The following is a 57671-nucleotide window of genomic DNA, read 5'->3' as shown; positions in this document are numbered from 1 at the left end:
TCATGGATGAAAGCGGTGCGCCGAGACGTTTGCGCGACGTCGGGGTGAAAGAGGATACGCTGGCGTTGCTAGCCTCAGATGCGATGAAACAGACCCGTCTTCTGACCAATAATCCGGTCGAGGTAAAAGAGGCTGATGCTTTGGCGCTTTACCAGGAAGCTTTTTGATCGTCATCGCCAATACCCTACGAAGTGAAACGTGAAAGGATAGAATAAAATGACCGATATTCGCTTGTATATGTTTCAAACTGGCTCGCTGAAGTGCAAAGTCCACAATATCAAAATGAATCAAGGAGGTGGAGCGGATTATGAAATCCCTGTCCCGTTCTTCCTGCTCACCCATCCTGATGGTCACACGCTGATTGATGGCGGGAATGCTGTCGAAACCGCCACTGATCCCAAAGGGTATTGGGGCGGGATTACCGAGGTTTATTGGCCGGTAATGCGTGAAGATGAGGGCTGTGTAGCGCAGCTTAAAAAAATGGGGATCAATCCCGAAGATATCCGGTATGTCTTGCAGTCGCACTTGCATCTTGATCATACCGGTGCGATTGGCCGATTCCCCAATGCGACACACATCGTTCAGCGCCGTGAGTACGAGTATGCCTTTACTCCTGACTGGTTTGCTGCGGGAGGCTATATCAGAAACGACTTTGACCGGCCGGGTCTGAAATGGGCGTTTCTGGAAGGCGAAAACAATGATTTTTATGATATCTATGGCGACGGTACGCTGAAAACAGTATTTACACCCGGCCATTCGCCTGGGCATCAGTCAATACTGGTCACCTTGCCCAACTCAGGTCCGATGCTACTGACTATTGATGCAGCATACACTACGGATCACTGGGAAGAAAAAGCTCTGCCAGGATTTATGTCCTCAGCCGTTGAGACGGTGCGTTCGGTGCAGAAGATGCGCATGTTGGCTAGCCGCACAAGTGCGCAAGTGGTGACAGGCCATGACCCGGATGCCTGGCAAACGTTCAGGCACGCGCCTGAATACTACGATTGATGTGGTTGTTGTCACGCACAGTGAATATTGATCACCATCGCTGAATTAAGGGTGCTTTTCATTTTTGGAGTAGCACCTTTTTATTATTCGCTAACTTTCCAAACGTAAGGTCACTCTTACATTAATGATTTACGCGAGGCTCGATAAGGCCAACGGCTGCCGGAAGGTACGGCGAATTGCGCGCATGCTACTGGTGCAAGAGGGCCAGCCTGCCCTCCGGCCCGGCTGAGGTTGCTAACACCCGGTGGGTACAAAACGAAGATCAACCGAAAACAGATCCGATCTCATGTCAGCCGAACTTGAACACCCTGCTCTTTAACCTTCTCCTCTCCTTCTCGCCTAAAAATAAAATTAAATTTTTAATCACATTACTTGCATATAAATTCATAAAATGGCAATGTGAATACCATGATTCATCCGAATAAATCGTGATGAAAAATCACCAGTTATAATAAAATCAATAACTAATGGCTCATTTTATTTAAAATAATTCAGACAGGAGTTTAAGCATGAAAAAGTTACTATTGGCAACCCTGCTAAGTGGTATGGTTTTCAGCGCGACTGCCGCAGAAACTATTCGTTTTGCTGCCTCAGCCACCTATCCGCCATTTGAATCAATGGATGCCAATAACGAAATCGTCGGCTTCGATATGGACCTGGCAAAAGCGTTGTGTAAACAAATGGAGGCCAAATGTACCTTCACCAATCAGGCTTTTGATAGCCTCATCCCGGCGCTGAAATTCAAACGTTATGATGCCGTCATTTCCGGCATGGATATCACCCCTGAGCGTAGCAAGCAGGTCGCGTTCACCCAACCTTACTATGCAAACTCCGCCATTGTGATTGCACCAAAAGGTAAATTCAGTTCTTTTGCCGATCTGAAAGGCAAGAAAATCGGGATGGAAAATGGCACCACTCATCAGAAGTATTTGCAGGACAAACATCCTGAAATTCAGACCGTGGCTTATGACAGCTACCAGAATGCCATCATTGACCTGAAAAATGGCCGTATTGATGGGGTGTTTGGTGATACTGCGGTAGTGAATGAGTGGCTGAAAACCAACCCGAACCTGGCATCAGTTGGCGAACATGTGACCGACCCACAATACTTTGGCACGGGCCTTGGTATTGCGGTACGCCCGGATAACACTGCATTGTTGGAGAAATTGAATAAAGCCATTGATGCCGTTAAAGCTGACGGAACATATAAAGCTATCAATGATAAGTGGTTCCCAAACTGATTTAATAACTCCCCCAAAGTCATTGGAGTTGTAGGTAGGCGGCAAGCGAACGCATCCCGATGAGCTTACTCAAGTAAGTGATTCGGGTAAGTGAACGCAGCCAACAACCCTACAGCTTCAAGGACGCAGGGTAAGCAATATGAGGACTTCGTAATGAGCAGTATGCGGAAACATATCAAACAACTGCACCCGCTCAATACGGTAATCGGCTAACAGGCTGATATCTTTTGCCATTGTCTGCGCATTACAGCTTGAATAGAGTATGAATTCAGGCGCCATCTGAGCAAGATAGTCACACAGTTCAGCACCAATACCGCGCCGTGGTGGGTTAACCAAGACCAACTGCGGCACTTGCGTTTCTGCGGTGGCGAAACAGGTAGAATCCAGTGCGGCAAAACTGACATTCTGTAACCCTAACTGCTGGGCCGATTGGCGTGCGCAGGCAATAGCTTCCGCGCTGATTTCGATACCGGTGAGTTGCGTCTCGGCGCTGGCACAATGCAAACCAAAACCGCCGACGCCGCAGAACAGATCCCACATACTGCTGATACCTAACTGCCGCACCCATTGCCGTGCCGTGGCATACAGTGAAGCGGCAACCTGAGGATTGGTCTGGAAAAAACTTTGTGGGCGGATAAACAGCGGCACCTGATTAAACAGTTCGGGCAGCGCCTGCTGTTCAGTCAACGGGACTTCTTGTTCCCCTTCTAAGATTGCCATATGCACTGGCTGAATATTAGCCGAGATAACAGCCAGTTGAGGCAATTGCTGCTGTAACCACGGCAGAGCTGCGCGTAATTGCGCCAGCTTGGTTTCAGAACGCAACACAAAGCGCAGCATTAACTCACCGCTATACGTACTTTCGGTCAATAACAGGAATTTAAGCTCGCCGCGTTTGCGTGCGACGTTATAGGGTGTGAGACCGGCACGGCCAATAAATGTTTTCAACACGGCAAAAACTGGCGCAAAACTGGCCGGATAGAGTGGGCAATCACATAAATCGACCGGGGTACCGTCACGATGCAACATCCCCAATAGTGGCCGCTCGACGCTGCCACTGACCACCATTTTCGCTTTATTACGAAAAGCGTTTTCACGCCCGGAAACCGGGGCTAGCCACTGAGCCACAGCGTGACTGGCTAACAGACTTTCCAGATGATGTTGTTTGTCAGCCAGTTGTTGTGGATAGGGTTTATCCAGCCACTGGCAGGAACGGCAACTACCCGCCGTATACTGTGCGCAATGCATTAATATTGACCGTTATAATCTGAGAAGTTAAATAATTTGCAGCCGAAGCTGTTGATGGGCGAATTGTAGCATTGTGCAACACTAAACACTCATTTTGACTGAGCGAAATAGCGGTGCCAGGGGCAAAATAGCAAACCGATAATCACCACATCCGGGATTTTCTGTAACAGCAGGCTATGTAGAATTTCGCTGCCGGTATCACCCTCAACCCGAAAAACATCTAAATACAACCAGTCCAGTGACACCATTAGCAAATAAATAATAGTGATAATCTGACACACCAGATAGCACCAACGCGCCCAGTTTTTGCGATAACATACCGCAACGCCACAGACAATTTCTAACAGCAACAGCACCACACTGGCGAAGAAGATCGAGCCAAAATCCCAGCTTTGTAGGCTTTCACTGATAAATTCGCCGACGCCCCTCCACCCCAGAGTAGCAACCAATAGCAATACACCGAGGATACGGGTAGCAATAATGGTAATACCGGCGATGAGAACCGGTACTGGCGTTGTTGCAGAAGATAAAAATGCAGAGGATGAAAATGCTAAAGATGAAAATAGTTTTCTCATGTTGCCCTATCTGCCCTCGGTCCGGTTGCTGCAACCTAATGTTATCTCTGACAATAACGCCGCTGGTCAGCGGCGTTAAAGAAAGGTGAAGCCTAACAGTTTTAATGGCTATCAGCTACGGGCAGCTTTTCGTAATTCACGTAACCGCTGCTTTTCCGAACGGGACATAAACCACCACGCGATTAAACCGATTATCCCAACCACCAGCAAGATAAGTGTGGCAAGGGCATTAATCTCTGGGTTAACCCCCATCCGCACACTAGAAAAGACCAGCATCGGCAACGTCGTCGCCCCAGGACCGGCAACAAAGCTGGCAATCACTAAATCGTCCAGCGATAAAGTAAAGGCCAATAACCAACCGGAGATTAATGCCGGTGCGATCATCGGCACGGTAATCACGAAAAACACTTTCAGCGGTGTGGCTCCCAAATCCATGGCGGCTTCTTCAATAGAACGGTCCAACTCACGCAGGCGAGAACTTATCACTACCGTCACATAAGCGGTACAGAAGGTGACGTGCGCCAGCCAGATGGTGAACATGCCACGCTCTGCTGGCCAACCGATAGCATGCCCCATAGCAACAAACAGCAGCAGCAATGATAAACCGGTAATCACATCAGGCATCACCAGCGGCGCTGTCAGCATAAAAGCAAAACCGGTTGAACCGCGAAAACGGCCAAAACGCACCATGACCACGGCGGCTATCGTCCCCAGAACCACCGCCATCGTGGCGGAAGCAGCGGCAATAGTCAGACTCAGGCCAACAGCAGATATCATCGCTGAATCATTAAATAGCTCGGTATACCAACGAGTTGACCACCCAGCCCATACGGTTACCAGTTTAGAACTGTTAAATGAGTAGATAACCAACATCAACATCGGCGCATACAAGAAGGTATAACCGACGACAAGGATCACCCGACGCCAGACCGACCGCACTTCCGGTAGGTTATTCATACCGAGCCTCCTATCTCTTTATTCTGATGCTTGTGGAACCAGAGTATGGGTACAATCAGTAGCACTAACATCACCGTCGCAACCGCCGAGGCAACCGGCCAATCGCGATTGTTAAAGAACTCTTGCCACAAAATACGGCCAATCATAATGCTGTCCGGCCCGCCGAGTAGTTCAGGGATAACAAACTCACCCACTGCGGGGATAAACACCAACATGGAGCCGGCAACAATGCCACCCTTGGTCAGTGGCACAATGACACTGATAAAAGTCTTAAATGGTTTTGCCCCCAGATCCAGCGCCGCTTCCACCAACGAATAATCCAGTCGGGTCAGCGCAGTATAGATTGGCAGTACCATGAATGGCAGATAGGAATAGACCACACCAATGTATACCGCCAGATTGGTGTGCAGAATAATCAGCGGTTGATCAATAATCCCGGTCCACATCAGGAAATTATTCAAGATCCCGTTGTTTTTCAGAATACCCATCCAGGCATAAACCCGAATAAGGAATGAGGTCCATGACGGCAAAATCACCAACAGCAATAAGATATTACGAGTGGATGATTTACTGTGTGCAATCGCCCAGGCCAATGGATAGCCAATAATCAAACAGCATAGCGTTGACACAGCAGCCACTTGCAGTGATTGCAGGTAAGCATCTATATACAGCGGATCATCGAGCAGTTGCAGATAGTTACCAAGATTGAGCGAGATATCCAACTTGCCATCCAGCCAGGTAACCAGATCGCTATAAGGGGGTACGGCGCGTGCCATCTCGGCCAAACTGATTTTGAACACAATCAAGAACGGCAACATAAACAACAGGAAAAGCCACAAATAAGGCATGGCAATGACCAGTTTACGGCCATGTGACATCTGAAAGCGTTGTATCAGTGCCTTAACCGGCCCGATAGCGCGGGTCGGCGGCTCTGCTGCTCCACGGGTGGATTCTGGTATCACGATATTAACTCCCCAAGGCTCTTAATTACCCAAAACCACGCAGCTATCAGCATCCCAACACAGTTGCACTTCATCGCCCCACGTCGGCATCCCTTTACGGTAGCGATGACCATTTTGTAGCTGCGCACTCAGCATCTGCCCGCTGTGTAACTTCACATGATAAATGGATAAATCCCCCAGATAAGCAATGTGTACCACTTCACCGACCGCAAAGTTACAGCCATCTTCTGGCACCTGTTCACACAACATCACTTTTTCCGGGCGCAGAGCAACAAATACCGGGACACCGTCTACCACGGAGGCATCAGAATCCACTTTCAATGGATGGCGCAATCCAGGGCTGTCGATCACCAGCGCATCATCTAAACGCTCTTTTAGCACCCCTTCAAATACATTCACCGAGCCGATAAATTCAGCGCTGAATCTACTGTTCGGGTGTTCATAAATCTCTTCCGGCTCGCCAATTTGCACAAACTTGCCACGGTTCATAATGGCAATGCGCCCGGCCATCGTCATGGCTTCTTCCTGGTCATGGGTAACCATCACGCAGGTCGCGCCCACCCGCTCCAGAATATCGACCACTTCCAGTTGCATCCGATCACGCAGTTTTTTATCCAGCGCCCCCATAGGCTCATCTAACAGCAGCAGTTTTGGTCGTTTAGCCAAGCTACGGGCCAGAGCCACGCGCTGACGCTGCCCGCCAGAGAGTTGGTGTGGCTTGCGCTTAGCAAACTCTTGCATATGCACCAATGTCAGCATCTCTGCAACGCGACTTTTGATTTCATCAGCAGGTAACTTGTCTTGCTTCAAGCCAAACGCGATGTTTTGCTCAACTGTCATGTGCGGAAATAATGCATAAGACTGGAACATCATGTTGATCGGGCGCTGATAAGGCGGCACATGAGACAAGTCCTGACCATCGAGGACTATCTGCCCGTGAGTCGGCTGCTCAAAACCGGCCAGCATACGCAACAAGGTGGATTTACCACAGCCTGAAGCCCCTAACAGCGCAAAAATCTCACCTTTGTAGATAGTCAGATTGACGTCATCTACAGCGGCCTGACCATCAAATGACTTGGTTAAGTTGCGGATCTCCAGCAAGGGTGTAAACACCTTCTGGGATTTTTGCTGCGGGCGGGGAATTACATCATTCACTCAGCGTGCTCTCCGTAAAAGCAGAACAGGCCGCATTTAAACTGCGGCACAATAAAAAACAGGAACAGGAAGATAACCTCCCTGCCCCTACCCTTGTTCATTTTACTTTCCATCAATGTGCTATCAGCCACGCGCTGAGCGCAAGCGACTAACCCACGCTAATGGTTTATTTACCACTTTTCACTTTTGTCCAAGCCCGGGTGATCACGCGATCAATTTTCGGGTCTTGTACTTTCAGCGTGAACATTTTGGCGCGCACGTCAGCAGGCGGGTAAATACCTGGATTATCACGTACCGCTTCGTTCACCAATGGTGTAGCTGCTTTGTTGGCATTGGCATAGAACACGTGGTTACTGATGTTGGCGATCACATCAGGTCGCATCAGGTAATTTAGAAATTGATAGGCTTCATCCTGATTTTTGGCATCAGATGGCATTGCAAACACATCAAAGAACGCTAATGCGCCTTCCTTCGGAATGCTATAAGCCACATTCACGCCATTTTTCGCCTCTTTAGCCCGATTAGATGCCTGCATGATGTCACCGGCCCAACCGACAGCAACACAGATATCACCATTCGCCAAATCATTAATATATTGTGATGAGTGGAAATAACGGATGTTCGGCCGCAATTTCAGCAATAATTCAGTGGCGGGACCGGTGTAATCAGTCGCCTGAAGACTATTTGGATCTTTACCCAAGTAATTGAGCACAGTTGCAAAAATCTCGGCTGGGGCATCCAGGAATGAGACACCACAACTTTTCAACTTCTCAAGATTTTCAGGTTTCAGCACCAGATCCCAACTGTTCACTGGCGCATCTTTACCCAGTGCAGCTTTCACTTTCTCAACGTTATAGCCGATACCTGTTGTCGCCCACAGATAAGGAATAGCATATTTATTTTCTGGGTCGTGCTTGCCGACCAGCGCCAACAATTCGGGATCGAGGTTTTTGTAATTAGGTAATTTACTTTTATCCAGCGGCTTAAAGACGCCTGCGGATAATTGGCGCTCAAGGAAACTGGCTGACGGCACCACCAAATCAAATCCAGTGCTCCCTGCCATCAACTTACCTTCCAACACCTCGTTGGAGTCAAACACATCATAGACAACCTTAATGCCGGTTTCCTTTTGGAAATTAGCCAGCGTATCGGGGGCGATATAATCGGACCAGTTGTAAACATGCAGTGTTTTTTCCTCAGCAGATGCTGAGACGGACGCAGCCATTAACAGGCCAGCAGCAACACCCGATAACCACTTTTTACGTTGGGTGAACATCCGTAACTCCTCCAGAATAGGGGGTGAGATAGTGCGCTAAATTTGTATCCAAGGGGATACAACACCTTTGCCCTGCTAAGTGCTATTGCCACCAGCACCAGATGCATGACTATGCACGGTGAGTGATTATTAACCTAACAAGAATAATCACTGTTTATACGGCGGAATATTATGCTCCTGGCAGAAACAGCAGCATAACCGCACTTGGCAATCCACACCAGACTCTAGGGTAAAAAACGCCTTTTATCGATTTTTTATGCACATTCTATCTATGTAATGCGCCATTAACGGCATAAACGGCGATAAATATCTGGCAAAGTAGGGTAAAAAGCAGAATATCTTATGGTTTACAGAGGAAATAGCAGTGTGCTCCCCATAACAGCAGCACACTTATTAATGAAGGGGGTATTAGTGGATGACCGGATAAGCGGTCGCTATCTGCGGTGATTCATCGTCATCACCCGTGCCAATAAACAATAAGTCATTGGCGCGTGCTTCCAGAATAATCATCGAAATCTGCTCTTCGCACTGCTGCATAAAGTAGCCAAACTGAGCAAATGTTACGCCGACTTCTACCGTCAATGACTGGCAAACAATCAATTTTGGCAGATTATCATCCTGAATATCGATAAAGGCTTTAACTGTCAGCGAGCTGGCATTTATTTGGCTCAGATCCGCCACTAATGGGATCAAAGCCGTCGGCCTGACTTCAGCCAACGCCGAGAACAAAATGATATTATCAACCAAATCAACTTTGGCATCAAACACGCCTTCAAAGTTCTGCATATGCGGCAAATGCAGCGCCTGACAGGAGTCGCACTCAAAAAATGAGATACCGAGTTGATCCAGCCAACGCCGTAATAGGGCTAAATCCGGGACGATGAGTGAATCCATAACAACCTACCTCACGATTCTCATAAGACGAAAAGTGGCATAGCTTACGGAATATTGACCGACAGCGCTATGATCAATACCGACAAATTTAATGCCCCTATACTGACTCAGTAATTGCCCTAATCGGGTTTGTTATCCTTTTTTGCCTGTTCAGCCTCGGATTCTTTCTTGGATTGTGGTCTTGATATTCTGTCGGCGCTGCCTAAGAGCGGGCCAAAACCACTCGCGACGCGCCAAACAATACACGCAGCAGCGGGGAGCATCAGCCCAATTCCGACAAAAATCATAATAATGGCGACAATCGGTGCCCCCATTGAATCCGGTAATGACAGATAGCCATTAATACTTAGGTAGGCAACAACCAGTAATAGCATCCCCAGCACTTCTGAAACAATCACAATGCGGGGCATATCTCCTAACGAGCGCATCTTTACCTCCGATAGGCTCTGCACAAGCGTTTACTTAGTGTATTGAATCCTCACAACTTGTAACAGTCCCGATAAGCAAATAGGTACCATTAATCAAACTAACAGGCAAATCCTGCTTTTTTTTCACTGCGCCAGAGGGCATAGTAGACCCCAGTGAGAGTGAGTAATGCGCAGAAGTCATTTAACAGTTGAATACATAGAGAGCTGTTGGCGAAGTGATTACACCCGGTTGAAAAATGACGGGGATAGCTCAATTTAATCAAGGAGTTTTACATGTTTGCTGTGATTTTCGGGCGTCCTGGATGTCCTTACTGTGTCCGTGCCAAAGAACTGGCAGAAAAACTGGAAACTGAACGCGACGATTTTAAATTCCGTTACATCGATATTCACGCGGAAGGTATCACCAAAGCTGATTTGGAAAAAACAGTCGGCAAGCCGGTAGAGACCGTGCCACAAATCTTCATTGATGAGAAACACATTGGCGGCTGCACAGATTTTGAAGCATACGCTAAAGAAAATCTGAGCCTGTTCCAGTAATCTGGTTGACAGCAACAGAGAGTTTCTCAGCCCGTATGATTTAGGCTTTATCCGAAAAGGGTGTTTGACACCCTTTTTTTATTGCCAGTGCTCAAGTGCAACACCGTAAAAACAGACCCAACAAACCGGACTAAGCGGCTCATTAACCACATATAATACCTTCCAACGCGGGTAATAAAGCATATCCCTCTTCCGATACCAAACTTCCTGCTTACTACTGGCTGTCTCGCAGCAGACCGATTAGAATAACCCCGCTATCGCCCACATATATAGCCTGTTTGGCGATAAATATTCTGAGTTTAAAGCAATGCCTCCTTCTGCCTTTAAACCAAGAGCCTGTACATCGTGGATCATCCGAGCTAAATAGAAAGTCATAATAGTGAATATAAACGTCGCAAATTTGTTAAACGGCAATTACATCTTGTTGTTGTTCGTGGTTTTAGCCTTGGGATTGTGCCTGGGTAAACTGCGACTTGGTCCTATTCAATTAGGTAACGCTATTGGTGTGTTGGTGGTATCACTGTTGCTTGGGCAACAGCATTTTACTATCAATACCGAAGCGCTGAATTTGGGCTTTATGCTCTTTATTTTTTGTGTCGGTGTCGAAGCCGGACCAAACTTTTTCTCTATCTTCTTCCGTGACGGCAAAAACTATCTGATGCTCGCGCTGGTCATGGTAAGTAGTGCAATGATTTTGGCTTTGGGGCTAGGTAAATTATTTGGCTGGGATATTGGCCTGACTGCCGGGATGTTGGCCGGTTCAATGACATCCACACCGGTTTTGGTGGGTGCAGGTGATACGTTACGCCACACTATCGCCAATAATCCGGCATTGCAGCACGCGCAGGATAATCTAAGCCTCGGTTACGCCCTGACCTATCTTATCGGGCTGGTGAGCCTGATTCTGGGCGCTCGCTATTTGCCCAAACTCCAACATCAGGACTTGCCAACCAGTGCTCAGCAAATTGCCCGTGAGCGCGGTTTGGATACTGATAGCCAGCGCAAGGTCTATTTACCGGTGATCCGCGCCTATCGGGTTGGCCCAGAATTGGTGGCATGGGCGGATGGTAAAAATTTACGTGAATTAGGCATTTACCGCCAAACAGGTTGCTATATTGAGCGAATTCGTCGCAATGGTATTTTAGCGAATCCAGATGGCGATGCAGTACTGCAAGTGGGGGACGAGATCTCACTGGTCGGTTACCCCGACGCCCACTCCCGCCTTGACCCCAGTTTTCGTAACGGTAAAGAAGTTTTCGACCGTGACCTACTGGATATGCGCATTGTTACCGAAGAAATCGTGGTTAAAAATAGCAGTGCCGTCGGCAAACGACTCAGCCATTTAAAATTGACCGACCATGGTTGCTTCCTAAACCGGGTGATCCGCAGCCAAATTGAAATGCCCATTGATGACAACGTGGTATTGAATAAAGGCGACGTGCTGCAAGTCAGCGGTGATGCGCGGCGAGTCAAAAGCGTGGCAGAAAAGATAGGCTTTATCTCCATTCACAGCCAGGTCACCGACCTGTTGGCGTTCTGTGCCTTCTTTATTTTAGGATTGATGATTGGTTTAATTACCTTCCAATTCAGTAATTTTAGTTTCGGTATTGGTAACGCTGCCGGCCTGTTAATGGCAGGTATCATGCTCGGATTTTTACGTGCCAACCACCCTACTTTTGGCTATATCCCGCAAGGTGCGCTGAATATGGTGAAAGAGTTTGGTTTAATGGTCTTTATGGCAGGAGTGGGGCTAAGTGCCGGTGGCGGTATTAATAGCAGCTTGGGCGCGGTCGGCGGGCAGATGTTGATTTCCGGCCTGATAGTTAGCCTGGTACCGGTTGTTATCTGTTTTCTCTTTGGTGCTTATGTATTGCGCATGAACCGGGCTCTGCTTTTTGGTGCCATTATGGGTGCCCGAACTTGCGCACCGGCCATGGACATCATCAGCGATACTGCCCGCAGTAACATCCCGGCACTAGGATACGCAGGGACTTATGCCATCGCCAACGTACTATTAACATTGGCAGGCTCGTTGATCGTTATTGTTTGGCCGGGAGTATTAGGCTAGTACACTAAAAAAGCCGTTGCGGAAAAAGCTAAACATTATTTTATACTTTTTTTATTTTCCCAGAACTTTCTTGCTGGACTGGGGTCTGATTTAATGCCACTGCTTTTCTTTGATGTCCCCATATTGAGGAGCCCGATAGTCCCGCCTTCTTAGGTTCAAGACTAATCGGGTTTTTTCTTGCCTGAAATTTGAGTTCTGCTTATTTCTGATCCCATCTATATGGCGCTATCTGCCCCTTAAGGCTTTCTTAAGACAGTAATATTACAGTATTAACATTCCCCATTTCAGCTTCAGGTTACGTCGTGAAGACCAGCAAACCCACCTCCCAAGCCGATGTCACTCCAGTGACATTAAATAATGCCTCAACAGCATGGATAATTAAGACAAACTCCCTTTACTCGTTGCCGTTATCCTTCTATTTTTGGCAGGTTTTGGGGTTGGTACTCAGTGGATCACTATTTCTGTGGTTATCGAGCAACGAACAACTTGATTGGTTTATCAGTAATTACTGGTTTGATCCCGTCGGGCAAAACTTTCCATGGGAAAACAACTACTGGCTGGACTTACTCAATCACCGGTTGTTGAAAATAGCCATTATCAGTACTGCCGTGGTGGCATTGCTATGGGGCATTTATCGCCGTAACGGGCGCTTGATAACAACCATGTTGTTGTTTGGTATCGGTCCATTGGTAGTTGGTGTTCTAAAGGCCTTCAGCGCGCACTCCTGCCCTTGGGATCTGGTGGAGTATGGCGGTAAAGCTATCAGCTATGTGCTGATGGGCACAACGCCGGTCGGTGCAGGCCCAGGCCATTGTTTCCCTGGTGGTCATGCGTCCAGCGGTTTTGCCGTAATGGCGCTATTTTTCCTGTTCTACCCCGAGCAACCACGGCTGGCAATGCTGTGTTGGTTACTCGGTATTGGTCTTGGCATGTTGATGGGGTTTGGTCAAATTATGCGCGGGGCACATTTTCTTACTCATAACCTGTGGGCGGGTTGGTGGGTATGGCTGAGTCAGTTGACTCTGTTCTGGATGATTAGCGGTTTTTGCCGCCGCGATAAAGGTACCGAATAATGGAACAAATGAACTATTTTTTCTTTTCCATGATAAATGCGACGCCAGCATCATCGCCATGGATGATTTCTTTTGCGACGTTCATCGCACGTGACCTGATCATGATCATCCCTGTGTTACTCGTGGGGCTGTGGTTATGGGGGTCGCAAGATAGCATCAATTTGCAGCGAACTGTAGTAACCAAGGCTGCGATGGCACTTGCTTTCTCTATGCTTTCAGCGACGTGTATCGGAATACTTATCCCGCACGATCGTCCTTTTGTCGTCGGTTTTGGCTATAACTTTATGCCTCATGCGCCAGACAGTTCTTTCCCGAGTGATCACGGCACTGCTATTTTCACCTTTGCCTTAGCGTTTGTTTTTTGGCACAAACGTTGGTCTGCCGTCAGCATGATGATTGTCGCCACTGCCATTGCATGGTCACGTATTTATCTGGGTGTTCACTGGCCATTAGATATGGTGGGAGCCTTCTTATTAGGGATTGTCGGTTGCCTATTCGCACAGCTAGTATGGAATTTGTTCGGTGACGCTATCGCAAGCGGTATGACACGCCTCTATCATATTAGTTTTGCCATGCCGATCAGCCGAGGATGGGTTAGAAGCTAGCCTGGTTACGTTATAAATTTCACATTGCCGGTTGGTCTAAAAAATCGGCAATCTCTATCGCCCTCTACCACGTCATGAAATAATCCTTTAAAATCAATTAACAATAAAAAATAGCGTGTTTTATTTGTTCATTTAAACATCTTTCATGTAAAAAAAATAACAAAATAAAATGTAAAACAGCTAAATATGTGAGAATTACCTTTGTTTTTCTCTTTAAATGTTACTATTATAACAGCAGTAGTCACTTATAGATGAACCAAAGGATAAAAATCATGACGATCAATTACGCTAATTACATTGACCATACCCTATTGGCAATGGATGCCACGGAAGCCCAAATTATCAAACTGTGTGAAGAAGCCAAACAGCATCATTTCTATGCTGTATGTGTTAATTCTGGATACGTTCCAGTAGCAGCTCAACAGTTGGCCGGTAGCCAGGTTAAGGTGTGCTCAGTCATTGGTTTTCCGCTGGGTGCAGGCCTGACTGAAACCAAAGCCTTTGAAGCTCAGGCAGCGATTAATGCTGGGGCGCAAGAGATTGATATGGTTATCAATGTTGGTTGGCTGAAAAGTGGAAAAATTGCAGAAGTTAAAGCCGATATTAAGGCCGTACGTGATAATTGCGCCGCTACACCGTTGAAGGTAATATTAGAAACCTGCCTGTTAAGCGATGCGCAAATCGTACAAGTTTGTGAAATGTGTCGTGAGCTTGACGTTGCCTTTGTGAAAACCTCAACAGGTTTCAGCACCGGTGGTGCTAAAGAAGAACATGTTAAATTGATGCGTGCTACGGTTGGCCCGGTAATGGGCGTTAAAGCATCGGGGGCAGTTCGTGATCAAAAGACAGCAGAAACCATGATCAAAGCAGGTGCAACACGCATTGGTACCAGCTCTGGTGTAACCATCGTTTCGGGCCAACAGGCCGTGGCATCAAGCTACTAACTAATTGTAAGTCTACTCATCGATTGTTTAGATACAAATCGACTGTCAGCCCGGCTACTGCCGGGCTTATTTATTGCAATACGTTGTATTATAAGAAACTATAGCGCAACGTATCGTTTTGATAATTGTTTGTCAGGAATAGCTTATGGAAACCCGCCGTGCAGAACGAATCAATAAACTTACTCAGGCCCTAAAGCGTTCCGACAAAATCCATCTCAAGGACGCGGCTAATCTGTTGCGAGTCTCTGAGATGACTATTCGCCGTGATCTTAGCGCCGAGCCGACTGCCGTGATTTTATTGGGTGGTTATGTGGTGATGGACCCTAGAAGCAATAGCGCCAATAACTATTTTGTTTCTGACCAGCAGGCCAAACAGGTGGAAGAAAAGCGCCGTATTGGTCAGTTAGCAGCACGCTTGATCGCCGAAAATGATACGGTTTTTTTTGACTGCGGCACCACAATTCCCTCTATTATCGACGAGATAGACGAAGAACTGGTCTTTACCGCCATTTGTTACTCTCTTAACACCTTCCTTTCCTTACAAGATAAGCCTAACTGTAAAGTGATCCTGTGCGGTGGTGAATTCAAACCCAATAACTATATTTTCACACCTATCAGCCAGCACAATGAACTGGACAATGCCTGCCCAAATAAAGCCTTTATCTCTGCGGCAGGTGTTTCTGTTGAGTATGGTGCAACCTGTTTCAACTTCGATGAGATTCTGTTAAAACATCGGGCTATTGCCAAATCCCAACAGAAAATTCTGGTGGTCGACCACAGCAAGTTCGGCAAAGTAAAACCTGCCAGTATTGGGGCGCTGACCCTGTTTGATGCATTAGTCACAGACCGCCAACCTGATGCTGAATTCAGCCAGTTCTTTTTACAGCATGGCATCAAAATCGACTGTTAGGCTTGATTACATAGCAAAAATCTTAACCCGGTAAATACCGGGTTGATAAATCTATACGTGAATTATCAGGCAGAAACTGAATTATATTTAATCAATATACAACAGCACCCAATAACCATATTTTTTTTATGGTTAAATCCCTTCTTGTCCATCTAACGTTTAAAACACAATTCCATTATTTAATTAACCTCCGATGGTAATTGGATTTAAGGTAAATTAATTTAACATTTGGTATTCATTTAACGCATATAAATAAAAAAATAGCGTTAATCTATTGTCAGACAAATTAGCGACGCTAAAAATTCATATGACAAATAAATGACATGGCACTAATAATCACGCACTGACTTATTCACTCTGCCTATGCCTACTGTCTGTTTTCTTCTTATTTACCTGTTTATATTCTCATCAAAACCAGAAACCATCATCACACTTCAATAAATTTAATTTCATTAAAAATCAATTTGTTACATTATTTTAATCGTTTTAAATTAATGATATTCATCAATAAATCAGTGAAAAAATCGATTTCCGCTAGATCCTTAAGCAGGGTTAAAATATATTGCACGCCAAGAAACAAGGAATAAAAAACTGTCTGTTTATTTATCGACCAGAAGGGGAAATCTACTTTTCATTATTTTTAGTGATAAATCATAAACATTCATATAACAATCAGTTTTAAATTCGTAACAAGTGATCGACGGCGAGTTTATTAAGCATTTGCGAGCATGATCACGGTAGTTTTCACTGCAAATCGCTATCTTGCCGCCAGCAAAAACTACTGTTCTCACAAGAACACCAAAAATATCCGATAACGCGAATTCATCTTCTTAATATCGGTTAAATTTTGCACTTAACAATTTAGGTATAAAGCACACTTACGACACCAAAGTAATAACCAGGGCACCAATTTTAAACGAATCGTTTTGACTGAATTTTTCACCTGATTATGTAACTCGATAATGCATAGCAGGTACCTAACTTTCGGCTCTTAATTTTAAATTAACGTGTTCACAATGGAGATCTTTATGGACACTACTCAAACGGGCACTATTGCCTCCCCGGGAAAAGTTTCATCAAGTACATGGCGTAAAAGTGACACCATGTGGATGTTAGGCCTGTACGGTACTGCAATCGGCGCAGGCGTATTGTTCCTGCCAATCAATGCTGGTATCGGCGGCCTGTTACCTCTTATTGTGATGGCTATCATTGCTTTCCCGATGACCTTCTTTGCTCACCGTGGTCTATGCCGTTTTGTACTGTCAGGCAAAAACCCAGGTGAAGACATCACCGAAGTGGTTGAAGAACACTTTGGTATTGGCGCAGGTAAGTTGATTACCCTGCTTTACTTCTTCGCTATCTACCCGATTTTGTTGGTATATAGTGTGGCGATCACCAATACCGTTGATAGTTTCATTACCCACCAGATGCATCTGCCATCACCACCGCGCGCCATTTTGTCCCTGATTCTGATCGTGGGCCTGATGACTATCGTGCGTTTTGGTGAGCACGCCATTGTAAAAGCGATGAGCATCTTGGTATTCCCGTTTGTTGCAGCATTGATGCTGTTGGCGGTGTACCTGATCCCTAACTGGACCGGTGCAATATTTGAACATGTATCAATGGACGGCAACGGTACTGGTAGCGGTCTGTGGATGACCATGTGGCTGGTTATTCCGGTCATGGTGTTCTCATTCAACCACTCCCCTATCATCTCGGCGTTTGCGGTATCAAAACGTGAAGAGTACGGCGTAGATGCAGAGAAAAAATGTTCACGCATTTTGGCTTTTGCTCACATCATGATGGTTGTCACCGTCATGTTCTTCGTTTTCAGTTGCGTACTGAGCCTGTCCCCAGCGGACCTGGCTGATGCGAAAAGCCAGAACATTTCTATTCTGTCTTACCTGGCTAACCACTTTAATACCCCAATAATTGCCTACATGGCTCCGGTTATTGCCTTTATCGCAATCACCAAGTCTTTCCTGGGGCACTACCTGGGCGCACGTGAAGGCTTTAATGGCATGATGATTAAGTCTCTGCGTAGCAAAGGCAAAACCATCAATCATGACAAACTGAACCGTATTACTGCACTGTTCATGCTGGTAACAACCTGGATCGTCGCAACCATGAACCCAAGCATTTTGGGTATGATTGAAACCTTAGGTGGCCCAATCATCGCGATGCTGTTGTTCCTGATGCCAATGTACGCAATCCATAAAGTTCCTGCGATGCGTAAGTACAGCGGCCATATCAGTAACGTATTCGTGGTTATCATGGGCCTGATTGCTATCTCTGCAATCTTGTTCAGTCTGTTCGGTAAATGATTCTGGGGCTGGCCAACTTCCCATGGCCAGCCAGTTATCATGACCTGCTGCTATAAATTGTTTCAAAAACCGGAGCTTCCGCTCCGGCTTCCTACCACGGCAATGTCATCATTTTAATAATTAGAACCTTTAAGGGGCGAATATATGGTCAGCGTTTTTGACATTTTCAAGATTGGTATTGGTCCTTCCAGCTCTCATACCGTCGGCCCGATGAAGGCTGGCAAGCTGTTTATCGATGACCTCATCGAACTGGGGCATCTTTCTGCCGTCACCCGAATCACTGTTGATGTTTATGGCTCTTTGTCTCTTACTGGTAAAGGCCACCATACCGATATTGCTATTATTATGGGTTTGGCGGGGAATCTGCCCGATACCGTTGATATTGATGCAATCTCTGGTTTTATCCGCGATGTAGAGTTGCGGGAACGTCTGCTGTTGGCAAACGGCAGCCACGAAGTTGATTTTCCAGCCAATGGCGGGATGAACTTCCATAGCACTAACTTGCCATTGCACGAAAATGGCATGACCATCAGCGCTCATGCGGGTAATGACTGTATCTTCAGTAAAACGTATTACTCCATCGGCGGTGGTTTTATTGTCGATGAAGCCCACTTTGGCCAAGAAGATAGACAAGCGATTACTGTGCCTTACCCGTTCAATTCTGCACGAGACTTGCAAAAGCACTGTAAGGATACCGGTTTATCACTGTCCGGCTTAGTGATGCAAAATGAACTGGCATTACACAGCAAAGCTGAGATAAGTGCTCACTTTGCCGCAATATGGGGAGTGATGCGTGCTGGCATTGAACGCGGCATCAATACTGAAGGGTTATTGCCTGGCCCAATGAAAGTGCCGCGCCGCGCCGCAGCTTTGCGCCGAATGCTGGTGAGTACGGATAAAAATAACTCGGATCCAATGATGGTTGTCGATTGGATCAATATGTATGCATTAGCCGTCAATGAAGAAAACGCGGCGGGCGGGCGGGTTGTAACTGCCCCGACGAATGGTGCGTGTGGCATTATTCCGGCAGTCTTATCTTACTACGACAAATTCATTCGTCCGGTAAATGAGAACTCGTACAGTCGCTACTTCCTGGTCTCTGGTGTGATTGGGGCGCTGTATAAAATGAATGCGTCTATTTCCGGCGCTGAAGTGGGTTGTCAGGGCGAAGTGGGCGTTGCCTGTTCTATGGCCGCAGCCGGTCTGGCTGAGTTGATGGGCGGTAGCCCTGCTCAGGTATGCATTGCAGCAGAAATCGCGATGGAGCATAACCTGGGGCTGACCTGTGACCCAGTAGCCGGGCAAGTTCAAGTGCCATGTATTGAGCGCAACGCAATTTCTGCGGTACAAGCCGTTAACTCTGCGCGCATGGCGCTGCGCCGAACCAGCGAACCCAGTGTTTGTTTGGATAAAGTCATCGAAACGATGTTTGAGACCGGCAAAGATATGAACTCGAAATACCGCGAGACGTCCCGTGGTGGCCTGGCAATTAAGATCGTCGCCTGTAACTGATTTACCGCAGTCTATATGCTACGTATTCAGCTAAAAGGGCTACTTTTCAGTAGCCCTTTCTCTTATTAATCAATCATATTATTTAGCTTAGCCAAATACGCCACCAAACCATTGACTGAGTTTCATCATCACGAAATCCCAAATACGACTCAAGAAACCGCCCTCTTTTACTTCGTTTAATACCACCAGCGGGCGTTGGTCAATTGTCTTGCCATTAAGTTGAAATTCGATGGTTCCGACCACCTGATGTTTGGCAAGCGGAGCGCGCAGTTCTGCCTGATCCAATTTATAGCTGGCTTTAAGATCCTTCATTTTCCCTTTCGGGATAGTAATAGCCGCATCCTCTGCAACTCCAAGCTCTGCCTTACCAGTATCACCAAACCATACTTTCTGCGTCACGAAAGGATTGGTGGCTTTAATCGGCACGACGGTTTCATAAAAACGGAAGCCCCAACTCAGCAGTTTTTCACTTTCACTAAAGCGAACCCGATCACTAGGTGCGCCTAGCACCACCGAGATCAAACGCATTGGCCCTTCGGTTGCCGAGGCAACCAGATTGTGCCCTGCCCCCGAAGTAAAACCGGTCTTCATACCATCTACATTGAGATTAGTGTTCCATAACAGGCGGTTACGGTTAATTTGACGGATCTTATTAAAAGTGAATTCTTTCTCTTTGTGCAGCGCATATTCTTCTGGCACGTCACGGATCAATGCCTGACCTAATACCGCCATATCCCGCGCAGTGCTGTACTGCCCTGGCGCATCAAGGCCATGGACGGTCATAAAGTGAGTATTCGACAGACCCAAGGCTTTGGCATAATTGTTCATCAGGCCAACAAAACTGTCTTGGCTACCAGCCACATAATCGGCCAACGCAATACTGGCATCATTGCCTGACTGAATCACAATACCTTTATTCAAATCGGACAATTTTACCTGATCGCCCGGTTTCAAAAACATCAGTGAGGAGCCACGTAATGCCGGATTACCCGTAGCCCAGGCATCTTTCCCCACTGTCACTAAATCATCAGGGTGCACTTTCCCCGCTTTAATGGCCTGCCCAATCACATAACTGGACATAATCTTCGTCAAACTGGCCGGATCAAGGCGCTGGTCACTGTTCCCTTCTACCAACACTTTTCCACTGTTGTAATCCATCAACACATAGGCTTTGGCATCTACCGGTGGAGCCGCTGGGTCATCAGCCGCCTGCGCGGCGGGCAGCGCCAGAAGCAATAAACCGGCACTGAAAGTAAATTTCTTTATCTTAAAAGGGAGGATAAATTTCATCATGAGGTCGCCAGAGTATCCTTGCAAATAATTGGAAATAAGCGGTATTCCCAGAACCAACCACTGTCCAATTAGCGAAAAAATAACGTCTTTTCACTTAGACTGAAATAGTAGCTTAGTCATATTTCAGTCCCTTTTCTAAATTTATCCCATTGCTGGCCCAATTGGGCGTAGTTTTACGTTTTGTTTTGTAAAGAGCCTGTCTTTAACCAGTATCGATGGCTATACGGCTAACCATCTTCCTGTCTGAACATCCTTACACCTAAGCACCTAAACGTCTAAAAAACCATAAACATATTCCAAAAGGTAATATAGGCGGGTTATTTGTTCTTTTTAATGCTTAAGCTGCTAGCGCTATTATCCAGCCCATCAGTTGTTAAATAAATAATGCAGGAGGATGCAATGGCTATCCCACGCTCGGTACTTGACCTTATCGGCCACACCCCGCTGTTGGAGCTGACCCGTTTTGATACCGGCCCATGCCAACTGTTTGTAAAGTTGGAAAATCAAAACCCCGGTGGATCGATTAAAGATCGTGTGGCGATCTCAATGATTGAGCACGCTGAAAAAGAGGGTTTACTGCAACCCGGCGGAACCATCATTGAAGCCACCGCTGGCAATACCGGCCTTGGGTTAGCGTTGGTGGCGGCGTTAAAAGGTTACAAACTGCTCTTAGTGGTACCGGACAAAATGAGCCAGGAGAAAATTTTCCACCTGCGGGCATTGGGCGCACAAGTGCTACTGACCCGCTCGGATGTGGGCAAAGGGCATCCAGCTTATTATCAAGACTATGCTCTGCGCCTGGCGCAGGAAACGCCAGGTTCATTCTATATTGATCAATTCAATAATCCGGCAAACCCCGCGACACACCGGACATCAACCGGCCCGGAGCTGTGGCAACAGATGGATGGACAGGTCGATGCCATCGTAGTGGGTGTCGGTTCCAGCGGCACCCTGAGCGGCCTGAGCCAATATTTTGCTGAGGTTTCACCCACCACCGAGTTCGTACTGGCCGATCCCGCGGGATCCATTCTGGCAGATTACGTCGACAGTGCGCAGATTGGCGATGCCGGTAGCTGGCTGGTCGAAGGGATTGGTGAGGATTTTATCCCGCCGCTGAGCAACTTCTCTCAGGTAAAAAAATCTTATCGCATCGATGATGCTGAAGCCTTCAGCACCGCACGCGCGCTATTACGGGAAGAAGGGGTACTGGCAGGGTCATCTACCGGCACCCTACTGGCCGCAGCATTACGTTATTGCCGCGAGCAAACCACACCAAAGCGGGTGGTCACCTTTGTCTGCGATAGCGGCAACAAATACCTGTCCAAAATGTTCAACGATTACTGGCTCATGGAACAAGGTTTGCTGAGCAAGCCACAGCATGGCGATTTGCGCGATTTCATCACTTATCGTCATGAGGATGGCGCAACAATTTCTGTTTCACCGCAGGACACGCTGGCTGTCGCTCACGCCCGGATGCGCCTGTATGACATCTCACAGCTACCGGTGTTAGACGGCGAAAAGGTGGTCGGGTTAATCGATGAATGGGACTTGCTGAACACCGTACAAGCGGATGCCAGTCATTTCAAATTACCGGCCAGTGCCGCCATGACCCATCAAGTTAACACATTACAAAAAGAGGCTGATTACCGCTCTCTGCTGGCTACATTCAATGATGGTCATGTGGCGGTGGTGCTGGATGGAGAACGTTTCCTCGGCCTGATTACTCGCACCGATGTCCTGAATACCTGGCGTCAAAAACTGGCTTAATCTTCTCTTATTAAGGATTTTTATTATGGCAAAGTTCGATACCCTAACCGTTCATGCCGGTTATACCCCTGATAGCACCGGTGCTGTGATGCCAGCCATTTATGCAACATCCACCTTTGCACAACCCGCGCCCGGCGAACATACCGGGTATGAATATTCACGCAGCGGTAACCCGACACGTACTGCGTTGGAAAAGGCGATTGCAGAACTGGAAGGCGGTAGCCGGGGTTACGCCTTCGCCTCTGGTCTGGCGGCCTGTTCAACTGTGCTTGAGCTGCTGGATCAGGGTAGCCATATCATTGCGGTGGATGATTTATATGGCGGAACCTATCGCCTGCTGGAAAAAGTTCGTAGCCGAACGGCTGGTTTGCGGGTGACTTATGTTTCCCCTGCTGATACCGAGGCATTAGAACACGCTATATTGCCAGAAACCAAAATGATCTGGGTTGAGACACCGACCAATCCATTGCTGAAACTGGCCGACCTGGCGGCCATTGCGGCGATTGCCAAAAAGCATCAACTTATCAGTGTGGCAGATAATACTTTTGCCTCACCCTATATCCAGCGCCCGCTGGAACTGGGTTTTGATATTGTGGTGCATTCAGCCACCAAATACCTTAATGGCCATTCTGATGTGGTCGCTGGCGTCGCGGCGGTGGGCAATAACCCCGAACTGGCAGAACAGCTAGGCTTTCTGCACAATGCGGTGGGCGGAATTTTGGATCCTTTCAGCAGCTTCCTGACGTTACGCGGACTGCGCACCTTGGCTTTGCGCATGGCGCGACATAATCACAGTGCTCAGCGGATCGCCGAGTGGCTCGAAGGGCAACCACACGTTGAAAATGTCTATTACCCAGGGCTGAAAAGCCACCCACAACATGATCTGGCATCACGGCAGATGGCGGGTTTCGGCGGCATGATTTCTGTGCGATTGAAAGGGGATGATGAATACGCCCGTGCGGTAATCAAACGCTCACATCTGTTTACGCTGGCCGAAAGTTTGGGTGGGGTAGAAAGTTTAATCAGCCAACCTTACAGCATGACTCATGCCTCCATCCCCTTAGAAATCCGTTTGAAACACGGTATTACACCACAGTTACTGCGTTTATCCGTGGGCATTGAGGATACCGAGGATCTGATTGCGGACTTGGATCAAGCAATAAACGGCTAATCCCCTGCTGGCTTGAAGTTGCCGCGTTGGTAGCGGCAACTTCAATTATTTTGGCTATCGCGTCAAACCCAAGTGGTGATAAATTTTAGCGCCGGTGAGCCAGCGATCTAACCCACCTATCGCCCAGGCTTTGTACGCCCTGAACCAAAATAACCAATATGATTAATGTGGCCACCATCACTTCATTATTAAAGCGTTGATAACCGTAGCGAATAGCTAAATCACCTAACCCACCGCCACCAATAACACCCGCCATTGATGAGAACCCCACTAGCATCACGACAGTTAAGGTAATTCCGGCCAATAAAGCGGGGAGCGCCTCCGGTAGCAAAACCTTTTGAATCACATGGCGAGCCGAGCCTCCCATCGATAAAATTGCCTCAATCCGCCCTTTATCCACTTCATCTAAGGCTGCCTCTACCACTCGGGCAAAAAACGGAATTGCACCCAACGTGATGGGTACAATAGCAGCCGTGCTACCTAATGTGGTGCCGATAATCCAGCGGGTAATTGGAATCAATGCAATCAGCAACACCACAAAGGGCATTGAGCGCCCCAGATTAACAATGGCACCTATTAAAGTATTCAAGCGCGGGGCAGGCAAAATCCCATTGGGGCGCGAAATAAATAATAAAACACCGAGTGGTAAGCCAATCAGCACGGTGAAAAAGGTGGCAATCACCACCATATAAATGGTTTCACCGGTTGCATTGGTGACCAGTGCCAACAGATCCTGCCAACTCATGCCGCTGTTCATATCAGTTCTGCCCTCACGCCACGCTCATTAAGAAATTGTAAGACCTCAGCTAAATTCAACCCGCCATCTGGGTGGCTGAAATCAACCTGCAAGCGCCCAACCCGCTGACCACCAATCGATTCCACCCCACCGCCAAGTAGGGTTACTCCCACCGCATGTTGCTGCGCCAACTCACTGAGCACGGGGGACGCCGATAAGGTATCGAAAAAGGTTAACTCCGCCACTGGCGCACCAGACAACGACGCCGGGCCACGGGCGGGCAATAACGAGCGCCCTAAGCGGGAATGTTTTGATGCCAGTAATTCAGCAATAGCGCCGGTTTCTACCACCCGCCCCCGCTCCAACAGTGCTGCACTATCACAGATGGATTTCACCACCTCCAACTCGTGAGTGATCAGTACGATGGTCAATCCAAGTTGGCGATTGATATCACTGAGCAATGCCAGGATCGATGCCGTGGTTTCAGGGTCCAGCGCGCTAGTCGCTTCATCAGATAACAGATATGACGGTTTGGCGGCCAGCGCTCGGGCAATTCCCACGCGCTGTTTTTGTCCGCCCGATAACTGCGAGGGGAAAGCATAAGCCTTGTCAATCAAACCAACCAAATCCAATAACTCGGCAACTCGTTGTTGGCGTTGTGGTTTGGGCATCCCAATAATTTCCAAGCCAACGGCGATGTTGTCCCATACATTACGCGAATGGAGTAAATGGAAATTTTGGAAAATCATGCCGATATTTTGCCGTTGCAGGCGTAACTCACGGTCAGATAGTGTGGTTAATTCCCGGCCATCCACTTGAATACGGCCCGAAGTGGGCCGTTCCAGTAGGTTTAGACAACGGATTAAGGTACTTTTACCCGCCCCGCTGCGGCCAATAATACCGAACACCGAGCCTGTCGGGATCTCAAGCGAGACATCCTCCAGGGCCACCATTGGCAGCCCTCCTTGCGGATAGGTTTTACTCAGGCGTTCGATGCTAATCATGATTTAACGCCTGCCACAGGGATAACTGAACCGGCGTATTTCTCAGTGATAAATTTTGCCACTTCGGGTGACTGCAAGTCTTTCGCCAATTGTTTGATCCGTGGATCACTGGCCAGCGCTGGCGTGGTAACCAGAATATTGGCATAAGGGTTACCGGCTGCTTTCTCCAGCCCTAATGCATCTTTCGCCGGATTAAGCCCTGCTTCCAGCGCATAGTTACCATTAATCACTGCTAAATCAACATCATCCAATGAGCGAGGGATTTGTGGTGATTCAATTTCTAAAATTTTCAGATGCTTTGGATTGTCCGCAATATCCTTCGGCGTCGCCTGATTTTTAGCCGGATCGGTAAAGCCCGGTTTCAAGGTAATCAACCCCTGATCTTTCAGTAAATAGAGCGCACGGCTGAGGTTAGTCACGTTATTCGGCACTGCCACCGTGCCATTTTGCGGAACATCAGCAAAGGTTTTATGTTTGTGGGAATAGACGCCAAGTGGCTCAATATGCACCGTTGCGGCCACAGCAAATTTTTGCCCCAGCGCCTGCTCCTGCGAATGTAGATAAGGCACATGCTGGAAATAGTTGGCATCAACATCACCGTGAGCCAGCAACTCATTCGAGTTCACCCCATTAGGGATCTCAATGACTTTCAGGTTCAGAGAGGGATCGAGTTTTTGCACAAATTGCAGAATTTCCGCATGAGGCACCGGATCGGCGGCGACCCGCAGCGCTTCGGCTGCCTGCGCCGATAAACTAAAAGAAGACACCAATGCGGTCAGCAAGGCGGTACTAATCAGGCCAGAAATACGTGTTTTAGTCATTATCATCATCCCAAAAATAAAGTTTTTAATTCAAGCTACCCAAAAAATCAGTGCTGTGGATAGATTGCCAGCAGACGATCCGCGATGAACTTCTCCAATCCCTACAGCTTCAGTTGCGCAGGGTAGTAACGCTCGGCAACATCGGGATGAGAGCGCAAACGGCCCTTGAGATAATTAAGCCCAACATCACGAAACAGCGGGTTGTCTGGGTCGCTGGCTGGCCCACGCGCTTGCACCACCAGATCTGCGGGCAGTTGATACAACGGAACCACTGCATCCAGACGCGCACCAAGGAAGAAGGCAATGGACAAGCGGTCAGTACCGGCCGGGGGGGTTTCCACCCGATGAACCGTGGCGCGCAGATAACCATTACTGGCCAGCTCCAGCAGTTCCCCGATATTGACCACAAAGGTGCCGGGTTGTGGTGCGGCATCAATCCAGCGCCCTTCCTCTACCTCCACCTGCAAACCGCGTTGCTTGTCTTGTAATAAGAAACTGAGGAAACCGGAGTCTTTATGCGCACCGACACCCTGCCCGCTTTGTGTGGTTTCACGCCCTGGATAGCGAATCAACTTGATATGTTCATTAGGTTGATCGCCATACAACTCATCAAATGCATGTTCATCCAGTTCCAATGCCAGCGCGAAAGCCCGCAGCAAGCGCAGTGCCATTCCGGTCATTTCCCGCTGCCATTGCAGTAGGGTTGGTTTTAATTCCGGCAATGCCGCTGGCCATTGGTTTGGGCCTTGCAGCCGCGCCCAACTTGGCGTATCTGGCGTTTGCGGTAATGGGGCTCTTTCCGCGCCAATATCGAACTGCTCGCGCCAATCCGGTAGGCCTCGCGTTAACTCAGAAGCCGCGCGGTTATAGCCACGGAAATGCGGAGAGCGCACCATGGCCACCGCCAGTTTGTCTTCATCAGGCAGGGCAAAAAACTCACGGGATAACGTTTGGATTTTTTGTAATAACGTGGGGTCTATGCCATGTCCGGTGAGATAAAAGAATCCAATATCTCGTGCGGCATGGCGTAAAGCGACTAAGAATGCCTGGCGTTCAGTTTCACTGCCATTAAGCAGAGAAAGATCCAATAGTGGTAATGTGTCGGCAGATAATCGGCTAACTGCCGATGGATTAGCTAATAATGGGTTGCTTAGTGTTTGATGACTCATGTTTCACTCCAGGATTTTCAGTCGGTTGTTTTTTTTGCTCAGAACCAATGAAAACTGGACAACCATATAAACGAATAATCAGCATAATCAGCTCCTGGGCTGTGGGGTGAAAGCAGACAGACGACAACACTCTTTCTTTAGCCATCAGGCGTTTAGTGACAAACCGCGTTAATAACCTGTCGTGTTAAGGATAAAAAGCAGTTTTAAGAGCGTTCTCGACTAGATACTTAACAATCTATATCCAAACGATATAAATAATTAACACCGAAACTCAGTAACTCACCAATACCAATCTGTTCTATGTTATTTCTTTCATTACGGATACCAATGCCGCACCACCGCCTTGTGATATTGAGTATCAGAGTCATTACTTTGTCTTAATATTCAGATAATCTGCCGCCCATAAGTGTATAGGGGTGAGCTAACAACCCTGTGGCACGAAGTAAGCTTCCATGTTTTGCTATAAAGTATTAGCTTAACGCTTGATACCCTTTTTCCCGTTGGGGAGTTGCAGATGTCCGGCACATGCACTGTTAGGTTTCACTTCACTCCTTTTGTCCGCCTGGAGGTGACTTAATGGACTTAGCCTTGTTTGATCTCGATGAAACGCTGATCAGCGATGATAGTTCTGGCCTTTGGCTCCGTTGGCTGGTTGATAAGGGGTTGGCCCCCAGCGAACTGGCAGAACAAGAACAGTATTTGATGAAACAGTACTATCAGGGGCAACTGTCGATGTCCTGTTATATGGAGTCGACCTTGTCGCCTTTGATAGGCAAGCATACGGCTGAAGTTGCTGGCTGGGTTGAGCGTTTTATCGAGCGTGACATTCTGCCTCGGATTTATCCGCAAGCCAGGAAACTACTGGCCTGGCACCGTGATCGCGGGGATTATATTGTGATTATTTCAGCCACTGGCGAACACTTAGTAACCCCGATTGCGCAGCATTTCGCGGCCAATGCGGCATTATCTATCGGTGTTGCGGTGGAAAATAACCGCTATACCGGCAAGACCTATGGCACGCTGACTTACCGTGAAGGCAAAGTAGAACGGTTAAAACAGTGGCTTATGGCGTCACCTGAGTTAGATTTTCAGCATACCTACGGCTACAGCGACTCAATTAATGACAAACCGCTGCTGGAATATGTCGATCGTGCGGCGGTGATTAATCCCGGTACTGAATTAGTGGATTTGGCGATTCTGCATGACTGGGATATCCACCATTGGCAACGGCGTTAAATACCTTTGCTCTGAGTGGATTGGTAGATAAAAATCAAATAAATAGAGGGGATTATATGTTGACTGTTTGGGGCAGGAATAACTCGACCAATGTCAAAAAAGTACTTTGGTGTTTGGAGGAACTGGGCATTAGCTATCAGCGTATTGATGTCGGCGGGCAATATGGCAAGCTAAACGATCCCCTTTATCGTTCAATGAATCCAAATGGTCTGATCCCTTGCCTGCAAGATGATGATTTCATCTTGTGGGAATCCAATACTATTGTCCGCTATTTGGCCGCACAATATGGCGATGGAACACTCTATTTACCTGATGCGCGGTTACGTGCAAGTGCAGAGAAGTGGATGGATTGGGCCACCTCCAGCATGGCGGAGCCGTTTAAAGCCGTGTTTATCGGGTTGGTACGCACACCACCAGAACAGCAGGATAAAGTGAAAATTGCCCAAGGTATGACACAACTCAATACCCTGATGGCGATTGCCGATCAAGCGCTTGAGAAACAAGCCTATCTGTCTGGTGATAAATTCGGTATCGGGGATATCCCGTTGGGATGCCTGGCCTATGCCTGGTTTAACCTGTCTATCGAGCGCCCACCACTGCCGAACGTGGAACGTTGGTATCACAGTGTGTCACAACGCGCCGCATTCCAAAAAGTGATTGATATTGGTTTGAGTTAATTATGCAGGAGGAGCCTCAAAAGGCGCCTTAATCCCGAATCACTTACGCAGTCAAGTGATTCGGGTGAGTGAACGCTGCTAACAACCCTGTGGCTTCAAGGACAAAGGGAGATTAGAAATCGTAGCTGGCACCAACCATATAACGACGCCCATCCAGCACTTTATCGTTAACTTCGATATCCACTCGTTTATCTAGTACGTTATACACCCCGCCCATCAAACGGAACTCTTTGGTTAGTTGATAGTTAGCCCCTAAATCGACAAAAGTATAGGATGGTGTGCTCGCTCCCATACTGGTGCGGCTGAGGTACTCTGAGGTTTTGCCACGGTAGTTGGCACGTATCCAGGTAGCCAGTTCTTCGCTTGTTTGCCAGTTGAGTGTACCGTTCAACATGTGCTTAGGCATCTGGTTCAACGGTTGACCAGAGAATTGCCCGCTTTTCTGTTCAGATTGTGTGAAGGTGTAGTTAGATGTCAGTGACCAGGCTTTATTGATTTCCCAACCGAAGGTCGCTTCCACACCTCGGGTCATGGCTTTATCCACGTTGGTACGATCACTAATAAATTTATAGTTAGTACCATTGATCATACATTGGCCGGATGCATTGCCCGTGGTATCGGTACAACGGCGCACCTCGGTGATTTTATCTTTAAAATCAGTATTAAACAGTGTAACACCGGCATTCATACCGCCCTGATCATCCCACAGCACGCCAATTTCCTGGCTGAGACTTCTTTCTGGTTTCAGGTTGGCGTTGCCGATAATGATGGCCGGATCGCCACGGCCCCCGGTGATTTGCCCCCAGTTTTCTGTTGCCTGGCGCAAATCAGGTGAGCGATAACCACCGGATACCCCGCCCTTTAATGTCCATTGTTCGGCCAAATGCCAGACACCGTATAACCGTGGTGTCCAGTGAGTACCGTAGTTTTCGTCCTGATCCATACGGACACCGCCGGTCAACGCGAAATCATTGGTCATCTGCCATTCGTCTTCAGCAAATAACGCCCAACTCCAGCGAGTTAATTTAGTCAAATCTTTGGCGGAGGCTAATTGGTTACCTTTGTCGCTCAACTCTTCATAGCGATACTGACCGCCAAGAATTAAGGTATGGCTATCGAACAGGAATGAGGTTTGGCTATTAAAAAGATTATCAACACTCTTCATGTTACGTGATGGGTTACGGGTTTCATCTCGCTGAACATAACTGGTGGAATTACCGAAATCATAATAACCGTGGTGGGTAACTGCATAATTATTACGGTCATATTGCACATCACTGCTTTTACCGTTTAAGGCGACTGAACGCCCGGCAGTTGAGTTTCTGTCCTGCACATAATGGCCGATATCAAAATCAAACTCGTTTTGATCATCAGGGGTCAATGTAAATGTCGCCGCACCGTTTCTCAGGCGCTGCTCATTGTAGCCATCGACTATCTTATCTTCGCTACGATGCGAGAGAAGCCCGCTAACTTTTAATCCCAGCAAGCCATCAATTAATGGGCCAGAAGCGTAAGCATTAGTCTGATATATATCGCCAGAGTCTGAATTTTCCTGCAAGGTGGCATCTGCGCGCACCGTGCCATGCCACGCTTTACCCACCTTACGGGTAATAACGTTGATCACCCCCCCCATGGCATCCGAACCATATAATGAGGACATTGGGCCACGTACAACTTCAATGCGCTCAATGGCGGCAAGTGGTGGCAGCCAGCCTTGCTCAATACCGGAACCGTCGCTGTTAGGGCGAGTGCCACGGGTATCAACACGTTTACCATCCACCAGAATCAGGGTGTATTTAGCAGACATACCACGAATACTGATATCACTGTGGCTACCACCACCGGTGACAACAACGCCGGGAACATCTTTCAACGCATCGGTAATATCACTGTAGGCTTTATTTTCAATCTGCTCACGAGTAACCACAGAAATAGACGCCGCAGAGTCTTGGATACGTTGTTGAAAGCCTGATGCCGTAACAACCATCGTGTCAGTTGTCGTGGGGCTTTTTGTTTCAGCGGCAGATGCCTGAGATGAGATAATTGCAGCTATCACTAATGCCGCACTGTGAGATTTTCTAAAACCCTTATTAACCTTAACCATTACACGATCTCCATGAGGTGTAAATTTATCCACAACCTTTTCCGCCAGCGATTTTTACTTGCAGTAATGCCGCCTGGCGGGCAGGTGAAAATTTATTTTTATAAATGTCGGCAATAGCTCACTACAGCAGAAATATCGCTTCCGGCTCTTTCTGCCGAATTATTATTTTATGAACCCTGTTACAACCAAAATATATCCAAGTAGTTAGCGTCACGGATAAATCGCGCCCTTCAGTGCTCACATAAGTAAGTGAATCAGGTGAACGAACATCGCTAACAACCCATGGCTTAAAGTACCAAGCCTATATTATTACCGGTAACATCGGCCTTGTTGCCTTTACCAGCACAGCCAAAGCACGATGACCTGTCGTTAGTGTGCAGCCTGGCAACAGGCTGATACTTAAGCCTTTGTCCATACTCCGTGACAACAATTGCACCCTCATCCCCTAACTCTTCCTTATAAGATGGCGCTAACAATAAAACAAATGATAATACTTATCAATAAGATTACGATAAGCAATTTAATGTAATTCGATGTAAATGCTTATTTTATAATATTATTTAATCAATAAGCCTGATTACCACTTCCACTCAGAAGGAGAATAAAGGGAAATTAGCGAAATTACCTGCTCAAATAATAACCAACCTACAACCAAAAAAAAGGGCGATAAGATTATCGCCCTGCCATCACTATGGCTTAATTTCGACTGCGACTAAAAGCTAGTCAGAAGTCATCACCGGTTTTGTCGGCTCAAGATTATCTTCACTGTCATCACGCCATTTCGGGAATTCCATCTCTTGGTATTTGATAACCTTAGTACCACGACTCAATTTATAGCCGAACCAAATCACCAGGAATAATGGAATACCAATATAGGTTGCAGTCACGCCATACCAATCAATGCGGTCTTGTAGGAAGGCCTGATAATTCTGCCCTAAGGTAATAATCAAGCACAGTACGAAGGCAAAAATTGGCCCTATTGGGAAGAAACCGGACTGATACGGTAAGTCGTTCAAGTCACGGCCTTGCATCATATAACCACGGCGGAAACGGTAATGGCTGATAGCAATGCCCAACCAAGCGATAAAGCCTGTCATACCTGACGTATTAAGTAACCACAGATACACGGTCTGGTTACCAAACATTGAACTTAGGAAGCACAATCCAGCAACTACCGTGGTGGCATACAGTGCATTACGTGGCACTCCCCCCTTAGACAGCTTGGCAAAGATACGTGGCGCTTTACCTTCTGAAGCCAGAGTAAACAACATACGGGTTGAGGCATACATCCCCGAATTACCGGCTGACAAAACGGCCGTCAGGATAACCGCATTCATTACTGCTGCCGCTGACAACAAACCTGCATTCTGGAATACCAGCGTGAATGGGCTAACACTGATATCTTTAACATCATTGCGTAACAGACTTGGATCGGTATACGGAATAATCAGGCTGATAATCAAAATGGCAAAGATATAGAACAGCAGAATACGCCAGAACACCTTGCGCACTGCACGCGGAATATTTTTGCCTGGATCTTTTGATTCACCAGCCGCAATACCGATCAGTTCAGTGCCCTGGAAGGAGAAACCAACAATCATTGCCACACCAATCATCGCCGAGAAGCCACCCGCAAAGGGGGCATCGCCGATGGTCCAGTTGTGCCAACCTGCACTCTCACCGCCTTTCATAATGCCGCTAATCATCATTACACCAATAATGATGAAAATAATGACCGTGGTGACTTTAATCAGTGAGAACCAGTACTCCGCTTCACCAAAGCCTTTTACTGATATGTAGTTCAGTAAAAACATCAGGGCGAGGAACAGCGCACTCCAGATCCAGCCGGGAGCGTCTGGGAACCAGTAATTCATTACCAATTGTGCCGCGACCAAGTCAACAGCGATAGTAACGGCCCAGTTATACCAGTAGTTCCAACCAAGGGCGAAGCCGAAGCCTTCCTCAACGTATTTGGAACCGTATGTTGAGAATGAGCCTGATACCGGCATAAACGCCGCCAGTTCACCAAGACTGGTCATCAGGAAATAAACCATCAGGCCAATCAATGCATAGGAGAGCAATGCTCCACCTGGGCCTGCTTGCGATACCGTTGCCCCGGAGGCAACAAACAAACCGGTACCAATAGATCCACCGATAGCAATCATGGCTAAATGCCGTGATTTAAGCTCCCGGCGTAAACGCTGCGCACCCTGCTGCACTGGGATTTTAGTATTTTGCTGAGTCATTCTTACCCTAATCCACCCTTAAAAAATAAGGCGGGATTGTAACAAATCCCACCGACTCGGATAGTAACAATGCGCTGATATAAGATACCTTCATGATCCCGGTGCAATTATTAGCAAAAGCTCATTCGCCAGTAAAAGCCTCGCCCTATCGGATATTCTTGCCGCAATAGCCAATATCATTGGTGCAAAACGCTTAAAATCCTTCTCCCTACAGGGGTAACTCGCTCTCGGCTAATGCTGCGGTTCAGACCTCTTCCTGGCAGTAGCTGAGAAAGCGTTGCAAGGCGTTAGAGATATGTTTTTGCCGATGATGAATCAGATATAAGGTGCGTATCAGTGGCGGCAAAGGAATATTGAGTGCGATCAGTTCACCGCTAGCCAGTTGATCGGCAATCACCCGGCGCGACAAGCAACTGATCCCCATGCCATAACGCACCGCCCGCTTAATCGCCTCTGAATTACCCAGCTCCATAACCAATTTGAAATGTGGTAATTTCGCCAACAGTAAGTGATCGAGCACTTCGCGGGTGCCAGAACCGCGCTCTCGTAGGATCCAAGCCGCATCGGCCAGTTCTTCCAATGCCAGCATTTTGTGGCATAGCGGATTATCCGGGGCCGCAAACACCACCAACTCATCCTGTTGCCAGGCTTTGGTCATCAGTTCCGGCATATGGCACGGCCCTTCAATCAGCCCCAGATCACCACGAAAATCTGCCACTGCTTCAATCACATCCTGACTATTACCAATATTCAATTCCAACGGTGTGTCAGGAAAATCACGCCGGTATTTAGCAATCATGCCCGGTAGCATATAGTTGCCAATAGTGCTGCTAGCAGCAATCCGCAACGCACCTAAGTCTTGCAAAAAAAGTTGTTCTATTTCAATTGCCTGATCCAGCAATGCCAATGCTTTGGGATAAAGCAACCGCCCATGCTCATTGGTGACTAAACGCTTACCGACCCTATCAAACAGTTGCACCCTCAATTGCCCTTCCAAATCCGCCAACGCAGCGCTGACTGCCGATTGTGAAAGCGCGAGCACAACCGAGGCTTGGGTCGTAGACCCGCTTTTTAGCACCTCAGTAAAGACTTCAAGTTGACGTAAGGTTATGTGCATAACGGTCTCTGTAGTAAAAAATGGAGGACGCTATCATCACTCTGTTCGTCAGTGACTGGATGAAACGAGCTGCCTAATTAGTTGTTAATACAATAACTGACGGACAAAAGTGTACCCAATAGATTTCAAGATGCAGGCGGGTAGCAAGCAAGAGAACCCTCGATTAACCTACACCAGTAAGTGATTCGAGTAAGCGAGCACAGCCAACACACCTGCAACGTGAAAGATAGCGGGTATATAGCCTCTATTACCGTATAAGACTAACACCTTTGAGCAAAATCGGGAGGTTATCGGCGGATGAAATTAAGCAGTAAGAATACTATTCATTATCATCTGAATAAAAGAATATGCGATAAATAATCGCCACTACGGCACTGATAACCGCGTTTAAAATCAACCAGATAAATAATAAATAGCTGAACGTTTGAGATAAAGGAATCCTACGTTCACTCTTGAAAGGATTAAAATGTGGCAAGGGAGCGATATGGAAAGGATTCAAGTTATATAACTTGAAAAAATAAGCGAGTAAATAAGGAGGTGTCAATAAATAAATAAGTGAGGCAATCACTAATATCACCCACAGTGACTTTTCATGTTTTACTTTCTTCATTTCACAACTGAGGTCCTTGTGTTTAGGGGGTAGCCATCGCCTGTTCTCATTTCCATTGCGCATATCATACCAAATTTCAGCATCATTCACGCTACACCGCTGAAACACAGCGACACATCTATAAAGGCATAATCTGGCGTTGGGCGCAGTCATCATCTCACTTACCACTTATATCGATTAATTATAAATATATAATGAATTTATCTATTATGAGTAAAACCATTAAACTGTGCGCAATCTTGGCAGAACACAGGAAACAAACATGGCGACTTCTCATACTAAAGAACTCCGTCGAGCACATCAGTTCCCCCTAAGCCGCTATATTGCGGGCTTGGTGTTAACCGGCGTGATTACCGGCTTGGCACTCAACGTGGGGGATATGCCGTGGTTTATCAATATGGGATTGGGGGCACTGACGCTGGCCATTCTGTTTGGCATCGTGGTAGGTAATACCTTGTACCCGTGGGTACAACCGGCCTGCTCAGACGGTGTGGTCTTTGCCAAACAGCATTTACTGCGACTGGGTATCATTTTGTATGGCTTCCGGCTGACCTTTCAACAAGTGGCGGATGTGGGGGCTACCGGTATGGTTATTGACCTTTTAACGCTCAGTTCGACCTTTGTGCTGGCATGCTGGTTGGGTAAACGGGTATTTGGTCTGGATCAGCAAACCGTGATGTTAATTGGAGCCGGTAGCAGTATTTGTGGCGCTGCAGCCATTATGGCTACCGAGCCGGTGCTGAAAGCCGATGCCAGTAAAGTGGCGGTTGCTGTCGCTACTGTGGTGATTTTCGGCACGCTCGCCATTTTTGTCTATCCGTGGCTGTATCAACTCAACCTGCATTACCAATGGTTGCCATTTAGTCAGGAAACCTTTGGTATTTTTGCCGGTTCAACGATTCATGAGGTCGCACAAGTAGTTGCCGCCGGGCATGCCATCGGTGATCAGGCTGAAAATGCCGCCGTGATTACTAAAATGATCCGCGTGATGATGCTGGCTCCGTTCCTGTTGCTACTCTCAGCTTATTTGGCGCGTTGCAACATCAAAACCCGTGGTGAAAAACGTGAAAAAAGTGCCATCACTATTCCTTGGTTTGCGGTGATATTTATTCTGATGGCCGGTTTTAACTCACTGAATCTATTACCTGCGGCTTGGGTGAGCCATCTCATTACGCTGGACACCATATTGCTGGCGATGGCAATGGCGGCTCTCGGATTGACTACACATGTGGGTTCCATCCGTCAGGCCGGTGTAAAACCATTATTATTGGCACTGCTACTGTTTGTCTGGCTGATCGTCGGTGGGACCGGCATCAATTTGCTGGTTCAGCATATCGCTGCATAAAGTATCTAACTTCAGGGCCGTTCGCGGCCCTTTTCTTTTCCTTGCGACTTCACCCATTCAATCATGACGTTATCAGTGCCATAATGGCCCGATTATCAAAGGAGAATGGAATGAAATTTGTCGGTGCACATGTCAGCGCAGCAGGTGGTGTAGACCAGGCTGTGATTCGGGCGCACGAACTTGAGGCCACTGCCTTTGCCCTGTTTACCAAGAATCAACGTCAGTGGCGTGCCGCCCCACTGGCTGAAGATGTCATAGAAAAGTTTAAACAAGCTTGCGAGCTATACGGTTATACCTCCGCTCAAATTCTGCCACATGACAGCTACCTGATTAACTTGGGTCACCCCGTCACCGACGCGCTGGATAAATCCCGCGAAGCCTTTATTGATGAGATGGCCCGCTGCCAACAACTGGGCCTGTCATTACTCAATTTCCATCCCGGTAGCCATTTACTGCAAATTGATGAAGATAAGTGTCTGGCACGTATCGCCGAATCCATCAATATGGCGCTTGATGTTAGTGAGGGGGTGACGGCCGTGATTGAAAACACCGCCGGTCAGGGCAGTAATTTGGGGTTTAAGTTTGAGCATCTGGCCGCCATCATTGATGGGGTAGAAGATAAGAGCCGCGTCGGCGTCTGCATTGATACCTGCCATGCTTTCGCTGCCGGTTATGATCTGCGCACAGAAGACGATTGCGAACATACCTTCAAACAACTTAGCAATATCGTCGGGTTCCAGTATCTGCGCGGTATGCATCTTAATGATGCAAAAAGCGAATTTAACAGCCGAGTCGATCGACACCACTGTCTCGGCGAGGGCAATATCGGTAAAACCGTCTTCAGCTATATTATGCAAGATCCCCGTTTTGATAATATCCCGCTGATTTTAGAAACGGTCAATCCTGATATTTGGGCTGAAGAGATAGCCTGGCTGAAGTCACAAGCTGAACTCACAAGCTAACGTTTAGCTGACTGGCATTTAGCCGAATCACAGTGAGTAAACATAAAAAAAACCGGCACATAAGGCCGGTTTTTTATGGGTGAAACTTATGATGCCAGGCTTATGCCGCTTTTGCGACCACGACATCAGCGCGTTTCAACATCGCATACAGACCACCTGCCAATACCGTACCGGCAATGATTGCCACCAGATACAGCAGCACTGGATGAATTGCGCCAGGGATCAGTAACACGAACAAACCGCCGTGTGGGGCCATCAGTTGTGCACCGAATGCCATAGACAGTGCACCTGTCAGCGCACCACCGGCGATACAGCACGGCAAGACACGCATCGGATCACGGGCGGCAAACGGAATTGCCCCTTCAGAGATAAAGCACAGCCCCAGAACCAGTGCAGCCTTGCCCCCTTCCTGCTCACCTTTGTCAAACTTGTGACGTGCCAACAGTGTTGCCAGCCCCATCGCCAGCGGAGGAACCATCCCTGCGGCCATGATAGCGGCCATCGGTGCGTAAACAGAAGAACTCAGGAGTGCCACACCAAACGCGTAGGCGGCTTTGTTCACCGGCCCACCCATATCGGTACACATCATGGCACCGAGGATAGCCCCCAACAACACGGCATTGGCGGTACCCATGGATTGCAGCCAGTGAGTCAGACCTGCCATGATTTTTGCCACCGGCGTACCGACCACATAAATCATAATCAAACCCACTATCAGGCTGGCAACCAGTGGAATAATCAATATCGGTTTAAGTGCTTCCATACTTTGCGGCAAGCGCAGTTTAGTGCTGATTGCTTTCGCCACATAACCGGCCAGGAAACCGGCGATAATACCACCGAGGAAGCCCGCCCCCGTACTCACTGCCAACATACCGCCAATCAAGCCTGGGGTCAGACCCGGACGATCAGCAATTGAGAATGCAATGAAACCGGCCAGAACAGGCACCATCAACGCAAAAGCAGAACCCCCGCCTATTTGCATCAAGGCCGCAGCCAATGTGCCTTTCACTTCAAAGGCTTTAATACCGAACACAAATGACAGAGCGATACACAAGCCGCCAGCAACTACCATTGGCAACATGTAAGACACGCCCGTTAACAGGTGACGATAAGGACCACCGGTTTCTGTTTTTTTAGTGCCAGTACTGCTGCCGGTTTTTGGCTGATAAACTTCAGCTTCAACCAGCGCTTTATCCAGCTCTTGTACGGTTTTCTTCAGTGCCAAACCTGTCGTGGTGCGGTACATCGGTTTGCCAGCAAACTTATCCAAATCCACTTCAATATCTGCAGCAACAATCACCAGATCTGCCGCAGCCACTTCTTCTGGTGTAATCGCATTACCAGCACCAACGGAGCCTCTGGTTTCTACCTTCACCCACCAGCCACGTTTTTTCGCTTCACTTTCAATGGCTTCAGCAGCCATAAAGGTGTGTGCTACGCCTGTCGGGCAGGCGGTAATAGCGACAATACGTTTCGGGCCAGCCACCGTGGTAGTCGCAGGTGCGACAGCAACCGCAGCCTGATAGGGCTTAGCCTGCGCAATGGCTTGCGCCAGGAAAGCGTCAGGATCGCGCACTGCTTTTTCCACATCACCGATATAGAGTTTTTTACCGTTCAGCGCACTGTCAGCCGGGGCTGATTGCCCAGCGACGATCACCAGCTCTGCATCGGTGGCATTCTCAACCCAGCTCAGTCCTGCTTTTGCCGCCGCAGCACCCAACATCAGTGTCGCAAGGTGGCCTCTGGCCTGCCCGAGCGAACTGTCTATTATTAGTAGCGTTTTCATTTCGCCTCCAGGGATTAATTAAAGGGTTTTAGGTCGACTTTTGCCATCATGGCTGCCAACTGCGGGCGATCCGTAATACCAACATTGCTCTGACTCACGGCCAAAGCAGCAACTGCTGTTGCCAGACGCAGCGTGTGTTCGCTGGACTCGCGCATTAACAAACCATAAATCAGACCACCGACCATCGAGTCACCAGCACCAACGGTACTGACCACTTCGCAGGCAGGTGGTTTTGCCAACCAGGCACCCGACGCATTGACCCACAACGCCCCTTCGGCCCCGAGAGAAATCACCACATGGGCAATTCCTTGATCACGCAAAGCGTGCGCAGCATCGACCACATCACCCAATTCAGGCAATGGTCGACCCGCCCAGATTTCCAACTCACGACGATTAGGTTTCACCAACCAAGGTGAGGCTTTCAGACCTGCAACCAATGCTTCACGGCTGCTATCGAAAATAATGCACGGACATTGACTGCGCAGGCGCTTCATCCAATCGGTAAAGTCATCAGGGTTAACGCCTTCAGGCAAGCTGCCACTGACCGCAACCATATCGAATTGCCCCAACCAGCTCAGCGAGTCAGTTACAAAACGATCCCAATCCGGTTTATTGACTTCAAAACCAGAGAAGTTGAAATCTGTCACTTCGCCATCTTTTTCCGTCAGTTTGACGTTAATACGAGTACGGCCCGGCACCACCTGAAAGCGGTTAGCGATGCCCAGTTCGCTGAATAACAGTTGAAAACCGTCTTGGTTATCTTTACCCAGGAAACCACCAACCGTGACATCAATCCCTAAGTCTTTCAGCACTTTGGCAACATTGATCCCTTTACCCGCAGCATGTAAACCGGCAGTTTTCACCAAGTTAACTTCACCGCGTTCAATTTCAGGGCAAAAACCCACCAGATCGTATGCCGGGTTCAGCGTGATAGTTGCAACTCTTCTGCTCATGCTGCACCCTCGCCCAAGCCAGCGGCGATAGCTTCACCGATAGCATCTAATGCTGCTTGTGCATCTTCACCACTGGCGGTAAAGCGCAGGCGATTGCCTTTTTTAACCCCTAAAGCCACAACTTTCATCAGACTACGTCCATTAGCGGGTTTACCCGTACCGTCCAGATTGGTCACGGTGATTTCACTGGTAAACTGTTTGATTGTATTGACTAAAATCGTCCCTGGGCGCGCATGTAACCCGTGTTCATTGCGGATTGCAAACTCAGCGCTTAATACTTCATCCTGCTCGACATACTCACTGGTGAGCAGCGCCAACAAGGCGGCGGCATCAGCCTTCAGCAACGCGTCAGCTTTTTTCGCTAACAATAAGTCACTTAAATAATTTAATACCGACAGCGGTTGATCATCAGCCACAGAGAGCGTCAGCAACAGAGCCACTTTTTCACCATGGTGCTCAAATGCAGTGACCGGGCGGCTAACTGTAGCAGCACTGACCAAATTGCCTTCGGTACTGTCGCTCAGCCAGATACCCTGCCCCAAATTGAGTGGCTCACGGGTAATGACATCGCTAACAAAACGGGCATCTACTGCGCCGATTTGTTGCAAACGACCGGCATTCAGCGCTTGCAGCGTGATTAGATTGTCAGCCGCCACATCGACTGCGATCAGCGACGTGTCGAAATGGAATTCAGCGGCCTTTTGCTCACCCATCAGCAAACTGCGTAACTCTTCAGCCGAGGTGGTTTTCGCCAGGCGCGCGGCAACGGCGTCATCACTTAAAACGTGGGTAAGTTGGCGTAACAATGACAGATGTTCATCTGAACGCGCAGCAATACCGATAACGATATAAGCCGTTTGATCCTCACCCCATGCAATACCCTGCGGGAATTGGAAAACCTGCACACCGGTGTTCAGCACCAGGTCGCGGGTATCAGTGGTACCATGTGGAATGGCAATGCCATTACCCAGATAAGTCGAGGTTTGCTGCTCGCGGGCCAGCATGCCATCAACATAAGCGGCGGCAACACAACCGGCCTGAGTGAGCGCAGCGGCAACCTGAGTGATAGCTTCTTTTTTGCTGTCTGCCTGGGCAGCCAGATGGATATCTTGCGTAGATAACTGGAACATAAGTCTCCTCTCTTGCTGAAATTGAATCGTTTCAGCTTTAATGAGAAAAAGGAGCGTTACCCTTTATCATCTGGTGACGAGATAACGCTGAAACGTTTCAATCAGTGTGTTTCCAGCGCAGAATATATGCAAGTTTTCTGCTTCTATTCTTGATGGATTTTTGACAGCCCGCACATTTTCATGGTGAATATAACTCTGTCAGCAGTAAAACAGCCACAATAGCTGATGCTTGCTGACCTTCATTTAACAGGAGTCCGTACAATGTCCGTTGCAGTCGGTGTGGGTGTCATTATCGTTAATCAGCAAGGTGAGGTATTACTGGGTAAGCGTTGCGGTCAGCATGCCCCTTATTGGTCGATTCCCGGTGGACATATGGAGGCTGGAGAGTCTTTTGAACAGGCGGCGAAGCGCGAAATAGCTGAAGAAACAGGCTTAAATATCAAAGAGATGAATGTTATCGCGCTGTGCAATAATATCGCCACTTGGCGTGAAGAGGGTAAACATACCGTTTCCGTTTGCTTGCTGGCACAACATACCGGCGAGCAACCAGAGCTGAAAGAGCCTGACAAGTGTCAGCAATGGCGGTGGTGCAATCCACGGGAATTGCCCGAACCCCACTTTGAAGCCAGCCGTCATGCCATCGATTTATGGTTAAATAAGCAGTTCTATTATCCCTTCGACTAAAAACTAGCGCTATACCCGTCATACTTCAAGCTGCATGTGTGTTGGCTGCCATCACTCACCCAAGTCATTGAGTTATCTCAACTCCTTGGGTTCATTTCGTTGCCGCCTTCCTGTAACTTGAATTATTTAGGGTATATAACAAAGTATATAACCCTTTAATTCAGAGAGTTATTTGTGCTATAGCGCTAAAACTGACTCATACCTCGCATTTATATTCAGCAAATCTGAACTAATATCGCTAAATACCTCCAACGGGTTAGTCATCAGCACCAAATCTCCCTACAATAGACCTACTTATTTTATGGGGAAAACTTATCGCTAGTGAATAAGCGTCTGCTGGTAGATTATCTGGCTTTTTTGGGCATTAAGGCATTGGATAACGTCGTTTTACCAATAACTATTAGATATATTAAGTGGGGAAAATTATGAGCAAGAAACAAACTGGTTTCGCTAAGCGACGCCGGTGGGGATGGTTATGGCTCCTGCTGATTGGCATCATTATCGGTGCTGCACTGTTAGCGGGTACCGCCACTGTTTTTCATAAAACCAGCGACACCGCGTTCTGCGTGTCCTGTCACACCATGCAACAGCCACTGGCTGAATATCAAGGCAGTATTCACTTCCAAAACACCAAAGGCATCCGAGCTGAATGTGCTGACTGCCATGTGCCTCACGAGCCACTCGATTATCTGTGGACCAAAATCCGTGCGGTCAAAGATATCTATGGTGAAGTGGCTGGCACAATCAATACACCTGAGAAATATGAAGCCCATAAACTCGCGATGGCGCAGTCGGTATGGAAAACGCTAAAAGAGACTGACTCGGCGACATGCCGCTCATGTCACAGCTTTGATGCGATGGACATCACCGGGCAAAGTGCTGAAGCCCGCATTCAGCATCCAGTAGCGATTAAGAAAGGTGAAACCTGTATCGATTGCCATAAAGGTGTGGCCCATATCCTGCCAGATATGAGTGAGGTGACCCAAGCGGGCGCAGCTGAATTGGCAACGGCGGCAGCACAAACCCCTGCAACAGCGACCACCTTATATACCATCGCCACCGAACCCTTCTTTATGCATGCTGGCGACAGCCATAACGCCGGTAACCTGATGCCTTCAACACAAGTTGAAGTGGTAAAACAACAAGGTGATCAGGTGCTGGTTGATGTTAAAGGCTGGCAACAAGATGGCGTGGCAGAAGTGTTCTATGCCGCACAAGGGAAACGTATTCTGAGCGTATTACTGGGCGAAGATGCACAAAAAGCGCTGAAAACATTGAACACGCAGACCGATGCAGAAACCAAGCTGGTTTGGCATCAAGTTGCACTACAGGTGTGGTTACCGAAGAAACAACTCGTTGATGATCAACAAAAAATTTGGCGCTATGCCGCTGATATGATGTCGGCCAACTGTACCGGTTGCCACGGTTTAACCGCACTGGATCGCTTTAACGCAAACCAATGGATTGGGGTAATCAAAGGCATGGCACCACGCACCTCCCTGACTCAGGAACAGTTGCGTGTAATGACACAGTATGTACAAAAACATGCCAGTGATATGCCGGCCAAGCTGTAAATAAGAGGCGAAAATGACTAAATACGAACAACAACCATTAGAAATGAGCCGCCGCCGCTTCTTACTGGGAACCAGCGCACTGGCTGTATTGCCTATCGTTGGTGGCCTGTGGCCCAAATCTGCATTAGCCCAAGCCATCAGTCAGGCATTACCTCAGTTCCTGGCGCTACATCAGGCGCAAAAAGGCATCCTGACCGGAGCTCATTGGGGCGCATTTGAAGCTATCGTCGAGAATGGCCGCATGATCGGTGTCCAGCCAGTCAAAGATGATCCATGGCCAAATGACCTGATCACCATGGCCCCCTATCAGGTGCATGCGGATAACCGCATCAAATACCCGATGGTGCGCAAAAGTTGGTTGGAGGGCGGCCCCGGCAGCCATACCGAACTGCGTGGTCGTGATGAGTGGGTACGGGTCAGTTGGGATAAAGCCACTGAACTGGTGTGCGGCGAAATTGTACGGGTGCAAAAAGACCACGGCCCGCAAGCGTTGTATGCCGGATCTTATGGCTGGAAAAGTGTGGGAATGCTGCATAACAGCCGCACGCTACTACAACGCTTAATGAACCTGAGTGGGGGCTTTTTGGGTTATGCCGGTGACTATTCAACCGGTGCAGCACAGGTGATTATGACCCACGTCATGGGGTCAATGGAGGTCTACGAACAGCAGACAGCCTGGCCAAACGTGGTAGATAACAGCGAACTGGTGATCCTATGGGGCTGTAACCCGATGATCACGCTGAAAAACAGTTGGAATATCCCCGACCATGTGGGGCAAACTGGTTTTGAAGCGCTGAAGAAGAAAGGTACTAAGGTTATCAGTATTGACCCGGTACATAACGACAGTGCCAAATTCACCAATGCACAATGGATTGCGCCACGGCCGTATACCGACAGCGCCATGTTGATCGGTATCGCCCATACGTTATTGACTGAGAAACTGCATAACCCTGACTTTATAAAAACCTACACTATTGGTTTTGATAAATTCCAGGCCTATCTGCTCGGTGAAACTGACGGTCAGCCGAAAAATGCAGAATGGGCGGCGGATATCAGTGGCGTGGACGCCGATGTGTTGCGCCAGCTGGCGCGAGATATGGCTAAACAGCGCACCATGATTATGGGCGGTTGGGGGATTCAGCGCCAGCATCACGGTGAGCAGCAACACTGGTTACTGGTCACCGTTGCGGCAATGCTTGGCCAAATTGGCCTGCCGGGTGGCGGCTTTGGTTTCAGCTATCACTACTCCTCCGGCGGTAGCCCAACGGCCAAAGGCGGCATTTTACCAGGGATTTCTGCCGGTAATGCACCGAAGAACGCACCGTCGCCGATTCCGGTGGCACGGATTGCCGAATGTCTGGCCAATCCAGGGAAAGTCATTGATTTCAATGGTACCAAGGTCACCTATCCTGATGTGAAAATGGTCTACGTTGCCGGTGGTAATACTTTCCATCAGCATCAGGATACCAACAATCTGGTGAAAGCCTGGCAGCACCCTGAAACCATCGTGGTTAACGAACCCTATTGGACCGCCACCGCTAAACACGCAGATATTGTATTACCGGCAACCACCAGCTATGAGCGTAACGATCTGGAGATGGGCGGCGATTACTCGCAACTTTATGTCTTCCCGATGCACCAGTGCGTGCCGCCACAGCATGAAGCGCGTAATGATTTTGATATCTTCGCCGCGATGGCCACCAAGCTGGGGGTAATTGATGCCTTTACCGAGGGCAAAGACGAAACTCAGTGGCTGAAAACCATGTACGACGATATGAAGTCACAGGCCCGTACCGCAAGGGTCGCCCTACCGCCATTCGATATGTTCTGGCAATCGAACAACTATATTCGCTTCCCTATTCCTGAAGCGAACAAGCAGTGGGTACGCTTTGCGGATTATCGTGAGAATCCGTTGCTCAACCCGCTGGGTACCCCATCTGGCAAGATTGAGATCTACTCCGATACAATCGCCAAAATGGAATACGTCGATTGTCAGGGGATCCCGACCTGGATGCCACCTCATGAGTGGTATCGTGGGGTAGAAGCGAAGAAATATCCACTGTCGCTAAACACCGCACACCCGATCAACCGGCTGCATTCACAGTTAGATAACACGCCACTGCGTGAAAAATACGCCGTGGCCGATCGGGAAGCGATACTGATAAGCCCACAGGATGCCAAAGGGCGTAACATTGTAAATGGCGATTTAGTCCGTGCGTTTAATGATCGCGGGCAAATATTGGTAGGTGCAGTGGTATCTGAAGATGTGCGTCCAGGGGTGGTGCGTATCAGCGAAGGGGCATGGTTTGACCCGGCGGACCCAGCAGTGCCGGGTTCCCTTTGTAAGAACGGCAATATCAACTGCCTGACTTTCGATATTGGTTCTTCCAGTCTGGCGCAAGGTAATTGTGGGCAAATGGCGCAGCTTGAAATTGAAAAATATACCGGCCCGGTGCTGAAAAACACCGCTCATGCAGTTCCTGCTGGGGCATAGCCGCGAGAAAAACTAAGGGTTGAGCGTACCAACGGGCACTCCGGCGTTTCACGCTGTTTACGGCCCGGACGGCACGCTTCCCTTAGATTACTGACAAAGTCCTGGCCTCTTGGCTGGGGCTTTACTTTAATAGAGGTAGGCTAACCGGCGGCCAAGAAACGGTTTTTACTCCCCAACAAGGATCACTTCAATCCCACCTTTGCGTAATCCATTCAAACTTTCCTCTGGAATACCTTTATCAGTGATAACCATATGTATGCGCTGGGTATCAATTATTTTATGCAGGCTGGAGCGGTTAAATTTACTGGAATCAGTGACCACAATGATGCGTTCCGCGACTTCACACATCCGGCGATTTAGGCGCGCTTCGTCTTCATTATGCGTGCTCACACCGCGTTCAAGACTGATGGCGTCTACACCGAGAAAAAGTATATCGAAATGATAATTTTGCAAGGACTGGTCAGCCTGATCCCCATAGAAGGAAAGGGACTGGCGGCGTAAGTGCCCTCCTGTCATCAGCAATTCCACCCCTTCAGCCTCAAGTAGCGCGTTCGCCACATTCATGCCGTTTGTCATAGCAATGACCTCCTTATGATTACGCATATGACGCGCTATTTCATTAGTGGTCGTGCCCGAGTCCAGAATCACACGGTGCCCAGGTTTAATCAGATTTGCAGCAACGCGAGCAATGTCGCGCTTTAAAGAAATATTAAGGGAGCTTTTATCTTCTACCGTGGGTTCAACGCCAGGTGTGCCAGCATCACACACCAGCGCACCACCATATGCACGTACAGCAATCCCCTGCTTTTCCAGAAAGGCCAAATCGTTGCGGATAGTCACCGTAGAAACACCAAAGAATGACGATAAATCATTAACCTGAACACTTCCTTGCTGACGAAGCCGCTGAATGATCTGCTCACGCCTTTCACTGGTGCCCGTTATACGCTTGTCCATTACTGAATCGGTATTGCTCATATCAGATCCTTCCCAAAAGCCTTTCGTTTCATTTCACTTCATCTATTAACGCCTTTCTTTTGCCGGAAAGCAAGTCTTTACATTACGCCAAACCGTGCGACCACCCGATAAAAAAGCCTTTCATTATGTTTCTTTTGCGAAACAGATCTCATTTCCGTTATCTTTCGTTTTGTTTTTATCAACCCATAAAGCAGTATCAATGAAACAAACCGAAAGACACAAGTAATCAAAACCCCATACGGAGAGGAAAGTGAAACATTTAACCGAGTTTGTGGCCGACCATAAGCACGATAAGCGATGTGGCATTTTTGCCGTCTGTTCTGCTCACCCATTGGTTCTGGAAGCAGCAATGCGCCACGCCCGAGACGCGCAATCCATCTTATTAATAGAAGCCACCTCCAATCAGGTGGATCAGTATGGCGGCTATACCGGTATGACCCCAGATGATTTCCGTGGTTTTGTTGAGCAAATGGCGGATAAACATCACTTCCCTCGCAATCAGTTGGTGTTAGGGGGCGATCATCTGGGGCCAAATCGCTGGCAAAACGCCCCAGCCGCAGAGGCCATGTCTCATGCAGAAGAACTTATTCGCCATTATGTCGCAGCTGGCTTTAAGAAAATTCACCTTGATTGCAGTATGTCTTGTGCAGATGATCCCGTGCCATTAACAGACGAAATCGTCGCCGGGAGAGCAGCAAGGCTTGCCTTAATTGCAGAACAGACCCGCAAAGAAAAACAAGGTTCGTCTGATCTGGTTTATGTTATTGGAACGGAAGTCCCTGTTCCAGGTGGAGCACATGAAACGCTGTCAACGCTGGTGGTCACCTCCCCCCAGGCGGCAAAAGCAACGCTCGAGGCTCATCGTCATGCTTTTGAACAACAAGGTCTGCACGATCTGTGGCCACGCATTATCGGGCTAGTCGTCCAACCCGGTGTAGAATTCGATCATACTCATGTTATTGATTATCAACCTGAGAAATCTCTTGCTCTGAGTCGGACTATCGAAGAGTTTGACACGATGGTCTTTGAAGCTCACTCCACTGATTACCAAACTCCGTTCGCCCTACAACAGCTAGTTCAGCACCACTTTGCCATTTTGAAAGTCGGTCCGGCACTTACTTTCGCGCTGCGTGAAGCGCTATTTTCACTGGCCGCTATCGAGCAGGAACTACGCCCCGCATACCAATGTTCGGGGCTACGAGATGTACTGGAAAGCGTCATGCAGGAACACCCGGAGCACTGGAAACAGCATTACCACGGTAATAACGATGAACGTCGTCTGGCGCGCGGCTACAGCTATTCTGATCGCGTTCGTTACTACTGGCCTGATCACCACATTGACGAGGCTTATGCTCGGTTAGTAAATAATTTAACGGATAAACCGCTGCCCTTGCCGTTGATCAGCCAGTATCTGCCACTTCAATACGTTAAGGTCCGTGAAGGCCAGCTTGCGGCAACACCGCACGAACTGATTATTGACCATATTCAGGATGTATTGCGCCAGTACCATGCCGCCTGCATGGGAACATCGCCATCCCATTAACACAATGATAATAAGGAAGAAAACATGCCAAACATTGTATTAAGTCGTATTGATGAGCGCCTGATTCACGGCCAGGTTGGCGTTCAATGGGTTGGTTTTGCCGGCGCAAATCTGGTGTTGGTTGCCAATGATGAAGTTGCCGAAGATCAGGTTCAACAAAACCTGATGGAAATGGTTCTGGCAGAAGGAATTGCCGTGCGCTTCTGGCCACTGCAAAAAGTGATCGACAATATTCATCGTGCAACCGATCGGCAGAAAATTTTACTGGTCTGCAAAAATCCCGAAGACTTTCTAACACTGGTCAACGGTGACGTACCCGTGACCCGAATCAATGTCGGCAACATGCATTATGCCGAAGGTAAACAACAAATAGCGAAAACCGTCTCTGTCGATGATCAGGATATTGCCGCTTTCTATGGCCTGAGAAAAGCAGGGGTGGAATGTTTTATTCAGGGCGTGCCGACCGAGCCCGCTCAGGATCTCTACAAACTCCTCTGAGGTATTTTCTATGGAAATTAGCTTATTACAGGCATCCGCGTTGGGGATTCTGGCCTTTATTGCTGGCTTGGATATGTTCAACGGCCTGACACATATGCACCGCCCGGTGGTCCTGGGGCCGCTGGTTGGCCTGATCCTTGGCGACCTTCATATGGGGATACTCACCGGTGGTACTCTGGAACTGGTTTGGATGGGGCTTGCCCCACTGGCCGGTGCCCAACCGCCGAATGTGATTATCGGTACTATTGTCGGCACAGCCTTTGCTATTACTGCCGGTGTAAAACCGGAGGTCGCGGTTGGAGTTGCAGTGCCGTTCGCCGTGGCGGTGCAAATGGGCATCACCTTCTTGTTCTCTATCATGTCTGGTGTGATGGCGCGCTGTGACCGGATGGCGGCAAATGCGGATACCGACGGCATTGAACGCGTTAACTATCTGGCCTTGCTGGCTCTGGGTACGTTCTATTTTCTGTGCGCATTCTTGCCCATCTATTTTGGTGCTGAGCATGCGAAGACGGTCATTGATGTCTTGCCAGCCCGCCTGATAGACGGCCTTGGTGTGGCAGGTGGCATCATGCCTGCAATCGGCTTTGCCGTATTGCTGAAAATAATGATGAAAAACGTTTATATCCCTTACTTCATTCTTGGCTTTGTTGCTGCGGCCTGGCTGAAACTGCCGGTACTGGCGATTGCCGCCGCAGCCTTGGCAATGGCGTTAATCGATTTCATGCGTAAAGACTCAACTCCACAGCAGACTTCCAGCACTCAGAAAGAGGAATTCGAAGATGGCATCTAATACTCAGGTTCTGCCAAGCGCTAACGTCACTGAAAAGCCGGTCATTGATAGCAACGACAATATCTATGAAGACCAACGTATCGGTGCGGAGCTGACAAAGAAAGATATCAACCGCGTGGCATGGCGTTCCATGTTGCTGCAAGCCTCATTTAACTATGAGCGTATGCAAGCTTCCGGCTGGCTGTATGGCATATTGCCTGCACTGAAAAAGATCCACACCAATAAAAATGATCTGGCGCGGGCGATGAAAGGCCATATGGGGTTCTTCAACACCCATCCTTTCCTGGTGACGTTTGTCATCGGCATCATACTGGCGATGGAACGTTCAAAGCAGGATGTGAACAGTATTCAAAGTACAAAAATCGCCGTTGGTGCGCCACTGGGAGGAATTGGTGATGCGATGTTCTGGCTGACCTTGCTCCCCATCTGTGGCGGTATTGGAGCCAGTTTAGCCCTGCAAGGTTCGATCCTCGGCGCGATCGTGTTTCTCGTGATGTTTAATGTCGTCCATCTTGGGCTTCGTTTCGGGCTTGCTCACTATGCCTATCGCATGGGTGTCGCGGCTATCCCGCTTATCAAAGCCAATACCCTTAAAGTGGGGCGAGCGGCTTCTATCGTTGGGATGACGGTGATCGGTGCACTTGTCGCCACCTACGTTCGTTTGTCCACCACGCTTGAAATCACCGCAGGCGATGCCGTGGTTAAGCTACAAACCGATGTTATCGACAAACTGATGCCAGCCTTCCTCCCACTGGTATACACCCTCACGATGTACTGGTTAGTGCGCCGTGGCTGGAGCCCTCTGCGACTCATCGGGCTGACCGTGGTATTAGGCGTTGTCGGAAAGTTTGGTCACTTTTTATAAGCAAGAGGAAACGCCATGTTAAGCATTATTCTTAGCGGTCACGGTGGGTTTGCCACCGGGCTGGAAAAAGCGATGAAACAAATACTTGGCGAACAACAGCAAGTGATAGCCATCGATTTTCCTGAAAGCTCCTCCACCGCGCTGCTTACCGCTCAGTTTGAAGAGGCATTAGCTAATCTGGATGAAAAAGAAGGGCTAATTTTTTTGACGGATTTGCTCGGAGGTACCCCCTTCCGCGTTGCCTCGACGCTGGCAATGCAGAAAGCAGAACGTGAAGTGATCACCGGGGTAAATTTACAGCTTTTGCTGGAGATGGTGCTGGAACGCGATGGCCTCAGTAGTAAAGAGTTCCGCCTTCAGGCGCTAGAGTGTGGTCACCGAGGGTTGACCAGTCTGGTGGACGAAATGGGCCGTTATCGCGAAGCCGCGCCTGTCGAGGAAGGAATATGACAGTACTGTTGCGAGCCAGACGGGTGCTGACCGAGCAAGGCTGGCTCGACGATCATCAGTTATGCATAGATGGCAACACCATCGTTGCCATCGAGCCAATCCCCACAGGGGTTGCGCTGCGCGACGTTGAACTACTGTGCCCAGCCTATATCGATATTCATGTCCACGGCGGTGATGGTGTCGATGTCATGGATGACTCGCCAGAGGTACTGGATCAGCTCGCATTGTATAAAGCACGCGAAGGGGTTGGCGGCTGGTTGCCGACCACCGTCACCGCGCCCCTTGGGGAAATAGAGTGTGCACTGCGGCGTATTGCGCAGCGCTACCATCAAGGTGGACAAGGTGCGACGGTGTTGGGTAGCTATCTTGAAGGCCCTTACTTCACCCCGCAGAACAAAGGGGCACATCCACCGGAGCTGTTCCGTGAGCTGGACATTACCGAGCTAAATAGGTTGATTGACGTGTCACAAAACACATTACGTGTTGTGGCATTGGCACCAGAGAAATCGGGGGCGCTGGCGGCAATTAAGCATCTAAAAAGCCAGGGGATAAAGGTCATGCTCGGCCACAGCGCGGCGAACTATGAAGAAACTATTCGTGCGTTTGATGTGGGAGCCGATGGACTGGTGCATTGCTTTAACGGTATGACAGGTCTCCATCATCGTAATCCCGGCATGGTTGGCGCAGGGCTCACCGATAAGCGAGCATGGCTTGAGTTGATAGCAGATGGCCACCATGTTCACCCCGCAGTAATGAGCCTTTGTTGTACCTGCGCCAAGCCTCGAATATTGCTGATAACCGATGCGATGAGCGCGGCTGGAATGCCTGATGGCGACTATGCGATTTGTGGTCATCCAGTAACAATGCAACAGGGTATTGTCCGTACTGCCTCTGGCGGGCTGGCCGGAAGTACACTTTCGTTGGATGCAGCGGTGCGAAATCTGGTCAATAACGTGGGTGTACCTGCTGCGGATGCGATTCATATGGCCTCGCTGCACCCTGCCAAAATGCTGGGGCTTGACCACACATACGGCTCTCTGGCGGCAGGTAAACGAGCCAACATTATCGCGCTGGATTCGCGGCTCATGCTACAAACCATTTGGATTGATGGACAGCGAATCGCCCTATAGACCTTTCATTACATATCACTTTGGTTTGTGGCTAATTCTGCCACAAACCTTTCTTTTCCTTTCTTCTGGCTCTAAATCATTTATTAAAAAATATAATATATTCATATAAATCAAAACAGTAACAACCAGCAACCCACTTTCAGATCACGTTTTTCGTTTTATTACTTTTCTTATATTGACCTTTCGTTTTCTTTTCTATAGATTTTCACTTAGACATAAAATTGATGAAATGAAATGAAACGAAAGATTGTCATGTTCTACTTTGTACTGACCCATTGAATATGCACTACTAAGGACTGAGTTATGAGCGAAACCCAATCTGCCGATACTTGCGGCACATCAACCTGGACTGAAAAAGAGATCCGCCAGCAACCAGCAAGCTGGATCCGATCGTTAAAAAACATTGAACGTCAACGTAGCGATATCGACACTTTCCTTGCGCCGCTCCTACAAACATCTGACCTACAGATTGTCCTGACAGGTGCCGGTACCTCAGCATTTATCGGCGATATTATTGCGCCGTGGCTGTCGCGCCATAGCGGGAGAAATTTTGTCGCAGTGCCCACAACAGACCTCGTTACTAATCCTGCTGACTATTTATCTCCCCAACGCCCGACACTGCTCATCTCCTTTGCACGCTCCGGTAACAGCCCTGAAAGCGTCGCCGCAGTAGACTTAGCCAACCAACTCGTCAGCCAGTGCCACCATCTGGTCATCACCTGCAATGAAGCCGGCAGCTTGTATCACAATGCGTTGAAAAGTGATAACGCGCTGGCGCTGTTAATGCCAACTGAAACCCATGACCGTGGTTTCGCCATGACCAGTAGCATCAGTACCATGATGGCCAGTTGTTTGGCCGTCTTCGCCCCTGAGGTCATCAACAGCACCAGCTTTCAGGATGTAGCAACGCGCTGTAAGCAGATAGTTGCTTCGCAGGGCGACTTTAGCACTGCCGTATTTGGTGACCTGCCCTTTAAACGGATTGTTTACCTCGGCAGTGGCGGATTGCAAGGTGTGGCGCGCGAATCAGCACTGAAAGTGCTGGAGCTAACGGCAGGTAAATTGGCTGCGTTTTATGAGTCCCCCACCGGCTTTCGCCACGGACCAAAATCACTGGTTAACGCTGAAACGCTGGTTGTGGTGTTTGTTTCAAGCCACCCTTATACCCGCCAATACGACCTCGACTTACTGGCTGAGCTGCGCCGCGACCAACAAGCGATGCGCGTCGTAGCGATTTGTGCCGAATCCAGCCCAGCAATCGGCGCAGGTCCGCATATTTTGTTACCCGCAGCCCGAGAGTTTATTGATGTCGAACAGGCGTTCTGCTTCCTGATGTACACACAGATTTTCGCTCTCAGCGAATCTATCAAAGCAGGTATCACCCCCGACACCCCTTCCGCCAGCGGCACGGTAAACCGTGTAGTGAAAGGCGTCGTTATTCATCCCTGGAAAGGCTGAGAGGATCACTACATGAGCATTATTTCTACCAAATATCTTTTGCAGGATGCGCAGGCTCGGCGCTACGCCGTACCTGCTTTTAATATCCATAACGCGGAAACCATTCAGGCCATTCTAGAAGTTTGCAAAGAGATGCAATCACCGGTGATCCTTGCAGGTACGCCCGGCACCTTTAAGCACATCGCTTTTGAAGAAATTTACGCATTGTGCGAAGCCTACTCTGAAAGTTATGGCATGCCGCTCGCGCTGCATCTCGACCATCACGAATCGCTGGACGATATCAGCCGCAAGGTCAACGCCGGTGTACGCAGTGCGATGATTGACGGTAGCCACTTCCCATTTGCTGAGAATGTGTCTCTGGTGAAGAGTGTCGTCGATTTTTGTCATCGCCACGATTGTAGTGTTGAAGCTGAGTTAGGGCGTCTGGGAGGGGTGGAAGACGATATGGATGTCGATGAGGAGAGCGCTTTTCTCACTGACCCACAAGAAGCGCGTCGCTTTGTGGAACTTACCGGTGTCGATAGCCTCGCGGTTGCTATCGGAACAGCCCACGGCCTGTACACCAAACGGCCCAAAATTGATTTCCAGCGCCTGGCAGAAATCCATGAAACCGTCGATATTCCATTGGTTCTACACGGCGCAAGCGATGTCCCTGATGACTATGTCAGACGAGCCATTGAACTGGGTGTTTGCAAAGTAAACGTGGCAACTGAGTTGAAAATCGCCTTCGCGGCGGCGGTAAAAAAATGGTTTGGTGATAACCCGGAAGGTAACGACCCGCGCTATTACATGCGCGTCGGTATGGATGCCATGAAAGACGTTGTGCGCAGTAAAATCATCGTCTGCGGATCAGCTAATAAGTTAATCCCCGAAACTGAAACCTCGCTATAAATCTTGTGTCATCAAAATGTTGCCCGGCTATCGTCGGGTAACATCATGAATTTTAATAATTATCAGACTCAAAGCACCGACTCAAAATGTAAATAACCTTTCTGGACCTCAAATAACAAGGATATCGTATGAGAACAATCATAAAGAGCTCGTTATTATTATTGCTGATGAGCAATGCCGCCTTTGCCTCCGAATACTTGCTGAATAACAATAAAATCGCCCTCTCTTTTGACGATGCAAACTCAGCGGTGGTGATAAAAGATAAGCTTTCAGGCCGCATGCTTGCGCCTGTGGAATTGTTCTTTCTAACACTGCCCAACGAAGAGGTTATTCACGCGGCCGATTTTAAAATTAAAAATGTCAGCCAAAAAGATGATGCAATTCATATCAACTATGAACATAAAGATTTTGATGTCACCGTGGTGCTCAACGTACTAAAAGGTCAATACGCCAGTATTGACTACCGGATTCAGGCCAAAGGTCAGGCACGGGATGTTGCGAAAATCACCTTCTTCCCAACCAAAGGGCAATCCCAGGCACCTTATGTAGACGGCGCAATTAATAGCTCTCCCATTATCGCTGACAGCTTCTTTATTCTGCCGGAAAAACCGATCGTTAATACCTATGCATATGAAACGACAACCAATCTGAATGTTGCGTTAAAAACACCGATTAAAGTGGAGACGCCCGTCAGCTTCACCCTGTATTTCGGCACTTTTGAAGAAAACAACCAGTTACGTCGCAGCTTCAACCAATTTATCAACAGCATGCGCGCGCGCCCATATCAGCCCTACCTTCACTACAATAGCTGGATGGATATTGGTTTCTTCACCACCTACACAGAACAAGAAGTGCTCAACCGGATGGATACCTACGCCGACGAACTGATTAAAAAACGCGGGGTAAAACTTGATGGTTTTCTACTGGATGACGGCTGGGATGACCGCACCGGTAAATGGCTGTTTGGCCCAGCATTTAGTAAGGGATTCGGGGGGGTGAAACAGAAAGCTGACAGCTTACATACCTCGGTAGGTTTATGGCTGTCACCTTGGGGAGGCTATAACAAACCGCGCGATATTCGCGTCTCACACGCCAAAGAAAACGGCTTCGAAACCGTTGATGGGAAATTCGCGCTCTCCGGCCCCAATTACTTCCGTAATTTTAATGAGCAAATCATTAAGCTTATCAAAAACGAACATATCACCTCCTTCAAGCTAGACGGTATGGGCAACGCCAATTCGTATATCCCAGGCAGCCAGTTCGCCTCTGATTTTGACGCCTCCATCGAGCTGATTAAAAACATGCGCGAGGCCAATAAAGATCTGTTTATCAACCTGACCACCGGCACCGATGCCAGCCCCTCATGGCTGTTCTACGCGGACGCTATCTGGCGTCAGGGCGATGATATCAACCTGTTTGGCAAAGGTTCCCCCGCTCAGCAATGGATGACCTACCGTGATGCTGAAACCTACCGCTCCATCGTGCGCAAAGGCCCGCTATTCCCGATAAACTCGCTGATGTACCACGGCATTGTTAGCGCGGAAAATGCCTATTTTGGGTTGGAAAAAGTACAGACCGACCATGACTTTGCTGATCAGGTCTGGAGCTACTTTGCAACGGGAACCCAACTACAAGAACTTTACATCACGCCATCCATGTTAAATAACAACAAATGGGATACGTTGGCGACCGCCGCTAAATGGTCACGGAAAAATAGCGATGTGCTGGTTGATACCCATTGGATTGGCGGTGACCCTACAGCGCTGGACGTTTATGGCTGGGCCTCATGGAATAAAGATAAAGCGGTATTTGGATTGCGTAATCCATCCGACAAAGAACAAAGCTACTATTTAGATCTCACTAAAAACTTCGAAATTCCAAGTGGTGAAGCAACGAGCTTCACACTTAAAACGGTATATGGCACTAATGCAACTCTGCCACTCGATTACAGTAAGCCGGTGATTGTTACGCTAAAACCACTGGAAACACTCGTCATCGAAGCAATACCGATGACTAATAAGAAGTAACGCGCCTATCAGACCTGACGTAATAATACCGCCCGTTCTATCACGAAGGGGCGGTATCCGCTTCCAGCTTAATCAAATAGACCAACGCTTGTTCTCGGGTATCAGCACACATCTCCCGCAATGCTTGTAAGCTGGCACATACTGCCGGGCGAGAAGGGGAATGAAAAATGGCGCAACGCATAGCATCGTCCAAGTGCAGACAACGGGTATTGGCAGGCTTACCGAATGGCATGCCAGGGATCGGGCTGGAAATAGAAGGAGCAATACAGCAGGCACCGCAATCTGAGCGACAATCCATCAGCAAGCTCCTGTAGGCTGGTGGAATAATAGCCGACAATAGCAATCCCTCCCATTAACTACCAGCACTATCCGTGCCTAATGGGGCAATGACAGACCCACACCACAGCCGCCTCTTTGCATCCACTCATTTTCAGTTCACTTTTCA

The 57671-nt window shown here is 48.4% G+C and carries 51 protein-coding genes (1 of these 51 only partly in view); 29 read left to right on the top strand and 22 right to left on the bottom strand.

Annotated elements, in window-relative coordinates; genetic code table 11:
* From A6J67_RS11670 to artJ, 3 genes are all read left to right on the top strand, one after another.
* On the top strand, positions 1 to 167 hold the 3' end of the coding sequence (locus A6J67_RS11670) for an iron-containing alcohol dehydrogenase (protein WP_042568242.1). It extends 1000 nt beyond the left edge of the window; the window shows 167 of its 1167 coding nt (coding positions 1001-1167); the start codon falls outside the window, past its left edge; the stop codon is at positions 165 to 167.
* A gap of 49 nt (positions 168 to 216) precedes the next feature.
* Positions 217 to 1008, top strand: coding sequence for an AttM family quorum-quenching N-acyl homoserine lactonase (attM, locus tag A6J67_RS11665; protein WP_005184788.1), 792 nt, complete (start codon positions 217 to 219; stop codon positions 1006 to 1008).
* Between the two features lie 509 nt (positions 1009 to 1517).
* Positions 1518 to 2249, top strand: a complete 732-nt coding sequence (artJ, locus tag A6J67_RS11660) for an arginine ABC transporter substrate-binding protein (RefSeq protein WP_005184791.1) — start codon at positions 1518 to 1520, stop codon at positions 2247 to 2249.
* A gap of 117 nt (positions 2250 to 2366) precedes the next feature.
* Here the strand turns inward: artJ and rlmC are convergent, their stop codons facing one another.
* The 8 genes from rlmC to A6J67_RS11620 form a co-directional block, all read right to left on the bottom strand.
* Positions 2367 to 3497 carry a 23S rRNA (uracil(747)-C(5))-methyltransferase RlmC gene (rlmC, locus tag A6J67_RS11655; RefSeq protein WP_050297075.1) on the bottom strand — a complete coding sequence of 377 codons (1131 nt, stop codon included), beginning with the start codon at positions 3495 to 3497 and terminating at the stop codon, positions 2367 to 2369.
* Positions 3498 to 3586: 89 nt separating this feature from the next.
* Positions 3587 to 4072, bottom strand: coding sequence for a YbjO family protein (locus A6J67_RS11650; RefSeq protein ID WP_050089344.1), 486 nt, complete (start codon positions 4070 to 4072; stop codon positions 3587 to 3589).
* Positions 4073 to 4183: 111 nt separating this feature from the next.
* On the bottom strand, positions 4184 to 5029 hold the full coding sequence (potI, locus tag A6J67_RS11645) for a putrescine ABC transporter permease PotI (protein WP_042568244.1): 846 nt from the start codon (positions 5027 to 5029) through the stop codon (positions 4184 to 4186).
* Entirely contained in the window at positions 5026 to 5991 is a 966-nt protein-coding gene (gene potH, locus A6J67_RS11640; protein WP_005191971.1) for a putrescine ABC transporter permease PotH, read from the bottom strand. Before potH ends, potI begins: the two co-directional genes overlap by 4 nt.
* 21 nt (positions 5992 to 6012) lie before the next feature.
* A complete protein-coding gene (gene potG, locus A6J67_RS11635) occupies positions 6013 to 7146 on the bottom strand; it encodes a putrescine ABC transporter ATP-binding subunit PotG (RefSeq protein ID WP_042568245.1) in 1134 nt (377 codons plus the stop codon).
* Between the two features lie 166 nt (positions 7147 to 7312).
* Positions 7313 to 8422 (bottom strand): spermidine/putrescine ABC transporter substrate-binding protein PotF, encoded by a 1110-nt coding sequence (gene potF, locus A6J67_RS11630; protein WP_005191979.1) that lies wholly within the window; start codon positions 8420 to 8422, stop codon positions 7313 to 7315.
* Positions 8423 to 8830: 408 nt separating this feature from the next.
* The gene (locus A6J67_RS11625; RefSeq protein WP_042568246.1) at positions 8831 to 9316 is read right to left on the bottom strand and encodes a YbjN domain-containing protein; all 486 of its coding nucleotides are present in this window, start codon (positions 9314 to 9316) and stop codon (positions 8831 to 8833) included.
* A gap of 119 nt (positions 9317 to 9435) precedes the next feature.
* Positions 9436 to 9744, bottom strand: coding sequence for a YbjC family protein (locus A6J67_RS11620; protein WP_032907836.1), 309 nt, complete (start codon positions 9742 to 9744; stop codon positions 9436 to 9438).
* A 273-nt stretch (positions 9745 to 10017) separates the two neighbouring features.
* Here A6J67_RS11620 and A6J67_RS11615 point away from each other — a divergent pair, with 273 nt between their 5' ends.
* The 8 genes from A6J67_RS11615 to A6J67_RS11575 all read left to right on the top strand — a co-directional run bounded on the left by A6J67_RS11615 (position 10018) and on the right by A6J67_RS11575 (position 19717).
* On the top strand, positions 10018 to 10281 hold the full coding sequence (locus A6J67_RS11615) for a GrxA family glutaredoxin (RefSeq protein ID WP_004873700.1): 264 nt from the start codon (positions 10018 to 10020) through the stop codon (positions 10279 to 10281).
* Between the two features lie 379 nt (positions 10282 to 10660).
* Positions 10661 to 12349: an aspartate:alanine antiporter gene (locus tag A6J67_RS11610; RefSeq protein ID WP_032907838.1), complete on the top strand. Its 1689-nt coding sequence runs from the start codon at positions 10661 to 10663 to the stop codon at positions 12347 to 12349.
* A gap of 401 nt (positions 12350 to 12750) precedes the next feature.
* On the top strand, positions 12751 to 13422 hold the full coding sequence (locus tag A6J67_RS11605; RefSeq protein WP_032907862.1) for a phosphatase PAP2 family protein: 672 nt from the start codon (positions 12751 to 12753) through the stop codon (positions 13420 to 13422).
* Positions 13422 to 14027: an undecaprenyl-diphosphate phosphatase gene (gene ybjG / locus A6J67_RS11600; RefSeq protein WP_050297073.1), complete on the top strand. Its 606-nt coding sequence runs from the start codon at positions 13422 to 13424 to the stop codon at positions 14025 to 14027. The genes A6J67_RS11605 and ybjG overlap by 1 nt, the downstream gene beginning before the upstream one ends.
* 272 nt (positions 14028 to 14299) lie before the next feature.
* Positions 14300 to 14971 (top strand): deoxyribose-phosphate aldolase, encoded by a 672-nt coding sequence (deoC, locus tag A6J67_RS11595; protein WP_032907844.1) that lies wholly within the window; start codon positions 14300 to 14302, stop codon positions 14969 to 14971.
* A gap of 145 nt (positions 14972 to 15116) precedes the next feature.
* Entirely contained in the window at positions 15117 to 15881 is a 765-nt protein-coding gene (gene deoR, locus A6J67_RS11590; protein WP_050074053.1) for a DNA-binding transcriptional repressor DeoR, read from the top strand.
* 1028 nt (positions 15882 to 16909) lie between these two features.
* Positions 16910 to 18205, top strand: coding sequence for an HAAAP family serine/threonine permease (locus A6J67_RS11580; RefSeq protein WP_032907847.1), 1296 nt, complete (start codon positions 16910 to 16912; stop codon positions 18203 to 18205).
* A 144-nt stretch (positions 18206 to 18349) separates the two neighbouring features.
* The gene (locus tag A6J67_RS11575; protein ID WP_080608173.1) at positions 18350 to 19717 is read left to right on the top strand and encodes an L-serine ammonia-lyase; all 1368 of its coding nucleotides are present in this window, start codon (positions 18350 to 18352) and stop codon (positions 19715 to 19717) included.
* An 87-nt stretch (positions 19718 to 19804) separates the two neighbouring features.
* Here the strand turns inward: A6J67_RS11575 and A6J67_RS11570 are convergent, their stop codons facing one another.
* Positions 19805 to 21010, bottom strand: a complete 1206-nt coding sequence (locus tag A6J67_RS11570; protein ID WP_005192009.1) for a serine hydrolase — start codon at positions 21008 to 21010, stop codon at positions 19805 to 19807.
* Positions 21011 to 21409: 399 nt separating this feature from the next.
* Between A6J67_RS11570 and A6J67_RS11565 the strand changes: the two genes are divergently transcribed.
* Both A6J67_RS11565 and A6J67_RS11560 read left to right on the top strand, forming a co-directional pair.
* Positions 21410 to 22777, top strand: a complete 1368-nt coding sequence (locus A6J67_RS11565) for a pyridoxal-phosphate dependent enzyme (protein ID WP_050297071.1) — start codon at positions 21410 to 21412, stop codon at positions 22775 to 22777.
* A 25-nt stretch (positions 22778 to 22802) separates the two neighbouring features.
* Positions 22803 to 23948 (top strand): trans-sulfuration enzyme family protein, encoded by a 1146-nt coding sequence (locus A6J67_RS11560; protein ID WP_050297069.1) that lies wholly within the window; start codon positions 22803 to 22805, stop codon positions 23946 to 23948.
* A gap of 85 nt (positions 23949 to 24033) precedes the next feature.
* Here A6J67_RS11560 and A6J67_RS11555 read toward each other — a convergent pair whose 3' ends face one another.
* The 4 genes from A6J67_RS11555 to A6J67_RS11540 all read right to left on the bottom strand — a co-directional run bounded on the left by A6J67_RS11555 (position 24034) and on the right by A6J67_RS11540 (position 27678).
* Positions 24034 to 24705 (bottom strand): methionine ABC transporter permease, encoded by a 672-nt coding sequence (locus A6J67_RS11555; protein ID WP_032907852.1) that lies wholly within the window; start codon positions 24703 to 24705, stop codon positions 24034 to 24036.
* The gene (locus A6J67_RS11550; RefSeq protein WP_032907854.1) at positions 24702 to 25688 is read right to left on the bottom strand and encodes a methionine ABC transporter ATP-binding protein; all 987 of its coding nucleotides are present in this window, start codon (positions 25686 to 25688) and stop codon (positions 24702 to 24704) included. The genes A6J67_RS11555 and A6J67_RS11550 overlap by 4 nt, the downstream gene beginning before the upstream one ends.
* On the bottom strand, positions 25685 to 26509 hold the full coding sequence (locus A6J67_RS11545; protein WP_042568250.1) for a MetQ/NlpA family ABC transporter substrate-binding protein: 825 nt from the start codon (positions 26507 to 26509) through the stop codon (positions 25685 to 25687). Before A6J67_RS11545 ends, A6J67_RS11550 begins: the two co-directional genes overlap by 4 nt.
* 101 nt (positions 26510 to 26610) lie before the next feature.
* Positions 26611 to 27678, bottom strand: coding sequence for an isopenicillin N synthase family dioxygenase (locus A6J67_RS11540; RefSeq protein WP_050074061.1), 1068 nt, complete (start codon positions 27676 to 27678; stop codon positions 26611 to 26613).
* Between the two features lie 576 nt (positions 27679 to 28254).
* Between A6J67_RS11540 and A6J67_RS11535 the strand changes: the two genes are divergently transcribed.
* Together A6J67_RS11535 and A6J67_RS11530 are read left to right on the top strand one after the other, a co-directional pair.
* Complete coding sequence (locus A6J67_RS11535; protein WP_005192032.1) at positions 28255 to 28914, top strand: HAD family hydrolase; 660 nt, start codon at positions 28255 to 28257, stop codon at positions 28912 to 28914.
* Positions 28915 to 28970: 56 nt separating this feature from the next.
* Entirely contained in the window at positions 28971 to 29591 is a 621-nt protein-coding gene (locus A6J67_RS11530) for a glutathione S-transferase (protein WP_005192033.1), read from the top strand.
* 112 nt (positions 29592 to 29703) lie between these two features.
* Here the strand turns inward: A6J67_RS11530 and A6J67_RS11525 are convergent, their stop codons facing one another.
* The 4 genes from A6J67_RS11525 to A6J67_RS11510 all read right to left on the bottom strand — a co-directional run bounded on the left by A6J67_RS11525 (position 29704) and on the right by A6J67_RS11510 (position 35758).
* Positions 29704 to 31695: a ligand-gated channel protein gene (locus tag A6J67_RS11525; protein ID WP_005192034.1), complete on the bottom strand. Its 1992-nt coding sequence runs from the start codon at positions 31693 to 31695 to the stop codon at positions 29704 to 29706.
* A 719-nt stretch (positions 31696 to 32414) separates the two neighbouring features.
* Positions 32415 to 33941, bottom strand: coding sequence for an amino acid permease (locus A6J67_RS11520; protein ID WP_005192036.1), 1527 nt, complete (start codon positions 33939 to 33941; stop codon positions 32415 to 32417).
* A 244-nt stretch (positions 33942 to 34185) separates the two neighbouring features.
* On the bottom strand, positions 34186 to 35058 hold the full coding sequence (gene yieE / locus A6J67_RS11515; protein ID WP_005192038.1) for a DNA-binding transcriptional regulator YeiE: 873 nt from the start codon (positions 35056 to 35058) through the stop codon (positions 34186 to 34188).
* A gap of 319 nt (positions 35059 to 35377) precedes the next feature.
* Positions 35378 to 35758, bottom strand: coding sequence for a hypothetical protein (locus tag A6J67_RS11510; protein WP_226719345.1), 381 nt, complete (start codon positions 35756 to 35758; stop codon positions 35378 to 35380).
* Between the two features lie 172 nt (positions 35759 to 35930).
* On the opposite strand from A6J67_RS11510, the gene A6J67_RS11505 reads away from it, so the two are divergent.
* Both A6J67_RS11505 and nfo read left to right on the top strand, forming a co-directional pair.
* Positions 35931 to 37013 (top strand): YeiH family protein, encoded by a 1083-nt coding sequence (locus tag A6J67_RS11505; RefSeq protein ID WP_042568253.1) that lies wholly within the window; start codon positions 35931 to 35933, stop codon positions 37011 to 37013.
* A gap of 110 nt (positions 37014 to 37123) precedes the next feature.
* Positions 37124 to 37975, top strand: coding sequence for a deoxyribonuclease IV (nfo, locus tag A6J67_RS11500; RefSeq protein ID WP_050297067.1), 852 nt, complete (start codon positions 37124 to 37126; stop codon positions 37973 to 37975).
* A 100-nt stretch (positions 37976 to 38075) separates the two neighbouring features.
* Here the strand turns inward: nfo and fruA are convergent, their stop codons facing one another.
* From fruA to fruB, 3 genes are read right to left on the bottom strand one after another with little or no spacing between them, the layout of a single operon-like run.
* On the bottom strand, positions 38076 to 39761 hold the full coding sequence (gene fruA / locus A6J67_RS11495) for a PTS fructose transporter subunit IIBC (RefSeq protein WP_050074063.1): 1686 nt from the start codon (positions 39759 to 39761) through the stop codon (positions 38076 to 38078).
* A gap of 14 nt (positions 39762 to 39775) precedes the next feature.
* Positions 39776 to 40714: a 1-phosphofructokinase gene (gene fruK / locus A6J67_RS11490; RefSeq protein ID WP_032907860.1), complete on the bottom strand. Its 939-nt coding sequence runs from the start codon at positions 40712 to 40714 to the stop codon at positions 39776 to 39778.
* Positions 40711 to 41844: a fused PTS fructose transporter subunit IIA/HPr protein gene (fruB, locus tag A6J67_RS11485; protein ID WP_005192062.1), complete on the bottom strand. Its 1134-nt coding sequence runs from the start codon at positions 41842 to 41844 to the stop codon at positions 40711 to 40713. Before fruB ends, fruK begins: the two co-directional genes overlap by 4 nt.
* 261 nt (positions 41845 to 42105) lie before the next feature.
* On the opposite strand from fruB, the gene A6J67_RS11480 reads away from it, so the two are divergent.
* The 3 genes from A6J67_RS11480 to torA all read left to right on the top strand — a co-directional run bounded on the left by A6J67_RS11480 (position 42106) and on the right by torA (position 46596).
* Positions 42106 to 42528: a nucleotide triphosphate diphosphatase NUDT15 gene (locus tag A6J67_RS11480; protein WP_050085026.1), complete on the top strand. Its 423-nt coding sequence runs from the start codon at positions 42106 to 42108 to the stop codon at positions 42526 to 42528.
* Between the two features lie 425 nt (positions 42529 to 42953).
* Positions 42954 to 44102: a NapC/NirT family cytochrome c gene (locus A6J67_RS11475; protein ID WP_032907996.1), complete on the top strand. Its 1149-nt coding sequence runs from the start codon at positions 42954 to 42956 to the stop codon at positions 44100 to 44102.
* A 13-nt stretch (positions 44103 to 44115) separates the two neighbouring features.
* Positions 44116 to 46596: a trimethylamine-N-oxide reductase TorA gene (gene torA, locus A6J67_RS11470; RefSeq protein WP_080608172.1), complete on the top strand. Its 2481-nt coding sequence runs from the start codon at positions 44116 to 44118 to the stop codon at positions 46594 to 46596.
* A gap of 165 nt (positions 46597 to 46761) precedes the next feature.
* Here torA and A6J67_RS11465 read toward each other — a convergent pair whose 3' ends face one another.
* The gene (locus tag A6J67_RS11465; protein ID WP_005193042.1) at positions 46762 to 47571 is read right to left on the bottom strand and encodes a DeoR family transcriptional regulator; all 810 of its coding nucleotides are present in this window, start codon (positions 47569 to 47571) and stop codon (positions 46762 to 46764) included.
* 250 nt (positions 47572 to 47821) lie between these two features.
* Here A6J67_RS11465 and kbaZ point away from each other — a divergent pair, with 250 nt between their 5' ends.
* The 9 genes from kbaZ to A6J67_RS11420 all read left to right on the top strand — a co-directional run bounded on the left by kbaZ (position 47822) and on the right by A6J67_RS11420 (position 57226).
* Positions 47822 to 49114 carry a tagatose-bisphosphate aldolase subunit KbaZ gene (gene kbaZ / locus A6J67_RS11460; RefSeq protein ID WP_050089350.1) on the top strand — a complete coding sequence of 431 codons (1293 nt, stop codon included), beginning with the start codon at positions 47822 to 47824 and terminating at the stop codon, positions 49112 to 49114.
* Between the two features lie 24 nt (positions 49115 to 49138).
* Positions 49139 to 49612 (top strand): PTS N-acetylgalactosamine transporter subunit IIB, encoded by a 474-nt coding sequence (agaV, locus tag A6J67_RS11455; RefSeq protein WP_005193047.1) that lies wholly within the window; start codon positions 49139 to 49141, stop codon positions 49610 to 49612.
* A 10-nt stretch (positions 49613 to 49622) separates the two neighbouring features.
* Entirely contained in the window at positions 49623 to 50405 is a 783-nt protein-coding gene (gene agaW / locus A6J67_RS11450; RefSeq protein ID WP_005193049.1) for a PTS N-acetylgalactosamine transporter subunit IIC, read from the top strand.
* Complete coding sequence (gene agaE, locus A6J67_RS11445; RefSeq protein ID WP_050085031.1) at positions 50395 to 51270, top strand: PTS N-acetylgalactosamine transporter subunit IID; 876 nt, start codon at positions 50395 to 50397, stop codon at positions 51268 to 51270. Before agaW ends, agaE begins: the two co-directional genes overlap by 11 nt.
* A 15-nt stretch (positions 51271 to 51285) precedes the next feature.
* On the top strand, positions 51286 to 51720 hold the full coding sequence (gene agaF, locus A6J67_RS11440; RefSeq protein ID WP_005193054.1) for a PTS galactosamine/N-acetylgalactosamine transporter subunit IIA: 435 nt from the start codon (positions 51286 to 51288) through the stop codon (positions 51718 to 51720).
* Positions 51717 to 52850 (top strand): N-acetylglucosamine-6-phosphate deacetylase, encoded by a 1134-nt coding sequence (gene nagA, locus A6J67_RS11435; RefSeq protein ID WP_050297063.1) that lies wholly within the window; start codon positions 51717 to 51719, stop codon positions 52848 to 52850. The genes agaF and nagA overlap by 4 nt, the downstream gene beginning before the upstream one ends.
* 303 nt (positions 52851 to 53153) lie before the next feature.
* Positions 53154 to 54308: an SIS domain-containing protein gene (locus A6J67_RS11430; RefSeq protein ID WP_050297062.1), complete on the top strand. Its 1155-nt coding sequence runs from the start codon at positions 53154 to 53156 to the stop codon at positions 54306 to 54308.
* A 12-nt stretch (positions 54309 to 54320) separates the two neighbouring features.
* Complete coding sequence (kbaY, locus tag A6J67_RS11425) at positions 54321 to 55199, top strand: tagatose-bisphosphate aldolase subunit KbaY (RefSeq protein ID WP_050074069.1); 879 nt, start codon at positions 54321 to 54323, stop codon at positions 55197 to 55199.
* A 128-nt stretch (positions 55200 to 55327) separates the two neighbouring features.
* The gene (locus A6J67_RS11420; protein WP_050074070.1) at positions 55328 to 57226 is read left to right on the top strand and encodes an enterotoxin; all 1899 of its coding nucleotides are present in this window, start codon (positions 55328 to 55330) and stop codon (positions 57224 to 57226) included.
* 40 nt (positions 57227 to 57266) lie between these two features.
* Here the strand turns inward: A6J67_RS11420 and A6J67_RS11415 are convergent, their stop codons facing one another.
* Positions 57267 to 57524: a YkgJ family cysteine cluster protein gene (locus tag A6J67_RS11415; protein WP_005193063.1), complete on the bottom strand. Its 258-nt coding sequence runs from the start codon at positions 57522 to 57524 to the stop codon at positions 57267 to 57269.
* Positions 57525 to 57671: the final 147 nt, after the last annotated feature.

It is taken from the genome of Yersinia sp. FDAARGOS_228, assembly GCF_002073315.2.
GTDB lineage: Bacteria > Pseudomonadota > Gammaproteobacteria > Enterobacterales > Enterobacteriaceae > Yersinia > Yersinia intermedia.
This window is presented reverse-complemented; position numbering and strand designations above follow the sequence as displayed.

Bases quoted from the DNA above. Each gene is read 5' to 3' on its own strand.
- nagA (WP_050297063.1), top strand. From the start codon at position 51,717: ATGACAGTACTGTTGCGAGCCAGACGGGTGCTGACCGAGCAAGGCTGG.
- nfo (WP_050297067.1), top strand. From the start codon at position 37,124: ATGAAATTTGTCGGTGCACATGTCAGCGCAGCAGGTGGTGTAGACCAG.
- A6J67_RS11560 (WP_050297069.1), top strand. From the start codon at position 22,803: ATGGCAAAGTTCGATACCCTAACCGTTCATGCCGGTTATACCCCTGAT.
- fruB (WP_005192062.1), bottom strand. From the start codon at position 41,844: ATGTTCCAGTTATCTACGCAAGATATCCATCTGGCTGCCCAGGCAGAC.
- kbaY (WP_050074069.1), top strand. From the start codon at position 54,321: ATGAGCATTATTTCTACCAAATATCTTTTGCAGGATGCGCAGGCTCGG.
- A6J67_RS11505 (WP_042568253.1), top strand. From the start codon at position 35,931: ATGGCGACTTCTCATACTAAAGAACTCCGTCGAGCACATCAGTTCCCC.
- A6J67_RS11555 (WP_032907852.1), bottom strand. From the start codon at position 24,705: ATGAACAGCGGCATGAGTTGGCAGGATCTGTTGGCACTGGTCACCAAT.
- A6J67_RS11415 (WP_005193063.1), bottom strand. From the start codon at position 57,524: ATGGATTGTCGCTCAGATTGCGGTGCCTGCTGTATTGCTCCTTCTATT.
- A6J67_RS11420 (WP_050074070.1), top strand. From the start codon at position 55,328: ATGAGAACAATCATAAAGAGCTCGTTATTATTATTGCTGATGAGCAAT.
- A6J67_RS11540 (WP_050074061.1), bottom strand. From the start codon at position 27,678: ATGAGTCATCAAACACTAAGCAACCCATTATTAGCTAATCCATCGGCA.
- A6J67_RS11545 (WP_042568250.1), bottom strand. From the start codon at position 26,509: ATGACTAAAACACGTATTTCTGGCCTGATTAGTACCGCCTTGCTGACC.
- A6J67_RS11620 (WP_032907836.1), bottom strand. From the start codon at position 9,744: ATGCGCTCGTTAGGAGATATGCCCCGCATTGTGATTGTTTCAGAAGTG.
- A6J67_RS11565 (WP_050297071.1), top strand. From the start codon at position 21,410: ATGGCTATCCCACGCTCGGTACTTGACCTTATCGGCCACACCCCGCTG.
- torA (WP_080608172.1), top strand. From the start codon at position 44,116: ATGACTAAATACGAACAACAACCATTAGAAATGAGCCGCCGCCGCTTC.
- A6J67_RS11570 (WP_005192009.1), bottom strand. From the start codon at position 21,010: ATGATGAAATTTATCCTCCCTTTTAAGATAAAGAAATTTACTTTCAGT.
- deoR (WP_050074053.1), top strand. From the start codon at position 15,117: ATGGAAACCCGCCGTGCAGAACGAATCAATAAACTTACTCAGGCCCTA.
- A6J67_RS11650 (WP_050089344.1), bottom strand. From the start codon at position 4,072: ATGAGAAAACTATTTTCATCTTTAGCATTTTCATCCTCTGCATTTTTA.
- A6J67_RS11525 (WP_005192034.1), bottom strand. From the start codon at position 31,695: ATGGTTAAGGTTAATAAGGGTTTTAGAAAATCTCACAGTGCGGCATTA.
- agaW (WP_005193049.1), top strand. From the start codon at position 49,623: ATGGAAATTAGCTTATTACAGGCATCCGCGTTGGGGATTCTGGCCTTT.
- A6J67_RS11580 (WP_032907847.1), top strand. From the start codon at position 16,910: ATGGACACTACTCAAACGGGCACTATTGCCTCCCCGGGAAAAGTTTCA.
- A6J67_RS11550 (WP_032907854.1), bottom strand. From the start codon at position 25,688: ATGATTAGCATCGAACGCCTGAGTAAAACCTATCCGCAAGGAGGGCTG.
- A6J67_RS11475 (WP_032907996.1), top strand. From the start codon at position 42,954: ATGAGCAAGAAACAAACTGGTTTCGCTAAGCGACGCCGGTGGGGATGG.
- A6J67_RS11625 (WP_042568246.1), bottom strand. From the start codon at position 9,316: ATGGATTCACTCATCGTCCCGGATTTAGCCCTATTACGGCGTTGGCTG.
- A6J67_RS11615 (WP_004873700.1), top strand. From the start codon at position 10,018: ATGTTTGCTGTGATTTTCGGGCGTCCTGGATGTCCTTACTGTGTCCGT.
- A6J67_RS11520 (WP_005192036.1), bottom strand. From the start codon at position 33,941: ATGACTCAGCAAAATACTAAAATCCCAGTGCAGCAGGGTGCGCAGCGT.
- agaF (WP_005193054.1), top strand. From the start codon at position 51,286: ATGTTAAGCATTATTCTTAGCGGTCACGGTGGGTTTGCCACCGGGCTG.
- A6J67_RS11575 (WP_080608173.1), top strand. From the start codon at position 18,350: ATGGTCAGCGTTTTTGACATTTTCAAGATTGGTATTGGTCCTTCCAGC.
- potF (WP_005191979.1), bottom strand. From the start codon at position 8,422: ATGTTCACCCAACGTAAAAAGTGGTTATCGGGTGTTGCTGCTGGCCTG.
- A6J67_RS11530 (WP_005192033.1), top strand. From the start codon at position 28,971: ATGTTGACTGTTTGGGGCAGGAATAACTCGACCAATGTCAAAAAAGTA.
- agaV (WP_005193047.1), top strand. From the start codon at position 49,139: ATGCCAAACATTGTATTAAGTCGTATTGATGAGCGCCTGATTCACGGC.
- yieE (WP_005192038.1), bottom strand. From the start codon at position 35,058: ATGCACATAACCTTACGTCAACTTGAAGTCTTTACTGAGGTGCTAAAA.
- A6J67_RS11480 (WP_050085026.1), top strand. From the start codon at position 42,106: ATGTCCGTTGCAGTCGGTGTGGGTGTCATTATCGTTAATCAGCAAGGT.
- attM (WP_005184788.1), top strand. From the start codon at position 217: ATGACCGATATTCGCTTGTATATGTTTCAAACTGGCTCGCTGAAGTGC.
- ybjG (WP_050297073.1), top strand. From the start codon at position 13,422: ATGGAACAAATGAACTATTTTTTCTTTTCCATGATAAATGCGACGCCA.
- A6J67_RS11465 (WP_005193042.1), bottom strand. From the start codon at position 47,571: ATGAGCAATACCGATTCAGTAATGGACAAGCGTATAACGGGCACCAGT.
- potI (WP_042568244.1), bottom strand. From the start codon at position 5,029: ATGAATAACCTACCGGAAGTGCGGTCGGTCTGGCGTCGGGTGATCCTT.
- A6J67_RS11535 (WP_005192032.1), top strand. From the start codon at position 28,255: ATGGACTTAGCCTTGTTTGATCTCGATGAAACGCTGATCAGCGATGAT.
- rlmC (WP_050297075.1), bottom strand. From the start codon at position 3,497: ATGCATTGCGCACAGTATACGGCGGGTAGTTGCCGTTCCTGCCAGTGG.
- A6J67_RS11430 (WP_050297062.1), top strand. From the start codon at position 53,154: ATGAGCGAAACCCAATCTGCCGATACTTGCGGCACATCAACCTGGACT.
- artJ (WP_005184791.1), top strand. From the start codon at position 1,518: ATGAAAAAGTTACTATTGGCAACCCTGCTAAGTGGTATGGTTTTCAGC.
- fruA (WP_050074063.1), bottom strand. From the start codon at position 39,761: ATGAAAACGCTACTAATAATAGACAGTTCGCTCGGGCAGGCCAGAGGC.
- deoC (WP_032907844.1), top strand. From the start codon at position 14,300: ATGACGATCAATTACGCTAATTACATTGACCATACCCTATTGGCAATG.
- fruK (WP_032907860.1), bottom strand. From the start codon at position 40,714: ATGAGCAGAAGAGTTGCAACTATCACGCTGAACCCGGCATACGATCTG.
- agaE (WP_050085031.1), top strand. From the start codon at position 50,395: ATGGCATCTAATACTCAGGTTCTGCCAAGCGCTAACGTCACTGAAAAG.